The organism is Sorangium sp. So ce375 (assembly GCF_051473855.1).
Taxonomy (GTDB): Bacteria; Myxococcota_A; Polyangia; order Polyangiales; family Polyangiaceae; genus Sorangium.
In genome coordinates this window covers 6987193-7043548 of record NZ_CP150335.1, presented here as the reverse complement: position 1 = coordinate 7043548, position 56356 = coordinate 6987193, and the positions used below count along the sequence as shown (strand labels likewise).

General features: G+C 70.6%; 50 protein-coding genes (2 of these 50 running past the window's edge). 30 read left to right on the top strand and 20 right to left on the bottom strand.

The annotated features are described in order from the left end of the window. Nucleotides 1-183, top strand: the 3' end of a protein-coding gene (locus WME90_RS26120; protein WP_437274714.1) for an FHA domain-containing protein. Its footprint begins 963 nt before the window's first position; 183 of the gene's 1146 nt are visible here — the last part of the coding sequence; its start codon lies off the left edge, out of view; the stop codon is at nt 181-183. 13 nt (nt 184-196) lie between these two features. On the opposite strand, the gene WME90_RS26115 is transcribed toward WME90_RS26120, so the two are convergent. Then, nucleotides 197-1267 (bottom strand): hypothetical protein, encoded by a 1071-nt coding sequence (locus WME90_RS26115; protein ID WP_437274713.1) that lies wholly within the window; start codon nt 1265-1267, stop codon nt 197-199. 95 nt (nt 1268-1362) lie between these two features. Continuing rightward, nucleotides 1363-2076, bottom strand: a complete 714-nt coding sequence (locus WME90_RS26110) for a hypothetical protein (protein WP_437274712.1) — start codon at nt 2074-2076, stop codon at nt 1363-1365. Nucleotides 2077-2223: 147 nt separating this feature from the next. Between WME90_RS26110 and WME90_RS26105 the strand changes: the two genes are divergently transcribed. Then, a complete protein-coding gene (locus WME90_RS26105; protein ID WP_437274711.1) occupies nt 2224-2934 on the top strand; it encodes a hypothetical protein in 711 nt (236 codons plus the stop codon). A 142-nt stretch (nt 2935-3076) separates the two neighbouring features. Here WME90_RS26105 and tssG read toward each other — a convergent pair whose 3' ends face one another. The 5 genes from tssG to tssD (WME90_RS26080) form a co-directional block, all read right to left on the bottom strand. After that, nucleotides 3077-4150, bottom strand: coding sequence for a type VI secretion system baseplate subunit TssG (gene tssG / locus WME90_RS26100; RefSeq protein WP_437274710.1), 1074 nt, complete (start codon nt 4148-4150; stop codon nt 3077-3079). Between the two features lie 13 nt (nt 4151-4163). Beyond that, nucleotides 4164-5933, bottom strand: coding sequence for a type VI secretion system baseplate subunit TssF (tssF, locus tag WME90_RS26095; protein ID WP_437274709.1), 1770 nt, complete (start codon nt 5931-5933; stop codon nt 4164-4166). A gap of 73 nt (nt 5934-6006) precedes the next feature. Then, a complete protein-coding gene (gene tssE, locus WME90_RS26090; protein WP_437274708.1) occupies nt 6007-6426 on the bottom strand; it encodes a type VI secretion system baseplate subunit TssE in 420 nt (139 codons plus the stop codon). A 46-nt stretch (nt 6427-6472) separates the two neighbouring features. Then, nucleotides 6473-6958, bottom strand: coding sequence for a type VI secretion system tube protein TssD (gene tssD, locus WME90_RS26085; RefSeq protein WP_437274707.1), 486 nt, complete (start codon nt 6956-6958; stop codon nt 6473-6475). A gap of 150 nt (nt 6959-7108) precedes the next feature. Beyond that, entirely contained in the window at nt 7109-7609 is a 501-nt protein-coding gene (tssD, locus tag WME90_RS26080; protein ID WP_437274706.1) for a type VI secretion system tube protein TssD, read from the bottom strand. A 508-nt stretch (nt 7610-8117) separates the two neighbouring features. On the opposite strand from tssD (WME90_RS26080), the gene WME90_RS26075 reads away from it, so the two are divergent. Then, nucleotides 8118-9035 carry a hypothetical protein gene (locus WME90_RS26075; protein ID WP_437274705.1) on the top strand — a complete coding sequence of 306 codons (918 nt, stop codon included), beginning with the start codon at nt 8118-8120 and terminating at the stop codon, nt 9033-9035. A gap of 316 nt (nt 9036-9351) precedes the next feature. Here the strand turns inward: WME90_RS26075 and WME90_RS26070 are convergent, their stop codons facing one another. Further along, nucleotides 9352-10044 (bottom strand): hypothetical protein, encoded by a 693-nt coding sequence (locus WME90_RS26070; protein ID WP_437274704.1) that lies wholly within the window; start codon nt 10042-10044, stop codon nt 9352-9354. 90 nt (nt 10045-10134) lie between these two features. Next, nucleotides 10135-11427, bottom strand: a complete 1293-nt coding sequence (locus tag WME90_RS26065; RefSeq protein ID WP_437274703.1) for a type VI secretion system-associated FHA domain protein — start codon at nt 11425-11427, stop codon at nt 10135-10137. 153 nt (nt 11428-11580) lie between these two features. On the opposite strand from WME90_RS26065, the gene WME90_RS26060 reads away from it, so the two are divergent. The 11 genes from WME90_RS26060 to WME90_RS26010 all read left to right on the top strand — a co-directional run bounded on the left by WME90_RS26060 (nt 11581) and on the right by WME90_RS26010 (nt 29081). Beyond that, on the top strand, nt 11581-13479 hold the full coding sequence (locus WME90_RS26060) for a transglycosylase SLT domain-containing protein (RefSeq protein ID WP_437274702.1): 1899 nt from the start codon (nt 11581-11583) through the stop codon (nt 13477-13479). Nucleotides 13480-13515: 36 nt separating this feature from the next. Next, the gene (gene tssH, locus WME90_RS26055) at nt 13516-16221 is read left to right on the top strand and encodes a type VI secretion system ATPase TssH (RefSeq protein ID WP_437274701.1); all 2706 of its coding nucleotides are present in this window, start codon (nt 13516-13518) and stop codon (nt 16219-16221) included. Nucleotides 16222-16284: 63 nt separating this feature from the next. Then, nucleotides 16285-17076 carry a type VI secretion system lipoprotein TssJ gene (gene tssJ, locus WME90_RS26050; protein ID WP_437274700.1) on the top strand — a complete coding sequence of 264 codons (792 nt, stop codon included), beginning with the start codon at nt 16285-16287 and terminating at the stop codon, nt 17074-17076. Nucleotides 17077-17248: 172 nt separating this feature from the next. Then, complete coding sequence (tssK, locus tag WME90_RS26045) at nt 17249-18610, top strand: type VI secretion system baseplate subunit TssK (protein WP_437274699.1); 1362 nt, start codon at nt 17249-17251, stop codon at nt 18608-18610. Between the two features lie 34 nt (nt 18611-18644). Then, on the top strand, nt 18645-19322 hold the full coding sequence (locus WME90_RS26040; protein WP_437274698.1) for a DotU family type IV/VI secretion system protein: 678 nt from the start codon (nt 18645-18647) through the stop codon (nt 19320-19322). Between the two features lie 41 nt (nt 19323-19363). Further along, nucleotides 19364-23077, top strand: coding sequence for a type VI secretion system membrane subunit TssM (gene tssM / locus WME90_RS26035; RefSeq protein ID WP_437274697.1), 3714 nt, complete (start codon nt 19364-19366; stop codon nt 23075-23077). Between the two features lie 334 nt (nt 23078-23411). Then, nucleotides 23412-24386: a type VI secretion system-associated protein TagF gene (gene tagF / locus WME90_RS26030; RefSeq protein ID WP_437274696.1), complete on the top strand. Its 975-nt coding sequence runs from the start codon at nt 23412-23414 to the stop codon at nt 24384-24386. Nucleotides 24387-24517: 131 nt separating this feature from the next. Then, nucleotides 24518-26185, top strand: a complete 1668-nt coding sequence (tssA, locus tag WME90_RS26025) for a type VI secretion system protein TssA (RefSeq protein ID WP_437274695.1) — start codon at nt 24518-24520, stop codon at nt 26183-26185. A 169-nt stretch (nt 26186-26354) separates the two neighbouring features. Further along, nucleotides 26355-26855, top strand: a complete 501-nt coding sequence (gene tssB / locus WME90_RS26020; protein WP_437274694.1) for a type VI secretion system contractile sheath small subunit — start codon at nt 26355-26357, stop codon at nt 26853-26855. 3 nt (nt 26856-26858) lie between these two features. Next, entirely contained in the window at nt 26859-28343 is a 1485-nt protein-coding gene (gene tssC, locus WME90_RS26015; protein ID WP_437274693.1) for a type VI secretion system contractile sheath large subunit, read from the top strand. A 147-nt stretch (nt 28344-28490) separates the two neighbouring features. Further along, nucleotides 28491-29081 carry a TIGR00730 family Rossman fold protein gene (locus tag WME90_RS26010; protein WP_437274692.1) on the top strand — a complete coding sequence of 197 codons (591 nt, stop codon included), beginning with the start codon at nt 28491-28493 and terminating at the stop codon, nt 29079-29081. A 37-nt stretch (nt 29082-29118) separates the two neighbouring features. On the opposite strand, the gene WME90_RS26005 is transcribed toward WME90_RS26010, so the two are convergent. Further along, nucleotides 29119-29679 (bottom strand): helix-turn-helix domain-containing protein, encoded by a 561-nt coding sequence (locus tag WME90_RS26005; protein WP_437274691.1) that lies wholly within the window; start codon nt 29677-29679, stop codon nt 29119-29121. Between the two features lie 89 nt (nt 29680-29768). On the opposite strand from WME90_RS26005, the gene WME90_RS26000 reads away from it, so the two are divergent. Together WME90_RS26000 and WME90_RS25995 are read left to right on the top strand one after the other, a co-directional pair. After that, nucleotides 29769-30581, top strand: coding sequence for an SDR family NAD(P)-dependent oxidoreductase (locus WME90_RS26000; RefSeq protein ID WP_437274690.1), 813 nt, complete (start codon nt 29769-29771; stop codon nt 30579-30581). After that, complete coding sequence (locus WME90_RS25995) at nt 30578-31633, top strand: S-adenosylmethionine:tRNA ribosyltransferase-isomerase (RefSeq protein WP_437274689.1); 1056 nt, start codon at nt 30578-30580, stop codon at nt 31631-31633. The genes WME90_RS26000 and WME90_RS25995 overlap by 4 nt, the downstream gene beginning before the upstream one ends. 30 nt (nt 31634-31663) lie before the next feature. Here the strand turns inward: WME90_RS25995 and WME90_RS25990 are convergent, their stop codons facing one another. After that, on the bottom strand, nt 31664-32194 hold the full coding sequence (locus tag WME90_RS25990; RefSeq protein WP_437274688.1) for a hypothetical protein: 531 nt from the start codon (nt 32192-32194) through the stop codon (nt 31664-31666). 275 nt (nt 32195-32469) lie between these two features. Here WME90_RS25990 and WME90_RS25985 point away from each other — a divergent pair, with 275 nt between their 5' ends. The 4 genes from WME90_RS25985 to WME90_RS25970 all read left to right on the top strand — a co-directional run bounded on the left by WME90_RS25985 (nt 32470) and on the right by WME90_RS25970 (nt 35498). Next, the gene (locus WME90_RS25985; protein WP_437274687.1) at nt 32470-33117 is read left to right on the top strand and encodes a TetR/AcrR family transcriptional regulator; all 648 of its coding nucleotides are present in this window, start codon (nt 32470-32472) and stop codon (nt 33115-33117) included. 86 nt (nt 33118-33203) lie between these two features. Next, entirely contained in the window at nt 33204-34742 is a 1539-nt protein-coding gene (locus WME90_RS25980; protein WP_437274686.1) for an FAD-dependent monooxygenase, read from the top strand. A 48-nt stretch (nt 34743-34790) separates the two neighbouring features. Continuing rightward, entirely contained in the window at nt 34791-35192 is a 402-nt protein-coding gene (locus tag WME90_RS25975) for a group II truncated hemoglobin (protein WP_437274685.1), read from the top strand. Between the two features lie 69 nt (nt 35193-35261). Next, nucleotides 35262-35498, top strand: coding sequence for a hypothetical protein (locus tag WME90_RS25970; RefSeq protein WP_437274684.1), 237 nt, complete (start codon nt 35262-35264; stop codon nt 35496-35498). A gap of 49 nt (nt 35499-35547) precedes the next feature. On the opposite strand, the gene WME90_RS25965 is transcribed toward WME90_RS25970, so the two are convergent. Then, nucleotides 35548-36711, bottom strand: coding sequence for a M20 metallopeptidase family protein (locus WME90_RS25965; protein ID WP_437274683.1), 1164 nt, complete (start codon nt 36709-36711; stop codon nt 35548-35550). Between the two features lie 169 nt (nt 36712-36880). Here WME90_RS25965 and WME90_RS25960 point away from each other — a divergent pair, with 169 nt between their 5' ends. The 4 genes from WME90_RS25960 to argC are packed head-to-tail and all read left to right on the top strand — an operon-like array spanning nt 36881 to nt 38975. Next, a complete protein-coding gene (locus tag WME90_RS25960; RefSeq protein ID WP_437274682.1) occupies nt 36881-37093 on the top strand; it encodes a YgaP family membrane protein in 213 nt (70 codons plus the stop codon). A gap of 8 nt (nt 37094-37101) precedes the next feature. Continuing rightward, nucleotides 37102-37716: an RNA polymerase sigma factor gene (locus tag WME90_RS25955; RefSeq protein ID WP_437274681.1), complete on the top strand. Its 615-nt coding sequence runs from the start codon at nt 37102-37104 to the stop codon at nt 37714-37716. After that, nucleotides 37707-37970, top strand: a complete 264-nt coding sequence (locus tag WME90_RS25950; RefSeq protein ID WP_437274680.1) for a hypothetical protein — start codon at nt 37707-37709, stop codon at nt 37968-37970. Before WME90_RS25955 ends, WME90_RS25950 begins: the two co-directional genes overlap by 10 nt. Nucleotides 37971-38024: 54 nt before the next feature. Then, nucleotides 38025-38975, top strand: coding sequence for an N-acetyl-gamma-glutamyl-phosphate reductase (gene argC / locus WME90_RS25945; protein ID WP_437274679.1), 951 nt, complete (start codon nt 38025-38027; stop codon nt 38973-38975). 12 nt (nt 38976-38987) lie between these two features. Here the strand turns inward: argC and WME90_RS25940 are convergent, their stop codons facing one another. After that, nucleotides 38988-39956 carry a LysR family transcriptional regulator gene (locus WME90_RS25940; RefSeq protein WP_437274678.1) on the bottom strand — a complete coding sequence of 323 codons (969 nt, stop codon included), beginning with the start codon at nt 39954-39956 and terminating at the stop codon, nt 38988-38990. 76 nt (nt 39957-40032) lie between these two features. Here WME90_RS25940 and WME90_RS25935 point away from each other — a divergent pair, with 76 nt between their 5' ends. Together WME90_RS25935 and WME90_RS25930 are read left to right on the top strand one after the other, a co-directional pair. Beyond that, complete coding sequence (locus WME90_RS25935; RefSeq protein ID WP_437274677.1) at nt 40033-40695, top strand: glutathione binding-like protein; 663 nt, start codon at nt 40033-40035, stop codon at nt 40693-40695. 355 nt (nt 40696-41050) lie between these two features. Beyond that, a complete protein-coding gene (locus WME90_RS25930) occupies nt 41051-42505 on the top strand; it encodes a hypothetical protein (protein WP_437274676.1) in 1455 nt (484 codons plus the stop codon). Nucleotides 42506-42629: 124 nt separating this feature from the next. Here WME90_RS25930 and WME90_RS25925 read toward each other — a convergent pair whose 3' ends face one another. Both WME90_RS25925 and WME90_RS25920 read right to left on the bottom strand, forming a co-directional pair. Next, nucleotides 42630-43793 (bottom strand): PAS domain-containing protein, encoded by a 1164-nt coding sequence (locus tag WME90_RS25925; RefSeq protein WP_437274675.1) that lies wholly within the window; start codon nt 43791-43793, stop codon nt 42630-42632. A 239-nt stretch (nt 43794-44032) separates the two neighbouring features. Further along, nucleotides 44033-44845: a hypothetical protein gene (locus tag WME90_RS25920; RefSeq protein ID WP_437274674.1), complete on the bottom strand. Its 813-nt coding sequence runs from the start codon at nt 44843-44845 to the stop codon at nt 44033-44035. Between the two features lie 147 nt (nt 44846-44992). On the opposite strand from WME90_RS25920, the gene WME90_RS25915 reads away from it, so the two are divergent. After that, complete coding sequence (locus tag WME90_RS25915; protein WP_437274673.1) at nt 44993-45895, top strand: nucleoside hydrolase; 903 nt, start codon at nt 44993-44995, stop codon at nt 45893-45895. Nucleotides 45896-45908: 13 nt separating this feature from the next. On the opposite strand, the gene WME90_RS25910 is transcribed toward WME90_RS25915, so the two are convergent. Beyond that, the gene (locus tag WME90_RS25910; RefSeq protein ID WP_437274672.1) at nt 45909-46598 is read right to left on the bottom strand and encodes a transcriptional regulator; all 690 of its coding nucleotides are present in this window, start codon (nt 46596-46598) and stop codon (nt 45909-45911) included. A 294-nt stretch (nt 46599-46892) separates the two neighbouring features. On the opposite strand from WME90_RS25910, the gene WME90_RS25905 reads away from it, so the two are divergent. Further along, complete coding sequence (locus WME90_RS25905; protein WP_437274671.1) at nt 46893-47759, top strand: HEAT repeat domain-containing protein; 867 nt, start codon at nt 46893-46895, stop codon at nt 47757-47759. A 216-nt stretch (nt 47760-47975) separates the two neighbouring features. Here the strand turns inward: WME90_RS25905 and WME90_RS25900 are convergent, their stop codons facing one another. The 4 genes from WME90_RS25900 to WME90_RS25885 form a co-directional block, all read right to left on the bottom strand. Next, nucleotides 47976-48743 (bottom strand): phosphotransferase enzyme family protein, encoded by a 768-nt coding sequence (locus WME90_RS25900; protein WP_437274670.1) that lies wholly within the window; start codon nt 48741-48743, stop codon nt 47976-47978. Between the two features lie 88 nt (nt 48744-48831). Then, the gene (locus WME90_RS25895) at nt 48832-50841 is read right to left on the bottom strand and encodes a PAS domain-containing hybrid sensor histidine kinase/response regulator (protein ID WP_437274669.1); all 2010 of its coding nucleotides are present in this window, start codon (nt 50839-50841) and stop codon (nt 48832-48834) included. After that, nucleotides 50831-51961, bottom strand: coding sequence for a hybrid sensor histidine kinase/response regulator (locus WME90_RS25890; protein WP_437274668.1), 1131 nt, complete (start codon nt 51959-51961; stop codon nt 50831-50833). Before WME90_RS25890 ends, WME90_RS25895 begins: the two co-directional genes overlap by 11 nt. 239 nt (nt 51962-52200) lie before the next feature. Continuing rightward, on the bottom strand, nt 52201-52965 hold the full coding sequence (locus WME90_RS25885; RefSeq protein ID WP_437274667.1) for a hypothetical protein: 765 nt from the start codon (nt 52963-52965) through the stop codon (nt 52201-52203). 326 nt (nt 52966-53291) lie between these two features. Here WME90_RS25885 and WME90_RS25880 point away from each other — a divergent pair, with 326 nt between their 5' ends. Both WME90_RS25880 and WME90_RS25875 read left to right on the top strand, forming a co-directional pair. Further along, on the top strand, nt 53292-55031 hold the full coding sequence (locus WME90_RS25880) for a serine/threonine-protein kinase (protein WP_437274666.1): 1740 nt from the start codon (nt 53292-53294) through the stop codon (nt 55029-55031). A 32-nt stretch (nt 55032-55063) separates the two neighbouring features. Next, nucleotides 55064-56356, top strand: the beginning of a protein-coding gene (locus tag WME90_RS25875; RefSeq protein WP_437274665.1) for a hypothetical protein. Its footprint extends 1482 nt past the window's final position; 1293 of the gene's 2775 nt are visible here — the first part of the coding sequence; it begins with the start codon at nt 55064-55066; its stop codon lies off the right edge, out of view.

Sequence of the window (56356 nt, the reverse complement as noted above, 5' to 3'; positions counted from 1 at the left end):
CGGCACGCGTCGATCCACGCGGACCCGACGACGGGTCAGGTCTTCATCGAGGACGACGGCTCGCGCAACGGCACCTTCGTCAACGAGCAGCGCCTCGCGCACGGCGAGCGCCGGCAGCTGCGCGACAACGACCGGCTGCGTCTCGGGAGCACGACGTTCGTGGTGAAGGTGCTGGTCGCCTGAGCGGAGAGCGAGGCTACTGGCCGCCGGCGCCGTCCGAGCCGCCTGCGCCGCCCGAGCCGCCTGCGCCGGTCGCACCCCCGGCGCCGCTCGCGTCGGCGCTCCCGGCGGGCGCCGCGCACTTGGAGAAGCCATCCACGAGGGTGCACTCCAATCCATCCGCGCAGTCACTCTGGGCGCTTCCCATGATGCAGGACTGCCCATCGCCGCATCGCCCTTTGCAGAGCGTGCCTCCACAGTCGACGTCGGTCTCCGGGCCGTCCTTCACGCCGTTGAAGCAGAGCGCGGGCGGCGCAGGGAACTCGCAGTAGAAATACTCCACCACCTCGGCCTCGGTGCCCCCCACGAGCTGCCCGTCGCCGTTCAGGGTCGCGTCGCGGGGCGGGTAGTGGACGCTCAAGGAGATGAAGCCCTCGTATCCCTCGGGGGCGGCCGGGCCGACGTCCGGAGGGGGCTGCGTGCCCAGGCTCGTCCTGAGCACGGCCCTCGGGAGCAGCTGCTCGTAATCCGCGCACTTCCTCTCGGCGTCGATCCGGTTGAAGTGGTGTGTCGTGCCGTCTGCGCAGCTCACGTCGAGGGTGTCGCGGCCGTCCGGTGTCGTGATGGCGGCTGTCCCGCGCACGCTGACGGAGCCGTCCGCGGCCGGTGTGCCGGCGTCGGCGCAGCTCGCGACGCCGGCCTCCACGTCGTCCGGGCTGCACGCGATGGACACCGAGTAGTTGAACTCCCCCGAGAACGTGAATGAGCCGCACTCCTGCGCCTGGGCGTCGAGGCGCTTGAACGCGAGGTTCGTCGGGGGGAACGCCGCGAGATCGAGCGGCGGATCGAAGACGACCTGACCGCCGCTCTTCAGGAAGCAGACGTCGAGCGTCTCCCGGCTGGCAAATTGGCCCGTCGGCTCGTCCCCCTCGCGCGGCACCGCGCACCGAGCGTCGGTCTCGACATGAAACGTCCGGTAGCAGCTGTTGGGATCCTTGAGGAACGCACAGACGTCCTCGAACTCCTCGCCGCAACCGGGCACAGAGACGACTCCGGCCATGGCGAGGATCGGAGAGACGGCGGCGGCGAGCAAGACGTAACGGCGCATGGGCGCAGTCTACGCGGTCTGCCTGCGGATGGGCCAGATCCGCAGAGGTCGCCTGGCGAGGCGGCGCAGCGCGCGCCGCCGCCCGAGAGCGCCGCTCACAGCTCGGCGTACGGCCCGGGAACCACGTACGCGTCGTCGTTGGCCGCGTACGTGAACATCCCCCAGCAGACGAGCTTGTACTTGATGGCGAACGCCATCGCCTCCCGGAGGCTCGCCTTCGGCGCGAGCACGGCGAGGTTCGATCGGCGGACGCCCCACCAGCCCGGCCCGTGCTGCAGCACGGCGTCGTGGAGATCCTGCGTCGCGCGCTTGGAGTCCTCGAGCACCGCAAGGCGCAGCCGCACGAACGACTTGTTGTCGCGCGCGGGGAAGTCGAACCAGTACAGGTTCGACCTCGCCAGCTTCGGGGTGATGCTCCCGGCGCCCTGCGCCGCGAGGAAGCGGCTGAGATCCTCGGGCGAGAGCTTCTGGTTGACCGGGTGCGTGTCGACGCCGCTGCACGTCTCGGGGCCGACCTTGAACTCACCCAGCGCGAGCGGCGCCTCGGGGCCGTTCTCGGGAGTCAAGAGGTACCGATCGATCGCGGGCAGGTCGCTCGGGTACTCCACGCCGGCGTCGATGCCGCTGCACGCCGGGGCCCCCAGCGCAAGCGCGAAGGCCGCCGCGAGCGCGGGGCGCCGGGGCGCGCGGCGGCTCGGCGCCGGACGCTCGCGGCCCTGGCTCGTGCGGTGGGAGGGGAGGCTCGGCGCGCTCGCGGCCGGTGCTCCGGCGGGCTCGCCCTTGCGACTCGGTTTGCTTTCGTTGGACATGGCTCTCTCGCGGCACGGGGGTACCGCCTCGATCGGCGGGCGCAGCGCTGCCCGGGCCGGGCAATCATTCAATGCCGGGCACCCCGAGGGCAAACTCCTCGGCGAACATTTGGCTGGCGCGCCCTCGCTGGCCTAGAGTTCCCCCCGATGAGGCACCTCGGAATGCCGATGCTCGCGCACGCCCCCGCCTTCCGCGCCCGCCGCCCGTTCGCCGCCGGAGCGGGGCGCGCCGGAGCGGCCTGCGCGGCCGTGGCTGCGATCGCGCTGCTCGCCGGCTGCGGCGGGTCGCCCACCGCCCCCAAGCAGGACGACGTCTTCTATCTCCACGGCGCCAGCGGGCTCCTGAGCAAGGACAAGTCGAGCTTCGAGGTGTACTTCCCGCCGCTCGACGCGCCGGCCACCGAGCGGGTGCCGCGCAGGATCGGCGTGGGCCTCATGAACGGCGACGTCCGCATGAGCCGCCCGATGGACTGGAACGTCGGCGGCGCCGATTACACGCCCGAGCACCGCTTCATCACGTACCAGTCCCCGCGGCAGTTCCTGTTCTCCATCTACGAGCGCATCGACAGCCCCGAGGATCCGTGGCCGGACGTGCTCAAGCGCTACGAGGCGGACCTCGAGGAGCAGGGCGCGGAGATCCTCTCCGGCCGCGCGCCCGTGGCCACGGCGAACACGCAGGGGCGAAGCTACCTCGTCAAGGCGAAGGTCCCGTCGAAGCCCGTCTCGGATGCCTTCGCCCACGAGATCCTGCTCCGGAGCCCCCACCGCATCCTGCTCGTGCAGATCGTGCACCACGAGAACGTCGACGCGAACGCCGACGAGATCACGGCCGCGCTGCAGAGCCTCACCGTGTACTGAGCGCAGGGCGCGCCATGGCGGCGCAGGGCGCGCCATGGCGGCGCAGCGCGCGCCATGGCGGCGCAGGGCGCGAGCGTGCGCCGAGAGCGCAGCCGCACCTCACGGCCGCCCGCCGCGGCGCCGCGGCGCCGCTCGGCCTCGCTCACATCGGCGGGGGCTCGCCCCGATCCTCGTCGTCGTCGTCCTCGCTGCCCGCGAGGTGCTTGTCGTCGAGGGGGATCGTGATCACGAGCCGCTCCGCGGCAGAGCCGCCGATCCAGGCGGTGCGCTTGAGCGTCGCGGCGCGCGGCGAGCCGAGCTGGAACCGAGGCGCCTCCTCCGTGTCCACGTGGATCTCGAGCATCACGTCGTGGATGCCCGGCGTGAACGTCTCGATGACGCCGCGGACGAGCTCTTGACGCTGGCCCCCAGGCAAGAAGGAGAGGTACTCGTCGTAGCCGACCGGGCCGAGCACGACCTTGTAGCGGCCGGAGCCGTCGAACACGTAACGCCCCAGGGTCAGGCTCTCGCCCAGCTGATGGTTCATCACGCCGAGCTTGTTCCTGAACGGCTTCTCGATCTTCGTCCAGTGGCCGACGAACTGCTCGATTTTCACGCCGATGTTCCCGAGCATCTCGGAGAGGACCGTCTCCAGGTTCCTCGCCGAGCGCGATTTCGAGGCGAGCACCGACGCGTAGCGGAGGAAGAAGAAGCGATCGAGCGGCGTCCCGTAGTCGCGGAAGCCGTCGATCCCGACGGCGCAGAGCATCCGGCGCGAGAAGGGATCGGCGCCCTGCTTGCGGTACGTGACGGGCAGCCGGTACTTCGTCCACGCGCGGTAGAGCAGCGACAGCAGCCGGTGGTGGAAGACGTCGAGGAGCTCGCGGATCGGCTGCGGCCCGCCCTGGTAGTCGGCCTGCGCGATCTGCTCGATGAAGTACGCCGGCAGCGGCGACACCGAGCCGTACAGGGCGAGGAACGTGGTCGAGACGCGGGCGCGCTCCACGCCGTCCGCGGACTTGACCGGCGCGAGCTCGCTCACGTCGCTCGAGGCGAAGATGAGCGACGGGTCGCCGCGCAGCCGGATGCGCTCGTCCTTCACGGGGCCGAGCTGGCCCACCGGCGGCGCGGCAGGGAAGAGCCGCTCCAGCAGGTAGATGAGGCGGTAGTACGAGAAGCGAGGCGCGGTCTTCTCGAAACGCCGGAGCGTCTCCAGCGCGACGGGGTCGGCGCTCACGGGATCGCCTCCTTCAGATCAGCGTCAGGCTGCCGCTCTTCGGGTCCCATTTGTGCACCACGCGTGTATTCGTGCCGGTGACCGTCAGCTGCGTGAACGAGTTCAACGAGACGTAGGACCCGAGCATCTCGTTCAGGATGCTCGCGAACAGGTACATCTCGCCCTCGCCGACGAACCCGCCCTCGTCGAGCTCGATGTCGACCGCGACGCCGCGCACGGGCGCCCCGCGGTACAGCCGATCCGTCGGCCGCACGCGGATCGACTTGATCGCGGCCAGGCGGAGCTGGTTCGCGCGCGCGGCCTGACGATCGATGATCGCCTGGAAGTTGTAGAGATCGACCGTCGCTCGGAGCACCTCGAGCTCGGTGATCGAGCGGTAGCTCATCGCCATGTGGGCCAGCACGCGCCACTGCAGCTCGCGCCCGAGCGGCGGCGGGAGCGGCGCGGTGACGCCGGTGAGGTTCGTGAAGCTCGCCACGGCGGGGGAGGTCGCCGTGGGCACCCTGAGGTCGCCCTGCTTCAGCTGCGCCGGCAGGCGGCGGTTCGTGCTCGTCGCCTCGATGCTGATCACGTCGAACTCGGGGAGGGCCCCCGCGTCCTGCGGAGAGCCGAACGAGAGGTACATGTCGATGCCGTCGCCGATGGCGGCCGGGCGGAGGTGCGCCTGGTAGAAGATCGTCCGCGCGGCGGCCTCGGGATCGAGCTCGTGCTGGAAGCTGAAGAACGAGGGGATCTCGACGCGCTGGCTCGTGCGCCGGGCGATCCCGACGACCTTGTCGATGCTGTGGATCTCGAAGGCCGCGGGCGCCGCGCCCGCCGGGCGGCAGAGGTACTCGTGCTTGGTGGCCTCGGGCTTGATCGGATCGCTCGTGTGCTCGAACAGGTTCACGACGGGCGAGCAGAACAGCCGGAGGTTCTCCTTGCCGATCCGGGTGCCCGGCGGGAGCCCGTCCTTGAACTGCAGCAGGATCGCGAACCGGTCGGAGATCCGCTCCGCCGAGAGCGCCTGCAGGCCGGTCACCTCGAAGAACGCGAACTTCTGCGGGAGCGTGAAGAACTCCTGCAGGAGCCGGAACCCCGGGTAGACCGTCTTCGGGTACGGGATCAGCGACTCTTCGTCGGTGAAGCCGGTGAGCCGCGCGGCGCGCGCCGGGAGCGACGCGATCGTCGTGTCGCGCCCGGCGGCGTCCACCGCGGCGAGCGCGACGGTGTCGACGTGCGCCCCGACCCAGAGGCGGAGGTCGTCCTGCAGCCTGCGCTCGCCGTGGATGTAGAAGCGCAGCGAGGAGAGCGACAGGCCCGACAGCGCGGCGCCCCCGGTCAGGCGGAGCTCGATGCGGAGCGTCTGCGCGAGCTGCGCACCTGTGTCGACGCGCACGTCCTCCACCGCGAGCGGGACGAGCTCGACGTCCTGGGTCGTGCGGAAGCGGCACGAGACGCCGTCGACCGGGACCGACCCGACCTCCGCGTGCCGGGCCACGACGAGCTTCTCGCGCACCACGTTGGGCAGCGGCGTGAACTCGATGATCGAGGTCGCCGGGATCTGGCGGAGGTAGTGCGGAAAGAGCAGCGACGCGACCGAGTGGATCACCTCGGGGAGCTCGTCGTCGAGCTTCTGGCGGATCTTGCCGGTCAGGAACGCGACGCCCTCGAGCAGGCGCTCGACGTCGGGGTCGCCGCCTTTCTCCGCGAGCATGGGCGCGATCCCGGGGTAGGCGGCGGCGAACTCGCGCCCCAGATCCCGCAGGTAGGTGAGCTCGTCCTGGTAGTACTTGTTGAACATCCTCTCGCCACCGCCAGTCGACCGCCGGGGCCGAAGTCTGTCAACCGCCGTGCGTCAGGCCGCCGGACAAGAGCTACGTCATCCGGACGTTGCCGCTCTGATCCACGGCTGCGCCGAGCCGGAGCGCCTGCCGCCGGCCGTCGGGAAAGTGGATCTGCGCGGTGATCTCGAACTCGAGGACCATCGACTGGATCGCGTCGCTGCGCAGGTGCCGGACCTGCACGTTCTTCAGCCGCGGCTCGTAGGCCTGGATGCAGTTCTTGAGCGAGCGCTGCACCAGGCCGATCGCCTCGGGGAACTCGTGCAGCACCTCCGACACCTCCATGAGGCCGTAGTCCGGGCAGGTCAGCGAGCTGCCCTGGCGGGTGTTCAGCATGTGCCCGAGGTGCGTCAGGATGGCCGACTCGAGGTCGTGATCCCGGTAGGTGCGCCGCTCCGTCGAGTGCGGGTCGGCCGCGTGCACGATTCGGGTGAGGAGGGAGGCGCCGGCCACGGCGGGATCGTAGCTCAGCTCGCGCCCGGAGCGGAAGCCCGCGCGCTCAGCGCGGGGTGAGCCAGTCGTCCTCCGCGGAGATGCCCCCGTCGTTCCAGGTCCAGACGACCTTCTGGTACGTGAACGCGACCTCTTCCTGCTCGGGCACGCGCGCTTGCACCGGGTTCCTCACGTTGAGCATGTGGAACTGGATGCTCGAGATGTTCGCGTTCGTGAGCTGGACCGTGAAGATCGGCCGCTCGACGCCGATCGCGATCGACCTGTAGAACTGGAGCTCCCAGCTGGGGATGTTCTCGTTGTGGCTGAGGATGCTGAGGAGGAGCGGGGTGGACCGATCGAGGTCCTTCGTGACGATGAAGGGCTTGTGCATCCGCTTGCCCGTCGGGCGCCCGGTCACCGGATCGCGCGGCCCCACCAGCGAGTGGAATACCTGGGTGATCAGGATGCTACCTTCTCGCCCCTTCTGGGTGACGGATCCCCTGACTTCCCCTTGTCTTTCGCCGGTGAGTCTGAGGTAGGCGTGGAGGGGCATGCCAACATTCTGATCTTGCTACGCGAGATGGCCATGCCTGAATTGGGGGGACCCCGCTGGCACCCCGACTTCAGGGCAACAAACGCAGCCGGGCGACCCGAAGGCCGCCCGGCGCGAGGAGACATCAGGAGCTAGCTGCGACTACTGCGACTACTGCGGCGTCTCCCAGTCGTCCGTCGCCTCGCGGGCGCCGTCCCCGTCGTCGTACGACCACACGATCTTCTGGTACGTGAACGCGACCCGCTCGTACTCCGGCGTCTGCGCATCCTTGCGGGTGTTATCCATGATGAAGTCGATGCTCGCGACGGTCGCGTTGATGAGCTTCACCGTGTAGTGGTTCTGCTCCTTGCCGACGTTCTTCGAGGCCGCCGTGCCCGGCGTGTAGAACTTGAGCTCCCACTCCGGGATGCTCTCGTTGTTGACCAGGGCGTTGTAAAGAAGGGGGGTCGACTTATCGAGCTCCTTCGTGATCACGAAGGGCTTGTGCTGGCGCTTCCCGCTGGGCAGCCCGGTCGCCGGGTCACGCGGGCTCACGACCTGATGGTTCACCGCGATGATCGCGATGGTCTTCTCGCGACCCTTCTGGGTGACCGAGCCGTCGATGGGGCCCTGCGTAACGCCCTTCAGCTTGAGATGAGATTGCAACGCCATGATCAGATGCCTCTTCCTTCGAGAACTCGCCCCCTGGGCTCAGTCTACGCCCCATTGCGCGCTGGCAGAAGGTTCGCCCCCTCGGGAGTAGGAGTTGAGAGACATAGAGATAAGACTCTCATCCTATCTCTACCCCCTGTTCGTCTCAGGGAGTCCAGAAGGTAACTCCCTATATGGGAGCGTCAAGACTTTTGTGTCCCAGAGCAGCGCTGGTTTTTTGGCATTTGGTTCGGTTTTGATCCGCGTCTGGTTTCCCGAGGGCACGCAATATTCCGTCGCGGAGCGCTCGCTTCGATAAGAGGGCGCGGGCATGTCCATCGCGTTGCGGATGTGTGGGGAACGTGACGACGCGCGGGGAGGCAGCGTGATCTGGCATGCGCGCGGCAGCCGACTCGGCGAACGAGGCGAGCTGGCCGGCCAGCGCCGTTGGCCGGCCAGCGCCGTTGGCCGGCCAGACGGTTAGGTCGCGAACTCGCCTCGGCGAGGCCTTGCGTGATACGAAGAGCACGTGAGCATCGTTCGCTTCGGCTCCGTCGTCGGCCTGGGGCTCGCCGCCGCCCTCGCGGGCTGCGGATCGTACCCTGAGCAGCCACACGGCGAGCTCCAGACACGCAAGCAGAATCCGATCCCGGTGTGCACGACCCAGCTGCCGCCCGCGCGGCGCGGGGCAGGCGGCAAGGCGGCCGTTCGCACCCTCGACCCCGACCAGTGGCTGAGCGTCGTCATTCCCAGCTACAGCGAGGAACGCGGGATCGGGCCGACCGACGTCGACTGTACCGGCCACTACGTGTTCGCCAACGAGACGCTGCGCGGAGGCATCTCGAAGTCCGGCTGGCCGCGCAAGATCGACCCCGACGAGGTCGAGATCCGCTCCGGGCCGGAGGGGCTTCGCGCGGTGTGGGTGCGCGTCCTCAAGTTCGAGAACGGCGACGAGGGCGGCCTCGTGGCGCTCGTGCGAGCGGCCGGCGATCGCGCGGACGTCTACGGCGTCGGCAGCTTCCGCGCACCCTCGAAGGGGACCAAGCTGTCCCCGGTGCGCCTCGGCAACGACAACCTCGTCGTGGCCGAAACGAAAGACTGCCCAGATCCCGACGACTGCCGACAACGAGCCCACTTCTACCTCGCGCGGCGGGGACGGCTGATCGAGGCGGCATCCGTCGACCTGGAACGGACGGCGGTGGTGCCCTCCGTCACCGAGCGCGGGCTCTACGCACGCTACGTGCTGCGCACCGACGTCTCCTACAAACCGAACGGCATTCAGCTGCTCGAGCAGGTGCGGGTGAAGATCGTGAAGCACGACGACGGCAACCGCGACAGCGACCGCGAGCTCCGCCGCGTCGAGTTCCAGCGATTCCTCCGGGTGGAGCGGGATACGCTCTTCTCGTCGAACGATCCGCTCTGGGAGCGCGTCGTCGGACAAGACTAGAACAGCAGCGGCGGCCAGGGGGCCGGAGTGGAGCGCGGGGGGGCGGGCGGGTGCCCGCCGAACTCGCAGGACGCGCGCCGCGCCCGCGCCCGCGCACGGCGAGGACGAGGCGCGCGTGGGTCTGCGCGGACATCGGCCCGTCCCCGCACGCCCCCCCCCGCGCTCCACTCCGGCCCCCTGGCCGCTCCAGCGACGGGGAGAGAGGTTTGCCAGCGGAGGGGGAGGGAGGCCCGTCAGCGCGGGGAAGGGGAGCCTGCGGGCGAGGGGGAGAAGCTCGCCGGCGAGGGGAGAGAAGCTCGCCGGCGAGGCGCGGCGGCTACCAGCAGAACAGCGCGTTGCCGTAGCCGCAGTTGGGGCGCTGGAACATCGCGTACGCGGTGCCGATCGCGAGGCCGCTCAGGAAACCGGTGACGCCGCCGATCGCGATCTGACCGGCGTTCTCGTGCGCCTCCGCGTCGCCAGGAGCGACGCCGCGGGCGATCGAGGTGACCACCGAGGCGGTGAGGGGGAACGCGACATTGCCGATGAAACCGCCGGCGTTGAAGCGGCCTGACGAGTAACGGAACGTGTCGACCAGAAAGATGCCCGTGCCCGCGCCCGTCGCGCCCCACGAGGCGAAGGCGTGCGTCGATGGACCACCGAACGACTCGCAGTTCGAGCCCGCCAGGGCCGTATTCGTCTCGTCGAGCGAGCAGCCAGGGCGCGGCGACTCGAGCGCGCCCTTGATCGGCAGGTCCACGAGCAGCGTCAGCGCCGTCATCGTCATGGCGGGCGCCAGGACCGAGAAATGCCAGCGCCCCTTCCAGCCGACCGTGGACTCGGGATCGCTGTAATAGACTCGCGGCATCAGGAAAACGACCGAGGTCCCCAGCACGAGGCTCACGTCCGAGACCGTGGCCCAGTTCTCATCGCGTCGCACCGTCGTCTGCGCAGCCGCCTCGCCCGGGGCGAGGAGGTACGCGGAGACGGCCAGACATCCTGCTGCTACGACTTTCTCCCTGATTCGCATGAACGGCGCCTCGCGTTCGGCCGCGCCTCCGGCGAAGATCGGCGAGCCCAAGGCGCGGCTCACCGCGCGAAGCCCCGCCGTTTTGGGGCGCTAGCGTTTGTTCGGATTCCCAGAGCCGGGGAAGCGGACGATGCTCCGGCCTCCCGACTCGCCGGACGACCCATAGTCCTCTGCGGCGGTCGCAGCGTACGCCCGAGAGAACTGCTCGCCAAATATTTCCCGAAAGGTCTCCTTGTCCTCGCCCGAGTAGTCGCCGTGGCGGCGCTCGTAGAGCTTCCAGAGCTCCTCGTACCTGTTCGAGAACAGCCCGCCTTTCTTGCCCGCGCGCTCGAGCTTCTCCTCGATCGTCTTCGGGGAGAGCTTCACGAGCAGCGACCTCACGCCCCCCATCACGCCGTTCAGCAGCGCGATCTGGTGGCTCATCACATCCACGAAGATCTCGTGGAGGTGCCGCGCGGCGTCCGGGCCCCCGACCGGCGTGAGCAGGACCGTGCCGAGCTCCTTCGCGTCCTGCGCGTTCGCGACCTTGTCCGTCTCCGCGGAGCGATCGCGGGCCAGCACCTCGGCCTCGAACTCCTGATAACCGTCGCGCAGGCTCACGAAGCACTTCAGGAAGACCTCCATCGTGTCGCGGAGCCGACGCGCGAAGTTGACGATGCCCGCCACGTCTTCCGGGGCCTTCGCGCCGGGCGCGAGGGCGCCCGCCAGCTCGGAGAGCGCAGCGAACGCCGCGTTCGCCGGGGCCAGCTCGCCGAGCGTGCGGTAGTCGACGCCGTAGTACTGAGCGATCTTCTGGAAATCCCGCTCCGCGAGCACGCTCGGGTGCTCCTCGCCCAGCCGGCGCAGGTAGCCCTGGCGCGCGTCGTGCGGGAGGCGCGCGAGGTGATCCCAGATCATCCGGTAGACCGCGGCCCACGCGGTCCGGTACGCCTCCAGGTACGGGACGACCTGACGCAGGTACGGGTCCTCTCCGCCGGGAGCTGCGCGCTTCTGCGGGCCGAGCAGCGCGGAGAGGTTGTCCCCGCCCGTGCCGAGCAGCGTTCCGTCGTTCGGGCTCTCGGACTTGAGCGGCGCCTCGATGATCGCGAGCCGGATCTGGATCGGGCCGATCGTGATCTCCGGCTGGCCGCTCACGTCCACCGAGGTGTCACGCGCCAGCCGGTGCCCCGCGAACATCGTCCCGTTGGTGGAGCCGAGGTCGCGCACGAGGATCCGGCGATCGCGGACGTCCACCGCCGCATGGAACTGGGAGATGTAGGGCCGGTCGATGTGTAGATCGTTCAGCTGGTTCCTGCCGATCCGGACAGGGAAGCGCTCGAACGAAGCGTCGAAGCTTTGGTTGGCCTGGGTGTCGGACACGCGGGCCGAGAGCGCCGCCGGCATGGGTGCAGACTAGCAGACCCGCTCCTCCGGACGGGAGTGCCTGACGGCCATCCTCACCACGCGGCCCACCCAGAGGCCCGCCACGCCCGGCCCACCCGGGCCGGCCGGTTTGTTGACCGGTTTGCCTACATGGTGCGACCTTAAACCACACACATGAGCCTCGTCCACAAGATCCCTCCCCTGGTCTCGGCCCTGGCGTTTGGTTACGGGGTCGGGATGGCGGCGCCCCAGTCGGCGATCACGTCGGTCCAGTCGGCGGTGTCGACCTACCAGATGGGGGCGGGGGCTGCGCGGGCCACGCCGCCGGTCGCGGCGCTCGCGGCGGCGGCGCCGCCGACGTACGCGCCGCCTGCGCGCGGGCTCGACGCGCCGGCAGCGCGGCCGGGGGGCGAGTCGCGGGAGCTGTGGCGGCTGCGCGAGGCCGCGGGGCGAGACGCGCGGGAGGGCGCCGCGTGCGAGCTCGATCGGCCGAGCTTCTCGCGGCCGCCGCGCGCGTTCTCCGCGGAGGGCAGCTACGCGGACGACGTGGACGACCTCGACTCGGCCGGGGCCGAGGCGCTCTCGAAGCTGCAGCTGCCGGACCTCCGGCTCAGCGTGTCGCGCCGCACGCTCAAGTACGTCCGCTTCTTCACGCGCACCGACCGCGGGCGGCAGATGTTCGAGACGTGGCTGAAGCGGAGCGGGCGCTACCAGGAGATGGTCCAGGCCGAGCTCAGGGAACGACGGCTGCCGGAGGATCTCATCTGGGTGGCCATGATCGAGAGCGGCTTCGATCCGAGGGCGAAATCGCCGGCGGGCGCCGTCGGGCTCTGGCAGTTCATGCCCGCCACCGGCGAGGTGTATGGGCTCCAGCAGACGCGGCACCTCGACCAGCGCAAGAACCCGCGCCTCGCCACGCAGGCGGCGGCTCACCACCTGCGCGATCTCTACCTGCGCTTCGGCAGCTGGGACCTCGCGCTCGCCGCCTACAACATGGGCTACGAGCAGCTGCTCGACCGCATCGATCGCTACGGGACGTCGGACTTCAACGAGCTGGCGCGCCAGGAGGCGATCCCCTCGGAGACCGCCGCGTACGTGCCGAAGATCGGGGCGGCGGCGATCGTGGCGAACAACCTGGAGCGGTTCGGGTTCGATGAGGTCGCGGTGAGCCGGCCGGTCGACGCCGCCGAGATCGCGGTGTCCCCGGGGACGCCGCTCAAGACGCTGGCGAAGGCCGCCGGCGTCGGGACCTCGACGCTGCGGAAGCTGAACCCCGATATCCTGGGGGATCGCGTGCCGCCCGGGCGGGGAGACTTCCTCGTGATGGTCCCGTCGGACACGCTGGCGCGGGCGCAGGCCGCCCTGCCCGCGATGCTCTCGACGGAGCAGCTCGCCACGGACGACGCGTCGATCCTCGATCCGGTCGACCTGCTCGGCGGGCGCGACTTCACGCCGCGGAGGGGGAGCCGGGACGACGAGAGCTTGCTGGCGCTCCTCCCGAAGCCCGCGCGGAGGCGGTCGGCGGAGGCGGCGGCCGCGGACAACGACGATCGGCCCGCGCTCAGCAGGCGGCGCTCGATGCGCGATCCCGTGGCCGTGTCGTCGCTCGACGACGGCGCGGAGGGCACCTCCGACGACGACGCGGCCGATGCTCCGCTGCGTCCGCGCGGCCCGCGAGCGCGAGCGCGAGAGCGATCGGCGCGCGAGGTGATGCTCTACCGCGTCGGGGCCGGCGATACCCTGATCGGCGTGGCGAGGCAGTTCGTCATCGACGTCGAGGACGTCGCGCGCGATAACGGAATTGAGCCGGACCAGAAGCTCCGCGTCGGCGCCCTGTTGAAGCTGCGGATACGGCCCGACATGGTGGACCGCGTCGCGTCCGCCGAGCCGCTCGCCTCGCAGGAGAAGGGCGACAGCGCCCCTGACGCCTCGCCGGCGTCGCGCGGGGGCTCGCCGCGCGGCGAGACGAGCCGCGGCGGGGCCAGGCCGGCGGTGAGGGAGCGCGGAGAGGCCAGCGGGGCCGAGGACCGCGCTCCGGAGGCCGCGGAAAAGAAGCGCAAAGGGCGAGGCTGACGAGGCGCTTTCGGACGAGGGCGCGACTCGGTTAGCATGCCGCGCATGCAGCTCGTCGACACCAAAGCCATCGTCAAGCGACTCACAAAGAACTGCACCTCTGCCCTCGAGGCGGCGATTGGCCAGTGTGTCAACGCGCGCCACTACGAGGTCACGCTCGAGCACCTGCTCCTCGCGCTGCTCGATGACGCGAACTCGGACATTGCGTTTCTCGTATCCCACTATGATCTCGACCCGTCGCACCTCCGCGCCGCGCTCCAGCGCAGCCTGGAAGAGCTGAGGAAAGGCAACGCCGGGAGGCCTGTGCTCTCGCCGACGATGCTCGAGTGGATGCAGGACGCCTATCTCGTCGGATCCATGGAGTACGGCTACCAGCGGGTCCGGAGCGGCGTGCTCTTCCAGCGCCTCGTCCAGCAGCCGACCCGGTACTCGGTGAGCAGCATCGGCGCGTACCTCGAGGGCATCTCGAAAGACGATCTCAAGAACAACCTCCCCAAGATCGTCTCCGGCTCCAAGGAGGAGGCCGAGGCCGCCGCGGCCTCGGCGGGCGCAGGCGCGCCCGGCGCCGGGAAGCTGCCGGCCGGGATGGCGAGCGCCGGGCCCGATTCGGCGCTGGCGAAGTTCTGCGTCGACTACACGGGCAAGGCCCGCGCGGGGCAGATCGATCCGATCTTCGGCCGCGAGCGGGAGATCCGGCAGGTCATCGATATCCTCGCGCGGCGGCGCAAGAACAACCCGATCATCGTCGGCGACGCGGGCGTCGGGAAGACGGCGCTCGTCGAGGGGCTCGCGCTGCTCATCGTCGAGAGCACGCCGGAGAACCCGAAGGTGCCGCCGCTCCTGCAAGGCGTCGAGATCCTCGGGCTCGACATGGGGCTGCTCCAGGCAGGGGCCGGCGTGAAGGGCGAGTTCGAGAACCGGATGAAGCAGGTGATCGCCGAGGTGAAGGGGTCGTCGAAGCCGATCATCCTCTTCATCGACGAGGCGCACACGCTGATCGGCGCGGGCGGCCAGCAAGGCGGCGGCGACGCGGCCAACCTCCTCAAGCCGGCGCTCGCCCGCGGCGAGCTGCGGACGATCGCGGCCACGACGTGGAGCGAGTACAAGAAATACTTCGAGAAGGACGCGGCGCTGGAGCGGCGCTTCCAGCCGGTGAAGGTCGACGAGCCGAGCGAGCCGGCGGCCGTCGTCATGCTCCGGGGGCTCCGGCCGAAGTTCGAGCAGGCCCACAACGTGATCATCCAGGACGAGGCGGTGACCGCGGCGGTGCGGCTGTCGGCGCGCTACCTCACCGGCAGGCAGCTGCCGGACAAGGCGGTCGACCTGCTCGACACCTGCGCGGCCCGCGTGAAGGTCGCGCTGCAGCAGCGCCCCGCCGCGGTCGAGGACGCCGAGATCCTCATCGTGAACACCGAGACCGAGCTCAGCGCGCTCGAGCGGGATCGCGACCGGGGCGTGCACATCGATCAAGACCGGGTCGGCGCGCTGAAGGACAGGCTCGCCAAGGCGAAGGCCGAGCTCGAGACGGTGCGCGCCGCGTACGCGAAGGAGACGGCGGGCACGCAGCGGGTCATCGACGCCCGCAAGAAGATGGACGAGGCCAAGACGAGCGAGGAGCGGGACGCCGCGCGCCGCGAGGTGGTCAAGGCCCTCGACGAGCTCAAGCACAGCCAAGGCGAGGTGCCGCTGGTCCGGCCGGACGTCGACGAGGCCATGGTCGCGAGCGTCGTCGCGGCGTGGACGGGCATCCCCGTCGGCAAGATGGTCCAGGACGACGTGAAGGCGCTCCTCGAGATGGAGGGCCGGCTGACCCGGCGGATCAAGGGGCAGACGCACGGCATCGTGACCATCTCGAAGGAGCTCCGGAGCGCGCGCGCGGGCCTGAAGCCGCTGAGCACGCCGCAGGGCGTGTTCCTGCTCGTCGGGCCGAGCGGCGTCGGCAAGACGGAGACCGCGCTCGGGATCGCCGACCTCATGTTCGGCGGCGAGCGGATGATGACGGTCATCAACATGTCCGAGTTCCAGGAGAAGCACACCGTCTCCCGGCTCATCGGCTCGCCGCCCGGCTACGTCGGCTACGGCGAGGGCGGCATGCTGACCGAGGCCGTGCGCCAGCGGCCCTACACGGTGGTGCTCCTCGACGAGGTCGAGAAGGCCGACCCCGACGTGATGAACCTGTTCTACCAGGTGTTCGACAAGGGCATGCTGAGCGACGGCGAGGGGCGGCTCGTCGACTTCAAGAACACGGTCATCATCCTGACGAGCAACCTCGCGACCGACAAGATCACGAACATGACGGTCGCCGCGCGGGAAGAAGACCCGGCGCGGCGCCTCGACGCGGACGGCGAGTTCATCAAGGAGATCGTCGAGGCGATCAAGCCGACGCTCTCCGCTCACTTCAAGCCGGCGCTGCTCGCGCGCATGACGACCGTCCCGTACCTGCCGATCTCGCCCGACGCGCTCGGCGAGATCACCCGGCTCAAGCTCGACGCGCTCGTCGACCGCCTGCGCAAGAGCCAGCGGATCGAGGCGTCGTACTCGGACGCGCTCGTCGACACGATCGCGGCGCGCTGCACCGAGGTCGACACGGGGGCGCGCAACATCGATCACATCCTCCGGGCGTCGCTCCTGCCGCTGCTCTCGGTCGCCGTCCTCGAGAAGATGGCGGAGGGGCCGCTCCCCAAGCGGCTCCAGATCGGGGTGGACGCCGAGAAGAACTTCACGATCGCGTTCTCGGACTGATCGACGCCGCTCGCTCACCGAAAGTTGTACGGGCCGCGAGACTCCGCATAAATTGGGCGGAGCATGGTCCCGTTCGCCAAGCTCCTACAGCGTTCGATGTGGATCGGGGAGCCGCGTTCGCCCTCCCCCGAAGGGGAGGGCTCGGCGCGCCGGCCGGGGCCTCGACGTGGGCCGGCGCCGCTCCTCCGCGGGGCGGCCCCGGCGAAGGTCGCCGCGGCCATCGCGGCGGCGACGTTGGCCGTCAGCCTCGGCGCCGCGCTGCCCGCCGCGGTCTCGGGCTGCACGTCCGCCGCGCCGCCGCCCGCGGCCCCCGAGCCGTGCGACGTCCAGATCGTGACGCTCTCGATCTACGCGTCGGACAACATCAACCCCAACGAGAACGGGAACCCGCGGCCCGTCGTCGTGCGGCTCTACCAGCTGAAGAGCAGCGCGCGCATGGAGAACGCGACGTACGACCAGATCCTCCTCAAGGACAAGGAGACGCTCGAGGACGACCTCGCCAAGGTCGACGAGGTCGAGGTCTTCCCGAACGACCTCGTCGAGGTGAAGTTCGAGCGCCTTCCCGAGGCGAGCCACCTCGTCGGCGCCGCCCTGTTCCACAGCCCGAAGGGCAACAGCTGGAAGACGTTCTACGAGTTCCCGCTCCCGCCCGGAGAGGCGCAGTGCGGCGGCCGCGAGTCCGACGCAGGTCCGCCCGTGGCCGACCCGCGGGTCGCGTTCTTCATCGACTCGACGAAGATCGACAACGGGGTCGAGTTCGACGAGTCGATGTTCCCCAACGCGAGCGCCGTTCGCCGGCTCAGCCTGCCGAAGAAGGCGGCCGCGCCAGAGGCGCCCGCCCGCCCGGGGAAGTGACGGCCATGGCGCGCCCAGGTCGCCCTCGCAGCGGCGGTCCACGCGACGTCACCGAGATGCTCCCGGCGACGACGAGCGGCCCGACGCGCGCAGCGCAGCGTCGGCGCTCCCCGCGCCCGACCCGCTTTCGCGACGCCGTGCACGGCACATCTGATAAGACTGGACGGGCGACATGATTCACCCGCGCAAGCCGGTCTGGACCGAGGGGCTCTTCATGACCCCTCAGCACCTGCAGCAAACGGACGCCTACCACGAGACGCTGCTCCACGCGCGCCTGCACGCCGTCGTGGGCTACGACTGGGGCATCACGTCCGCCCAGTTCGATGAGCGCGCCCTCTCGGCGGGGCAGTTCAAGGTGGTCAAATGCCACGGCGTCTTCCCCGACGGGACGCCGTTCTTCATCGGCGATCGCGGCGAGGACCAGGTCGAGGCGAGGCCGCTCGAGGGCGCCTTCCCTGCGGCCTTGAAGACGCTCGACGTCTTCCTCGGTATCCCGAACCTGCGCGAGACCGCCGCGAACATCAGCCTGGACCCGGCGAAGGCGGGCCCCGCCCAGCGGTTCGTGGCCGCCCAGACGACGGTCCCCGACGTGAACTCCGGGCGCAACGAGCAATCGGTGACGTGGGCCCGCACCAACCTGCGGCTCCTCTTCGGCACCGAGCCGCGCGACGCCTACCAGACCGTGCGCATCGCGCAGCTCGTCCGCGACAGCGCCGGCGCGATCGCCCTCCGGAAGAGCTTCATCCCGTCGGTCCTCCGCATCAGCACGTCGGAGCACATCATGTCGGGCCTCCGCCGCGTGCTCTCGGCGCTCGTCGGAAAGCAGAAGTCGCTCGTCGAGGGGCGCCGCATGCGCACCGCCGCGTCGGTCGATTTCCAGGCCTCGGATCTCACCAAGTTCTGGCTGCTCCACACGGTGAACTCGTACATCCCGATCGTGTCGCACTTCGTCGACCACGGCGGGGCGCACCCGGAGCAGTGCTACGTCGTCCTCGGCTCGCTCATCGGCGAGCTCTGCACCTTCGCTGCCGCCGACAGCGACCCGACGACGATCCCCAAGTTCAACTACCTCGAGCTCGATGGCGTCTTCGACCCGATGTTCGACAGGGCGGTCGCGCTCATCAGCGGCCTCGTCACCGATCAGTTCGTCATCGTGCCGCTCGAGAAGCGCGAGGATGGCATGTACCTCGGCAGGTTCGAGGACCCGAAGCTGCCGCGCAGCCACGAGATGTTCCTCGAGGCGAAGGGCACGGACGAGGCCACGCTGCGCGAGCGGCTCCCGCGCCTGCTCAAGATCGGCTCGTGGACGCAGATCGGGCACATCCTGCACTCCGCGACGCCCGGCGTGAACGTCGCCATCGAGTACCGGCCGCCGGGCGCCATCCCGGTCAAGCCGGGGCTCGTGTATCTCCGCGTCAATCAGAACGGCGATTACTGGAACGATATCCTCGGCTCTGGCACGATCGCTATCTACCAGCCGATCGAACCGCAAAAGGTCGATCTCCGGCTGATCGCCGTCCCGGCAGGAAAGTGATCGTGTCAGGCCGCCCCTTCCGGCTGAGGAGCCCATGAGCCTCTCGCAGACGATGTACTTTGTGTGCTCCGACGTGCTCTCGCTGATCCTGCAGCTCAGGAACTCGCGCGACCTCCCGGCGCCCGACATCCTTCAGCGGCGCGTCCTCGGCCTGTTCGACACGATGATGCAGAACGGGCGGGAGGCGCGCATCCCCGAGCAGGACATGATCGACGCGAAGTTCGCGCTCGCGGCCTTCGCCGACGAGGTGATCTTCAACTCGAACTGGCCGGGCAGGACGCAGTGGCTCCAGAACCCGCTGCAGTTTCAGTTCTTCCAGCTGAACACCGCCGGCGACGGGTTCTTCACGAACCTCGACAACCTCTACGGCCAGCGCGGCAGGAACCACGTCGCGCAAATCTACTTCCTCTGCTTGGCCCTCGGCTTCCAGGGGAAATATCGTCTGCGCCAGCAGGAGGGCCTCGGCGCCGTCATCGAGGGCGTGGGCAACCACGTCGCTGTCGCCGAGGGCGGCGGTGAGGCCCTCGCGCCGAACGCGGAGCGCAAGGACGGCGGGGCCAACGCGGTGCGCCGCGAGCTGCCCTACCTGGCCATCGCGCTCGGGTTGCTCGTGCTGGCCGTCCTCGTGGTCATCGTGCTCCGGCTCGTCGTGGCCTCGGACGCAGAGGGCGTGGCCGACCAGATCAAGAAGCTGATCAGCACGGGGACGTAGGCGACTCCGCCGTCCTCTGCTGTTCCCGAGGGAGACTTCCGATGTGGCTGTGGATCCTGAGCGCCCTGTTCCTCACTGCCGTGTGGGGAGTGTGGTTCATGCTGCGCCCGCCGGCAGGGGAGGGGGCCGAGTCGTTCCCGATCGAGATCCCGCTCGTGGCGACGGCGGTCGTCGTCGCGCTGCTCGTCGGGCTCTTCGTCTATAGGCGTATCCGCGCGGCGCGCGCCGCGCGCGCGCTCGAGAAGGCGATCGCGCAGCAGGCGCAGGAGCAGGTGATCAACGCGAAGCCGGAGCGGCGCGCGGAGATCCAGGAGCTCAACCGGCAGATGCAGGAGGGCATCGCCGCGCTCAAGGCCTCGAAGCTCGGCGGTGGCAGGCGGGGCGCCGACGCGCTCTATGTCCTCCCCTGGTACGTGATGGTCGGCCCGCCCGGGGCAGGCAAGACCACCGCCCTCCGGCACTCCGGGCTCGTGTTCCCGTACATCGACCCCGAGCGCACCGGCGTGCGCGGCGTCGGCGGCACCAGGAACTGCGAGTGGTGGTTCACGAACGAGGCGATCCTCCTCGACACCGCAGGCCGGTACACGACCGAGAGCGACGACCACGACGAGTGGATGGCGTTCCTCGAGACCCTGCTGCAGCACCGCGAGCACAAGCCGCTGAACGGCGTCATCGTCGCGGTGAGCATGAGCGATCTGCTCGACGCGAGCGACGAGCAGATCGACCAGACCGGCAAGAAGATCCGCGCGCGCATCGACGAGATGCAGCAGACGCTGCACATGGTCCTGCCGGTCTACGTGCTCTTCACGAAGAGCGACATGGTGGCGGGCTTCACCGAGTACTTCGGCGACCTGAAGAAGAGCGAGCGCGCCCAGGCGTGGGGCGCCACCGTGCGGCTCGACGAGAACAAGGACGAGCCCGGGAAGATCTTCGACCGCGAGTTCGACGTGCTCGTCGAGAAGCTCCACGCGCGCCTCACGAAGCGGCTCATCACCGAGCGCAACCGCGAGGTGAAGGAGAAGAGCTACCAGTTCCCGCTCGAGTTCGCGGCGGTGAAGCGCAACCTGTCGGACTTCATCGCGGCGGCGTTCGCGCCCAAGGCGGGCGCGGCGCCCACGCCGATCCTGCGCGGGTTCTACTTCACGAGCGGCGTCCAGGAGGGGCGGCCGATCGACCGCGTGGTCGGGGCGATGGGGCGGGCCTTCGGGCTGCGCGCGGGGCTCGGCGAGGGCGAGGAGGACGCCGCGGCTCCGAAGGAGTCGAAGAGCTTCTTCCTGCACGACGTCTTCACCAACGTCGTCTTCCCGGATCAGGACCTCGCGGCGCGCAGCGAGGCGGAGCTCCGGCGGCGGCGGATGCAGCGGATCCTGGTGGCGGCGGCGGCGGCGCTCGTGGCGCTCCTGTTCCTCCTGCCGGCGGTGATCTCGTACTTCAACAACAAGGCGCTCGTCGCCGAGACCCGGCGCATCTCGGACGAGATCGCGTTCGTGGACTGGTCCGGGCGGAGCGGCACGCCGCCGAACGTGCCCGCGAACATCGACAAGCTGGACCGGCTGCAGGAGCACGTCGGGCTGCTCGACCGCTACGTCGAGAGCACGCCGATCGAATACGGCTGGTTCATGTTCCAGGGGGACAAGCTCTTCCCGCCGACGATGGGGCAGTACATCAAGAGCCTGAAGCAGGGGTTCGTCGGCCCGGCGAAGGCGCAGCTCGAGGCGAAGCTCGAGAAGGTGCGCGAGGGGGAGTTCCTGGACGGGTACAACGCCCTGCGGAGCTACCTTCTGCTCGGCAAGGACTACCAGGAGCACATGGACGAGCAGGCGGCGCGGTGGCAGACCGGGCGGCTCGTCCAGGTCTGGGCCGACCTCCTGAAGCCCTTCACCGATCTGCCCGAGAACGAGCTCAAGGAGCGGCTCACGCCGCACGTCGCGTATTACATCGACCTCGTGCGGCGCAAGAAGCTCGAGGCCGAGGAGCTGAACGAGCCGCTCATCGCGAGGGCGCGCGCCGATCTGCTGCGGGTCGACCCGACGAAGCGCTACTACGACCAGTTCGTGACGAGCCTGATCGACCAGAAGTACGACGAGTCGGGGCCGAACACGCCGGAGAACCTGAAGTACCCGCCGGTGTCGCTCAACGAGATGTTCGCGGACCGGCCCGAGGTGCTGACCGTCGTCCACAGCGCGCAGAAGAACCGCGGCGGGACCTGGTTCGAGGTGCAGGGGCCCTACACGACGAAGGGGCACGCGCAGGTGCTCGAGTCGCTGAAGGAGGGCAGGAAGAAGCTCGAGCGCGAGCTCTGGGTGCTCCCGCTCTCGAGCGACGAGAAGCGGCAGGGAGACCAGATCCAGAAGGAGCTCGACCGCGTCCGGCAGGACTACGACAACGCGTACATCGCGCAGTGGGAGGCGTTCTTCCGCGACATCCAGGTCGACGTCCCGAAGACGAACCGGGACGCGATCCACGAGTTCAGGGTGCTCTCCACGCCCGACTGGCCCTACCGGCGCCTGCTCCAGCGGCTCTCCGACGAGACGCAGTTCCCGAAGGAGGAGAAGAGCGTGCTGACCGCGGACGGCGGCATCCTCGACCGGGCGAAGGACATGATCGCCCAGAGGGTCGACCGGCGGACGGGCGTGAAGATCGACTCGATTCTCACGGGAGATCAGCGCGAGCACTACGACCCGGTGCCCGACAAATTCGAGTCGATGTCGAGCTTCGGGGTGCCGAAGCCGCCGGCAGGCGAAGGGCAGCCCCCGCCGCCCCCGCCCAAGCTCGGCCAGTACGTCGGCCACCTCGAGCGGCTCGCAGGGGAGATGAGCGTCGTCGAGGACGGGCCGCCGGACGCGGACACCTCGAAGGCCACCGAGGCGTTCCAGGACGCGGTGAAAGAGACCCAGGGGCTCCTGCTCTCGATGGACCAGACCGGGCAGCGGCTGATGGAGCCGCTCCTCATGAACCCCCTCCGGCAGGCGTACAAGGCGGTCGTGCGGCGCGCAGGCGGAGCGGCGAGCGGGATCTGGGAGGTCGAGGTCTGGCCGCACTACCGCGACAAGATCAAGGACCGCTACCCGTTCAACCTCGCCTCCTCACGCGACGCCTCGCTCGAGGACGCGATGGCCTTCTTCAAGCCGAAGGACGGGGTGCTCTGGGGCTTCTACGAGACGTACCTCAAGGGCTTCCACTACCAGGTCGGGCACGAGTTCTTCCCGAAGGCGCACCTGTCGGGGCTGCCGCAGGTGGCGAAGCCGTTCACGCCGTTCAGCGCGAACCTGTACAACTGCCTGAGGCGCTCGGACGAGATCTCCGACGCGCTCTTCGGGAGCAGCGGCGGGGGGGAGCCCAAGGTCGTCTTCCACATCAACATGAAGACGGTCAGCCCGATCGTGAGCGAGGTGGTCTTCGAGGTCGACGGCCAGAAGAGGCTCTATCGCAACGAGAAGGAGTTCTGGCACACCTTCAACTGGCCGGGCGAAGGCACCAAGGGCGCGAGGATCCAGGTGCGCGGCGCGGGCGGGCTCGACGAGGAGCTCGTGCGCGAAGGGCCGTGGGGGATCTTCCGCCTCTTCGAGGCCGGGACGACCACCGCCCAGAAAGACAACGACGAGCTGTTCACGGTGACCTGGCAGATGACCGCGCCGCCCGTGATCGTGACCATGGAGATCCGGCCGACCCGCGGGAACCACCCGTTCCCGACGAGCTTCTTCCGGGCGACAAACTGCCCGGCCAGCATCGGGGATCGCTTCGGAAAAGGATGAGCTGAGCAGCAACGGAGCCAGCGGGGGAGGGGGTGCCGCGCGGGGGGCCGGCGGGGGCCCCTCCCGCGAACTCGCGCCTTTTGGTGGCTGTTGCCGCGAGAACGGGGGAGCCGAGATCATGCGCGACACGCGATGATGCGGGCCGGCGCTCGGGTTCGCGGGGCCCTACCCCGCCGGCCCCCCCTCCCCCGCTGGCTCTTTGTGAACAGGAGGGAAGGGGGAGAGGGGGCGCGGAGGCTCTCGGTGATGTCGTTCAGGGGGGCTCGCACGTTCCCGTGGCAACCGGGAAGGTGGTAGCGCTCGGTGAGCGGTTCGTGGTTCACTCCCAGCAGTCATGTTCTGGCGCCGCAAGAAGGGGCCTGCCGCTCCGCCGCAGATCGGCTGCTTCGGCAAGCTCCCCGCCACGGGCGATTTCATCCGGCTGAACGCGGGCGGAGAAGAGCTCGCCGCCTTCGACCGCTGGCTGGGCGCGTCGATCGATTTCGCCCGGCGCGCCATGGGGCCCCATTTCGACGCGCACTACCAGAACGCGCTGGGCCTCTTCGTCTTCCACGGCGAACCGAAAGGCGACGAGCCGCCCGCCAGAGGGCTCGTGGGCGCCTGGGCCGCCAGCGGCGATAACGCCGGGCGGCTCTACCCGATGGTCGTGTTCGGCTCGTACGATTACGACCAGCTCGTCTCGGCAGGGCCGTCGCTCCCGATCACCCTGTTCCCCCTCCTCGCCGCGGCGCACGACGCCGCGACGAACGGCAGGACCCTGCCGGTCGACGCCTTCCTCCACCGCGTCTCCCAGATCGCGCCGCCGTCGCTCGACGACCCCGACGCGGCGCACGCCGCCTACCGCGCATGGCTGAAGAACCAGCCGATGAAGGCGCTCTGGGACGCCGGCTTCGGCACCGACGCGAGCCGCTTCTGGGTGCTGCAGAACATCCTCGACTCGGTGATCCCGTTCCGCGGCCAGGAGCTCCCCAGGACAGGGCTCGCCCTCAGGCTGCCGCTCGGCGCAGGAGACGCCTACGCCGCCGCCGTGTGGATGGACATGACCCGCCGCCTGTCGAAATGGGGACGCACGCTGATGAACGCGTTCTGGACTCCACAGCGCACGTTGCTCCTCCACCTCGGTACCCCCCACGTGGGCTCGTTCCGCGAGATGATCGCGCCCACCACCCAGGCCGAGCACATCGCCGACCTCTGCGGACCCCCACGGGTAGAAGAGCACGTTTCCCGACACGCGCTCGGGCCGGAGCTCGACGCGCTCGTCGCCCGGACCGACCTGTCGCTCGACAGCTTCCTGGAAGCCCTCGGCTGAATCGATGCCCGAGCCGAAGGCCCCCGCTCCTCTGCGCGCTCCGTCGTTCCGTTGCGTCGCCGGGCTCACCGCGCTCGACGCCGTCCGATTCGCCCTCCACACCCAGGACGCCTTGATATCCTCCGCGCCCCATGGCCGCTGAAGACGCCATCCAACAATCCAAAGAGCGGATCGAGGCGCTGTTCGCGCCCATCAACGGCGGCGTCGGCGCCGACGTCACGTACGACGGAGCGTTCGAGAGCCTCAAGAACGAGGTCGACAAGCTGCAGTCGCTCGCGGGCGGCAAGGTCGACTGGGGGCGCATCGCGAGCGGCGCCGACGAGATCCTGAGCGAGAAGTCCAAGGATTTCCGCGTCGCCCTCTACTACGCGGCGGCGAAGGCGCAGATCGACAAGCTCCCTGGCCTGCTCGACGGGCTCGTGCTGGTGCAAGAGCTGAACAACGCGTTCTGGGACACCATGTATCCCGCGATCAAGCGGCCCAAGGCGCGCGGCAACCTGTGCGCGTGGTTCGGAGAGCTCGCGGCAGGGACGCTCACCGGCCTCACGCTCTCCGGCGCGGATCGCGACGTGGTGAACGCCCTCGACCAGGTGAGCCGCGCCGTGGACGTCGACCTCGCCGACAAGCTCGGCGACGCGTACGGAGGGATCGGCCCGCTCCGGAACGCGATCCGCAGCCTCGTCGCGAGCCTTCCTGCGGAGGCGCCGCCGCCTCCACCGCCGCCGCCGCCTCCTCCACCGCCCCCGCCGCGGGTGGAGCCGCCGAAGCCAGCGGCGCCGCCGGTCGCCGCTGAGCCGCCGCCGCCTGCGCCTGTGGTCGTCGCTGCGGGCGATCCGGCGCTCAGCCTCGAGGCGATCGTCGACGAAGAGTCGGCGCTCACCGCGCTCGGCCGGTGCGCCCCGCTGATGGCGCGCGCGGGCGACGCGCTCCGGGCGGCGGATCCCAAGCGAGCGTCGGCCTACCGCATCCTCCGGGTCGGGCTCTGGGTCGACCTCCTCGACGACCCGGGCGCGGAGTCCCCGACGGGCACCTTGGCGATCCCGCCGCCACCCGAGCACGTGATGCAGACGCTCCCGGCGCTCACGAGCCAGGGGGCGTTCGCCGATCTGCTGCAAGTCGCCGACGAGTACGCGCAGAACTATCCCCTCTGGCTCGATCCGCACAGGTACGCGGCGAACGCGCTCGATCAGCTCGGCGACGACTACGCCGAGGCCAAGCGGGCGCTGCTCATCGAGGTGGGCGCCCTGGTGCTCCGCGCGCCGCTCCTGCCGACCCTCAAGTTCCGCGACGGCACGCCGTTCGCGGACGGCGAGACGCAGACCTGGCTCTCGTCCGAGGTCGCGGCCGTGCTCGGCGGCTCGGGTGCGAGCGGCGCCGCCGCCCCGGCGAGGCCGCGGAGCTACCTCGACAAGCCGCTCTCCGAGGCCCGCGGGCTCGTCGCGAACCAGCAGCCCGTCGACGCGATGGCGCTCCTCGAGAAGGCGGCGGCCGCCGCTCCGTCGGCGCTGGACCGCTTCCGCGTGAGGCTCGCGATGGCGCAGATCAACATCGAGCTGTCCCAGTTCCTCGTGGCGCGGGCGCAGCTCGAGGCGCTGGAGCAGCTCGTCGACCACCACCGACTCACCACCTGGCAGCCGGATCTCTGCGCGGAGCTCTACGCCGCGCTCCACACGTGCTACCGCGTCCTGAACCAGGGGTACGACGCCACCCCCGAGGCCAAGGCGAAGGAGGCGCTCTCCTTCGAGCGCGTCTGCCAGCTCGACGCGGCGCTCGCCCTGAAGCTGTCGCTGGGGGAGTGAGCGGGATGCCGAGGAACCGACTTGGGCGACGAGGGCGACGAGGGCGACGAGGGCGATGCGCGCGGATGCGCGTCGCGCCGAGAAGCTTGCCCGAGGGGCGGCGGTTTTGTTCTATGCTCGTTCGGCCTGCGGGCGCTCCGCCCGCTGCTGACGGGGAAAGGAGCCTGCGATGAGCGGATCGAAAGAGGGATCGGTCGCGCCGAAAGAGCGCGTGAACATCACCTACAAGCCGGCCACCGGGAACGCGAAGGAGGACGTCGAGCTGCCGCTGAAGCTCCTGATGCTCGGCGACTACACGCAGCGGCCGGATCCGCGGCCCCTCGAGGACCGCAAGCCCATCAACGTGGACAAGGACAACTTCCAGAAGGTCATGAGCGAGCAGAAGCTCGGGCTCACCTTCAATGTCAAGGACGTCCTCTCCGAGCAGGAGAACAGCGAGCTCACCGTCAACCTCAAGTTCCGCCGGCTCAGCGACATGGAGCCCGAGGCGATCGCGAACCAGGTGCCGGAGCTCAAGAAGCTGCTCGACCTGCGCGCCGCGCTGACGGCCCTCAAGGGCCCGCTCGGGAACGAGAAGGCGTTCCGCAGCAAGATTCAGCAGATCCTGAGCGACCCGGCTCAGCGCAACAAGATCGTGAGCGAGCTCGGGCTCGACAAGGAAGGGGAGTAAGCGATGGCGACGGAGACACAGGCCGCGGGGAGCGCGGGCGTCCAGACCCTCGAGGGGGGTTCGCTGCTCGACGAGATCCTCGCCGAGACGAAGATGACGCCCGGCGACGAAGGGTACGAGATCGCCAAGCGGGGCGTGCAGGCCTTCATCTCGGAGCTCGTCGCCCCGCGGCGCGAGGGGGAGAAGGTCGACAAGGCGTTTGTCGACGCGCTGATCGCGGAGATCGACGTCAAGCTGTCGCGGCAGATCGACGAGATCCTCCACAACCCGACCTTCCAGAAGCTCGAGTCCGCGTGGCGCGGCCTCAAGTTCGTCATCGACCGGTGTGACTTCCGCGAGAACGTCAAGGTCGAGATGCTCAACTGCTCCAAGGAGGACCTCCTCGCCGATTTCGAGGACGCCCCCGAGGTGCCGAAGAGCGGCCTCTACAAGATCGTCTACTCGGCGGAGTTCGGGCAGTTCGGCGGCAAGCCGGTCGGCGCGATCATCGCGAACTACGAGTTCGGCCCGGGCCCTCAGGACATCGCGCTCCTGCAGAAGTGCGCCGCGGTCGCGACGATGTCGCACGCGCCCTTCATCGCGGCGGCCGGGCCGCAGTTCTTCGGCCTGAAGGACTTCCAGGGGCTGCCCAACCTGAAGGATCTGAAGTCGCTCTTCGAGGGGCCGCAGTACACGAAGTGGAACGCGTTCCGCGAGACCGAGGACGCGCGCTACGTCGGGCTCGTGATGCCGCGCTTCCTGCTCCGCCTGCCCTTCGGCGCCAACACCGTCCCGGTGAAGGCGTTCAACTACGAGGAGGACGTGGTCGGCCAGCACGACGCGTACTGCTGGGGCAACGCGACGTACGCCTTCGCCACCCGGCTCGCCGACAGCTTCGCCAAGTACCGCTGGTGTCCGAACATCATCGGCCCCCAGGCGGGCGGCTCGGTGGAGAACCTGCCGCTCCACCAGTACGAGGCGATGGGCGAGATCCAGACGAAGGTGCCGACCGAGATCATGCTCACCGAGCGGCGCGAGTTCGAGCTCTCCGAGGAGGGCTTCATCGGCCTCACGTTCCGCAAGGACTCGGACAACGCCTGCTTCTTCTCGGCCAACTCGACCCAGAAGCCGAAGTTCTTCGGGCAGAGCGACGAGGGCAGGGCGGCCGAGATGAACTATCGGCTCGGGACGCAGCTGCCGTACATGTTCATCATGTGCCGCATCGCGCACTACCTGAAGGTGCTGCAGCGCGAGCAGATCGGTACGTGGAAGGAGCGCGCCGATCTCGAGAAGGAGCTCAACGACTGGATCGGCCAGTACGTCGCCGATCAGGACGTCGTCTCCGCGGCGACCCGCGGGCGCAGGCCGCTCCGCAAGGCGAGGATCATCGTGACCGAGGTGCCGGGGAACGCCGGCTGGTACAAGGTCGACATGCAGGTGCGCCCGCACTTCAAGTACATGGGCGCCTTCTTCACGCTGAGCCTCGTCGGCAAGCTCGACAAGGAGTGACCGCGGGCCAGGGCACCGCCGCCGCGCGCGGGGGTGCCAGGCCGTCGCGCGCCAGGCCGCGCCGCCCGGGGGTACGCTACCTCCCGCGGCGCGCCCTCCCACCGATCCCCGCTGGACGAGCTCGCCCGCTGGCGTAGGCTCGGGCCCATGAGGACGCTCTCCAGGATCTGCGTTTACTGCGGGTCGAACCCCGGCGCGTCGCCGGCTTACCGCGAGGCGGCCGTGCGGCTCGGCGAGCTCCTCGCGGCGCGCGGGATCGGGCTCGTGTACGGGGGTGGCCGCGTCGGGCTCATGGGCGCGGTCGCCGACGCGGCGCTCGCGCGCGGCGGCGAGGTGATAGGCATCATACCGCACTTCCTCAACCAGCGAGAGATCGAGCACCGCGGGCTGACCGAGCTCCGCGTGGTCGAGACGATGCACCAGCGCAAGGCGGAGATGGCCGCCCTCGCGGACGCCTTCATCGCGCTGCCCGGGGGCGTCGGGACGCTCGAAGAGCTGTTCGAGGTGTGGACATGGACGCAGCTCGGCTCTCAGGAGAAGCCGGTCGGGCTGCTCGACGTGGCAGGGTATTACCGCCCGCTGATCGCCTTTCTGGATCACGTCGTGGCCGAGCAGTTCATGAAGCCGGCACACCGCGCCGTGCTGCAGGTGGCCGACGACGCGGCGGCCCTCCTGGAGCTGCTCGCCGCGTGGTACCCGCGCGTCGAGCCCAAGTGGATGGCGCCCGGCGAGCGGTAGGCGCCGCGGCGCCGTGTGACGCGCGCCGCTGCCGGTTTCAGAGCACGCGCGCGAGGACCACCACCGAGTAGCCGACCGCCGGCTGCTTGCCGGCGTTGTGGTACGAGTGGCGCTGATCGCCGCGGAACACGGCGACGTCGCCCGCGCCGAGCGTGAACCGCTCGCCGCTGACCACGAGCTTCAGCTCCCCCGACTCGCACGTCAGGTACTCGCGGGTTCCCGGGGTGTGCGGGACGCCCGTCATCCGCCCGCCCGGGGGGAGCTCGATGCGATCCATCTCCATGCCCGGGATCGGGTCCGGCAGGAGCTTGCGGACGAGCGCCTGCCCGGGAGATCGCGTGGGGAGCGCGTCGCGCGCGTAGAGCTGGCACGTGGCGCGGGGCGCCGAGAGCATCTCCTCGATCGAGACCTGGAGCGCGGCGGCGGCCCGGTGCAGCACGCCGAGCGTCGGGTTCGCCGCGCCGGACTCGAGGTGCGCCCAGGTCGCTCGAGGCACGCCGGCGAGCTTGGCCAGCTGCTGCTGCGTCAGGCCGCGCGCCTCGCGCAGCTGCTTGATGTTCTTCGCGAGCCGCCCCGAGAGCTCCGCGTCCTGGTCCATGCCCGGAGATTAGCACTCTTCCAAGGAATTGGAGCACGTTCCAACAGGAGAACCGGCGCGGATTAGGCTGGGTCGAGGAGGAAAGCACAATGAACGACGAATCGACCGGAAGCGATGCGCTGATCCAGGCCGAGGCGAGCTCCCATCCGTCGCTCCCCCGCGCCGCGCGGGGCGAGCGGTTCGCGCCGCGGGCGGCGCTGGTCACCGGGGCGAGCCGCGGGCTCGGCGCCGCGCTCGCCCGGGAGCTCGCCCGAGAGGGCGCGAAGGTGGTCCTCGTGGCGCGCGAGCGCGCGCCGCTCGAGGCCGTCGCGGCCGAGATCGCCGCGAAGGGCGGGGTGGCGCACGCGCTCGCGGCGGACATCGGGGACAAGGCCCAGACGCACGCGATCGCCGGCGCGGCGGCGGCGCTGGTCGGGCCGATCGATCTGCTCATCCACAACGCGAGCACGCTCGGCAAGACGCCGCTGCCGATCCTGCTCGACACGGAGTGCGAGGATCTCGGGCGCGTGCTCGAGGTCAACGTGGTCGGCCCGTTCCGCCTGACGAAGGTGATCGCCGGCGCGATGGCGCTGCGGCGACGCGGGGTCGTCGTCCACATCAGCTCGGACGCGGCGGTGAACGCGTATCCGCGGTGGGGCGCTTACGGCGTCTCGAAGGCGGCGCTCGATCAGCTCTCGCGCACCTGGGCCGCCGAGCTCGAGGGGACGGGCGTCGCGTTCTACGCGGTGGATCCGGGCGAGATGAACACGCGGATGCACGCGAAGGCCATCCCTGACGCCGACCCGAGCACGCTGGCCGATCCCGCCGACGTGGCGAGGCGCATCGTCGCGCTCGTCGGCCGCGCCGGCGCGGTGCCGAGCGGCGCGCGCCTCGAGGCCGCGCGCCTCCCGGAGGCGCCATGAGCCCCGCCACATGGCCCCGCGACAACCCGCTCGATGAGCGGCTCCTCCACGTGGACCCGCGAGCGGGGCGCCTGCGCGACGCGCGCATCGCGGATCTGCCTGAGCTCCTCGAGCTGGGCGATCTCCTGGTCGTCAACGACGGCGCCACGCTGCCGGCCTCGCTCCACGGCGCGACCGAGCGCGGCGAGGCCGTGGAAGTCCGGCTCATCGGCGAGCTGTCCGAGGGGCGCTACTCGGCCCTCCTGTTCGGCGCCGGCGACTGGCACACGCGCACCGAGGATCGCCCGGCGCCGCCCGACCTCGGCCCGGGCGACGCGGTGACGTTCGGAGACGATCTGTCGGCCGTGATCGAGCGAAGGACCGCGGCGCGCCTCGTGGAGATCGCCTTTCGCGAGCGGGGCGCCGCGCTCTGGTCGGCGCTCTACCGGAGGGGGCGCCCGATCCAGTATGCGTACGTCGCGGGCCCGCTCGAGATCTGGCACGCGCAGACGCGTTATGCGAGCCGGCCTCTCTGCGCCGAGCTCCCGTCGGCCGGGCGGCCCCTCGTCTGGGGGCTGCTGCTCGAGCTGATCCGCCGCGGCGTGCGGATCGCCTCGCTCACGCACGCCGCGGGGATCTCGTCGACCGGCGAGCCGGCGCTCGACGCGCTGCTCCCGTTGCCGGAGCGCTTCGACATCCCGGAAGAGACGGTGGCGGCGGTGCGCGAGGCCAAGGCGAGCGGGCGCCGGGTCGTCGCGGTGGGCACGACGGTGACGCGCGCCCTCGAGGGCTGCGCCGCCCAGCACGGGGGTGAGCTCCGCGCCGGGCCGGGGTTCACCGATCTGATCCTTCACCACGGCTTCCGGCCGAGGGTCGTCGACGGGCTCCTGACCGGCGTGCACGACCCGACCGAGAGCCACTTCCGGCTCCTGGAGGCGTTCGCGCCGGCCCCGCTGCTCCACCGCGCGAACGCCCATGCGGAGCGAGCAGGGTATCTCTGTCACGAGTTCGGCGACTCCTATCTCGTCCTCAGCTCCACAGCCGGGATCTCGGCGACCCGTTCGACTTCCTGACGTGGTTCGCGTTTCCCGAGGGCGACGCCGCTACTCGAGCAACCATTCCTGTCCGTCGCCGGTACACGACCCGCCGCACGGATCATCATGGGTCTCGTACTGGGGTGTGAAGCTCCGCTCTCCGACGAGGACGCCATCCCGTCGCTCCGTCACGTCGACGTGCCGCGGCGTGCCTTTGATCGTGACCACTCGCGTGAACAGCCCCGGGACCTGGTTACAGGTGTAGCCCGCGGAGCTCCCCTCCATCGTCTCCGTGCATTCTATCGTCGGATGGACGACGATCAAAACCCTCCAGTTGCAGTCGACGTACGAGTAACCATCGCTAGTATCCGGCTCTCCTGTCCAGCTGTAGGCGCAGTGGATCTCGTCGCCGTCGAGCGAGACATCGAGTGTGTATTCTCCTGTCGGCAGGGTATTGTCCTTCGTCTTGACCGTGAGGACGAAGGCGTCCTCGCAGCCGTCTTGGCAGTCGCTGTCGCTGCAGCCAGCGGGGGCTGCGATCACGGGCAGCGCGGCCAGGAGCGCTGCGGTGCTTCGTGCCCACGTCTTACGTCGAACCATCGAATAGAGCGCTCCAATCATGGCCTGTCCTCTCTCTGTGCCATCGGCACGCCGGTCGCCGCGGCTGAAGCAACAGGCGGGCCAGCGCTGCAGACGACCAGCCTGGCTCTCCGGCAGCCATGGTTCTTCCACCGGCCGACGGAAGGGCATGGCCCGCCGCTCGGCGAGGAGGCGTGGCACGCGTGTCAGGGCGACGCTGGCCGCACGGGCCGTGCGCGCGCGCTGGATCGCGCCCTTGACCGCCGCTCGTTCATGAGTAAATAAACATTTACCAGATGTCCGGCGACGCAAAAATAGAGACGCGGCGGGCTCTGCTCGACGCCGCCGCAGAGGAGTTCGCGCGGCACGGGCCTGACGGGGCTCGCGTGCACGCCATCGTGGGGCGCGCCGGGGTCAACGAGCGCATGATTTACCATCACTTCGGGAGCAAGGAGGGCCTCTACCGCGCGGTCCTCGAGGACCAGTGGTCCGGCCTCATGCAGGGGTGGCGGCCGGCGCTCGAGGCGTCGGCGGCGCTCGAGCCGCGCGAGGGGCTCTGGCACGCGTTCACGATGTTCTTTCGCCTGCTCCTCTCGCGCCCGCTGTGCATGCCGCTCGCGATGCACGAGGCGATGAGCGGCTGGCAATCCGCGCCTCCGGCGACGCTCGCGATGCTCCCGTCGCAGCTGCGCGATCTCTACGAGCGCGGTCAAGCCGGCGGGGTGTTCCGGCGAGACTGCGATTTCGAGCACTTCTATTGCACCGTCATGGGCGCGCTGGCCGGGATCGGCATCTTCGGTCCGCGCTTCTCGGACCTCCGGGTGCGCCTCTCGTGTGACCCCGAGCTCGCGGCGCGCCTCGGCGAGCAGACCGTGAGCCTCTTGCTGGACGGCGTGACCACGCCTGGATGGGCTGGCCGCGCGGGCGCTTCAGAGGCCACGTGACGTGAGCCTCGTCGATCCGTGGTCGCACACGGGTCGTCGCTGATCAATCGTTGTCAATCGATCGTTGCTCAACAAGGAGAGCGCGTATGAACGTCGATGTCGTCATCGTAGGTGGCGGTCCGACCGGGTTGATGCTGGCCTGCGAGCTGCGGCTCGCGGGCGTGCGCCCCGTCGTGCTGGAGCGGTTGCCCGAGGCCACGGGGCTCTCCAAGGCGCTCGGCCTCGGCGGGCGCGCCGTGGAGATCCTCGACCACAGGGGCCTGCTCGAGCGCTTCCGCGCTGAGCAGAGCGTCACAGAAATGACGCGCTTCGTGCACTTCGGCGGGATCCCGCTGGCCGTCGGCGGCGACCACGCGCGCGTCTCCAGGCGCTTCCTGAGCATCCACCAGGCGCGCATCGAGGCGCTGCTGGAGGAGCGGGCGCGCGAGCTGACGACGGAGATCCGTCGAGGTCACGAGCTCATCGGGCTGGATCAGGACGACGAGGGCGCGACGATCGCCGTCCGAGGTCCGGACGGCGACTACCCGCTTCGCGCTCGCTTCGTGGTGGGGTGCGACGGCGGACGTAGCCATGTGCGCAAGCTGTCCGGGATCGGCTTCCCTGGCCTCCCGCCCTCTCGGCTCCTGCGCTTGGCCGACGTCACGCTGGCCGAGGGCGCGGTGGAGGACGGGCACCTCGTGCTCTCCGGGGGGCGCCGCGTTCGCTTCGGGCTCGGCGGGATCGCCCTGGTTCCGCTGGGAGCGGGGGTGTTTCGCGTGGTCACGTCGGAGCCGTATCCGCCGGACTTCGATCGCGACGCGCCGATGACGCTCGACGAGCTGCAGGCCAGCGTTCGCGCGGCGCTCGGCGAGGACCTGCCCGTCCGCGAGGTGCGGTGGTTGTCTCGGTTCACCGACGCCAGCCGCCAGGCGGATGCGTACCGCGCGGGCCGCGTGCTGCTCGTGGGCGACGCGGCGCACATCCATCTCCCCGCCGGCGGGCCGGGCCTCACCACCGGATTGCAGGACGCGGTCAACCTCGGCTGGAAGCTGGCCGCGGAGGTCCACGGCTGGGCGCCGCCGGGGCTCCTCGACTCCTACCATGTGGAGCGGCACCCCGAGGGCAAGCGCGTGCTCATGCACACGCGGGCGCAGGGCGCGCTGATGATGCGGGACGAGCGCGTCGCCGCGCTGCGGGAGCTGCTCGGCGAGCTGCTCAAGCACGAGGAGAGCCTGCGGTATGTCGTCGAGATGCTGGACGCGGCCGACGTCCGTTACGAGATGCCGACCGAGCCCGGGGAGCAGCATCCGCTGCTGGGGCGATGGGCGCCGGACGTCCCGCTGATCACGCAGGAGGGGGAGACGCGGGTCGCGCAGCTGATGCACGGGGCCAGGGGCGTGCTGCTCGACCTGACCGGCGGCGCCGCGCTCGGCGGCGTGGCTGCGCCCTGGGGCGGTCGCGTGGACGTCGTGAGCGCGCGCTGCACCGCGCTGCCGCGCCCCGCGGAGGCGCTGCTGATTCGCCCCGACGGCTACGTGGCCTGGGCGGCCGCGGCAGGCGAGCCCGAGGCCTCTGCCCATCGCCGGCTGCGCCGCGCGCTCACCACGTGGTTCGGCGCGGCCTGCGGCAGCTCCGCGGCGGCGTGAGCCCAGCGGCGTGCAGCGCCGGCGCAAATCCGGTAGAGGGCATCGCCCATGGCCGAGCCGTCCGAGACCCCTTTCGATCTGCTGGGCGGCGAGCCGGCGGTGCGCCGGCTCGTCGAGCGCTTCTACGATCTCATGGGCCGCGATGAGCCGGCGCTCGCGCGACTCCACGTCTGCGACGAGGGCGGCCAGGTCGCCCGCGAGAGCCGCGACCGATTCGCGCTCTTCCTGATCGGCTGGCTGGGCGGGCCGCAGGACTACATCGCGGCGCACGGCCATCCGCGGCTGCGGATGCGCCACGCGCGCGTCCCGGTCGATGTGGCGATGCGCGATGCCTGGATGCGCTGCATGCGGGCGGCCATGGCCGAGCTCGCCGTACCCGAGCCGCTCCGCGCCTTTCTCGACCAGCGCTTCGCCGAGGTGGCGGACTTCATGCGAAACCGACCGGGCTGAGCCTCGCCGCTCCACGCATCCGCGGCCGCGGCCGGAGCGGGTCTTGCAAGCGTTGCCAACGAGGTCGCCATGAAGAAGCAGAAGAAGCGCCCGCCGGCACGAACTACGATGCAGAAGGACGAGACGGCCCCGGCCGCCGAGAACGAAGGAGCGCGGGAGCCCTCGCCGGAGCGCGGTGTCGCCGGAGGCGCGGCCAAGGGCGCGTTTGTCGGAGGCCTCCTGGGCGGCGGCGGCGGCGCGGTCGTCGGCGGCGCCGCCGGCCTGATCGGGGGCGCGCTGGGCGACGACGACGACTCCGGCTGGTGACCGGCGCCGGCGATCGCCAGAACGCCACAGGGCGTGGCCGCCGGCCGCGTCACTCCGGCTTGAGCGCGGCGAGCGTGGCGCGCGTGAAGATCTCCGCGATGAGCCCGATGGCGCGCTCGTCGAGATCGAACGCGTGGTGATGGTGCGGCGCCGCGCTCGGCCCGCCCGCGCCCACCGTGAAGAGGCAGCCCGGGACGCGGCTCGTGAACTCGGAGAAATCCTCGCTGACCGTGAGCGGGCCGGGGTCCATGACCTCGGCGCGCTCCGTCGCCCGCGCGGCGGCCGTCACCAGATCCACGGGCGCGGCGGCGTTGGCCGTGACCGGCGAGCTCGACAGCACCCGGAACTCGCACGAGGCGCGGAGCGCCGAGCACACGCCGGAGGCGATCCCCTGGATGCGCTCGAGCGCGTGCTCGCGGTTCGGCTGCGAGAACCAGCGCACGGTGCCCTGGAGCGTCACGCGCTCCACGACGACGTTGGACGCGTTCCCGCCGGAGATGGCCGAGATGCTCACGACGAGCGGCTCGCCCGGCTTCGTCTCGCGCGCGACGATCGACTGGAGCGCGGTGACGACCTGTGCCGCGGTGTAGATCGGATCGACCGACATGTGCGGCAGCCCGCCGTGGCCCGCCTTCCCGACGACGGCGATCTCGAACGTGTCGATCCCCGCGAAGAACGGCCCGAGCCGCGTCGCCACGATGCCGAACGGGAAGGGCGAGATCACGTGCGCGCCGAGCGCCTGATCGACGCCGTCGAGCGCCCCCGCCTCGATCATCTGGAGCGCGCCGCCCGCGAGCTCCTCGGCCGGCTGGAAGAGGAAGCGCACCCTGCCGGCGATGCGGTCCCGGCGCGCCGAGAGCAGCGTGGCCGCGCCGAGCAGCGCGCTCACGTGGGCGTCGTGGCCGCACGCGTGCATCACGCCCCGCGTCTCGGACGGGAAATCGTGGCCGGACTGCTCCTCGACCGGGAGCGCATCCATGTCGGCGCGGAGCAGCAGCGTGCCGCCGGGGCGCTCGCCCTCGAGGTCGGCGATGACGCCCGTCCCGGCCACACCCGTGCGCACCGACAGGCCGAGCTTGCGCAGGCGCTCCGCGACGAGCTGCGACGTGCGCACCTCGGTGTAGCCGAGCTCGGGGTGCCGGTGCAGATCGCGCCGCACGGCGACGAGATCGCGGTCGAGGAGCTGCACGTCCCGGCTCAGGTCATCGGCCATGCGCGATGCTAGCACCCGCCTGGATGCGTCGCGTAGGCGTGGACGCATCGCGTAGGCGTGGATGCGTCACGCAGGCGTCGCTTGGCCGCTTTCTGCGCCACCGGCGCAACGATTTCGTGAATCCTCCACCCCGCATCGGGGCTTCTCCGGACGAAGGATGGAGGAGCTCATGAAACGCAATGTGGGGAACATGGATCGGTTGCTGCGTGGTCTGGGGGCGCTCGCGCTGGTGGCGTGCGCTTGGGCGGCGCCGCTGACGCTCGTGACGCGCCTCGCCGTGTTCGGTCTGGCGGGCGTGTACATGATATTCACGGCGCTCTCGGGCACGTGTTTCGGGTACGCTCTGATGGGCAGGTCCACATGCCCGCTCCAGCGAAGTTGAGGCGCTGAATGGAAGCGTCGAGTTCACACGAGCCGGTCTTCACGGCGGCGGCGCGCGGCGATGACGGCGCGCTGGAGCTGCTCGTCCGCGCGTACCACGACCGCGTGTACCGCTTCGGGCTGCGCGCGTGCCGCGACGCCTTCGACGCCGACGACGCGGTCCAGGAGGCCTTCACGAAGCTCGCGCGCCGCCCGGATGTGGCGCGCGATCCGGGCGTCCTCTCCTGGCTGATGACGGTGGTCCGGAACGCGTGCCTGCGCATGCTGCGCCCCTTCGCGCGGGAGCGCTCGCGGCTGGGGGAGCGGGTGGACGACATCGATGTGGTGCCATCGGGCGATCTCGATCCTCAGGCAGCGTTCGAGCGCTGGCGGCTGGTCCGCGCCGTGCATGAGGCGATCGCCGTGCTGGAGCGGCCCTATCGGGAGGTGCTCGTGCTGCGCGACGTCGAGGGTCTGACGGGCGAGGAGGTGTGCCAGATGCTCGGGCTCGGCGAGGCGGCCATGAAGAGCCGCCTGCACCGGGCGCGGCAGCTCGTGCGGCGGGAGATCCTCCGGCAGGAGGGCGCGCCTTCCGCGTCATGTGTGCGGGGAGGGGAGGAGAGGAGAAACATGCCATGTTCGTGAGCAGGAGCCTTGTTGAGCACCTCGCGCGCGGGGCGATCTGCCTCGCGGCCCTCGTGGCCTCGGTGCTCGTCGCGCGCGCGTCCCTCTGGCTGGCGATGGCGCTGTTGCCGGTCGCGCTCGTGGCGGTGGGCGGATGCCCGATGTGCTGGACGCTGGGGTTGATCCAGATGGTCAGCGCCAGGGCGCGAGGGGAGCACCTCGACGCGCCGTGCGACGACGGTGGATGCGCCTGGGCGCCGCAGAGCCGTCGATGAGCTAGCGCGAAGCGCTGGTCCCGGGGGCGCTCTCGGCGTATGGACACGGCCACCATGCATCGGGTGTTCATCGACGGGCAGGAAGGTACGACGGGGCTCCAGATCCGCGAGCGGTTGCAGGGCCGTCGCGATCTCCAGCTGCTCGAGATCGACCCGGAGCGCCGCAAGGACCCGGCGGCGCGCCGCGCGCTGATCAACGAGGCGGATGTGCTCATCACGTGCCTGCCCGACGACGCCGCCCGCGAGTCCATCGGGTGGATCGAGAACCCGCGGACACGCGTCATCGATCCGAGCACCGCGCACCGCACGGCCGACGGCTGGGTGTACGGCTTCCCGGAGCTGCGCCCCGGGCAGCGCGAGGCCGTCCGCGGCGCGCGGCGCGTCGCCGTCCCCGGCTGCCACGCGACCGGGTTCCTCGCGCTCGTGGTGCCGCTCGTCGACAAGGGGCTCCTGCCCAGGGACGCCCGCGTGATCGCGCACTCGCTCACCGGCTACAGCGGCGGAGGGCGCAAGATGATCCAGGCCTACGAGCAGGCCGACGGGGCCCGCCGCGAGCAGCTCCGCGGCCCGCGCCCTTACGGGCTCACCATGCAGCACAAGCACCTGCCGGAGATGCGCGCGATCGCGGGCCTCGACAGGGCGCCCCTCTTCCAGCCGGTCGTGGGCGACTTCTACAAAGGCATGCTCGTGTCGGTGCCCCTGTTCGCCGACGCCCTGGCCCGACCGGCGACGCCCGCCGCGGTGCACGAGCTCTACTCGAGCTATTACGCCGGCGAGCCGTTCATCCGGGTGATGCCGCTCGGCGGACAGGGCGCGCTGGACGACGGCTACCTCGGCGCGCTGGAGTGCAACGACACGAACCGACTCGACGTGTTCGTGTTCGGCAAGCCGGATCAGATCCTGGTCGTGGCGCGCCTCGACAACCTCGGCAAAGGCGCCTCCGGCGCGGCGGTGCAGAACCTGAACCTGATGCTGGGCACGCCGGAGGCCACCGGCCTCGACTGAGCGTCACCCGGGTCACCCGGCGCGCGTGTAGAGCCGCGGCGCCGAGCTCTCGAGGGCGGCGATCAGGCGCTCCGCGGCGTCGGCCGAGGCGCGCCGGAACGCGATCCGCCACGGCCGGCGGAGCGGGCCGGACGAGAGCCGCTTGACCGCGAGGTCGCCGCCGCCGAGATAGGATTCCGTCACCCACTCCGACAGGGCCGCGATCCCCATCCCGGCGCGCGCCGCGTCGATCACGGCCTCCGTGAGCGGGAAGCGCAAGAGCTCGATCTTGGGCCGCTGCCGCCCGAAGACGGCGCTCATGAACCAGCGCGCCTCGGCCGGCGGCGCGTTCGACGTGATCAGCGGGCCCTTCCGGAGGTGGTCGCGCGTGAGCGACGCGCGCCCGGCGAGCGGGTGCGAGGTCGAGATCACGAAGACGACCTCGTCCGAGAAGAGCGGCCGCTCCACGAGCGCGGTGCCCGCCTCCCGCTCGCTCGGCAGAGGTGACGTGGTGAGCAGCGCGACGTCGATGTCTCCCCGGACGAGCGCGGCGACCGGATCGTGGGTGTGCTCCACCGCGAGCACGATCTCGAGGCGGGGCAGCCTGCGCCGGAGGCTCGTCATCGCGGAGGGCAGCCAGCGATACGCCGTGTAGCACTCGCACACGAGGCGGACGCGCGTCGTCGCGGCGACCGGCGCCGCGACCTCTCGCTCGAGCTCGCGCAGCTGCGCGAGGACGAGCCCGGCCCCCGCGATGAGCCGCTCGCCCGCGGCGGTCGGCGTGACCCCGCGCGCGGTGCGCTCGAAGAGGCGCGCGCCGACCCGATCCTCCGCCTGGGCGAGCGCCCGGCTCACGGCGGACTGCGTGATGTGCATCGCCGAGGCCGCGCCGGCCGTGCTCCCGGCGGCCGCCAGCGAGAGGACGAGCTCCAGATCGCGGATCTCGAGCTGAGGCCGCGGTCCGATCGCAAGGGGCGCAGGGGGAGGTGTTATGCGTGACACGCATAGACCCTATCACGACGATGCGTTGGACGCACAGCCCCCTGAGCCGCACCTTGGGCGCCGTCAGGAGGTTTTCATGAAGCTCTATTTTGCTCCGCTCGCATGTTCTCTCGCCACGCGCATCGCCCTCTACGAGGCCGGCGCGGAGGTGTCTTATGTGGAGGTCGACCTGAAGACGAAGCGGATCGAGGGGGGCGCCGACTACCGCGCGATCCACCCGCTCGGGTTCGTCCCTGCGCTCGAGCTCGAAGGCGGCGAGATCCTCGCCGAGAACGCGGCGATCCTTCAGCTCGTGGCGGATCGGTTCCCGAAAGCGGAGCTCGCGCCGCGGGATCCGCTCGGCCGGGCGCGGCTCCAGCAGTGGCTCGGCTTCATCGGGAGCGAGCTCCACAAGGCGGTCTACATGCCGCTCCTGGACAAGACGGCGCCGGCGGAGGTGAAAGCCTATGCGCTGGCCGGGGCAGCGCGCCGCCTCGGCTGGGTGGCCGACCGGCTCGAAGCGCGGGAGTTCCTGCTCGACCGTTTCTCGGTCGCCGACGCGTACCTCTTCGCGGTGCTCAACTGGTCCGTGGTCACGCCGATCGATCTGAAGTCCTGGCCGGCGCTCGCCGCGTACCACGCGCGCCTCCACGAACGTCCGAGCGTGGCGCGCGCCTTCGCCGAGGAGCGGGAGGGGTACTTCAAGGAGCAAGCGCGGCACGCGAAGGCCGCCGTCGACGCGCCGGCGCCGAACGGTTGATCCCAGCGGATCGCGCCCGGCGCGCGCGTCGGTCGGCGCCGGCGCGCTGGGCACGGCGCGACGGCGGATCGGCCCGAGGCGACGATGGCGTGCGACGGGAGCGGACACAGGAGGACGGAATGCGAGAGGAGGCGACGGCAGGCGACAAGCGATGAGGCGATGAGAGGCGAGGGCGTGACGCGTGATGCGTGATGCGTGATGCGTGATGCGTGATGAATGATGTGAGGCGGGCGGCGAAACCATGACCCCATGACGCACGAACATGGACATGCACATGGACGACGGCCGCGTGACGTCATTGTGCTTTCACGAATCCAGCTTCTCATGCGCGACCGGCTCTGATACGAGAGTCATCATGAGACACTTGCGACGATTCTTCGTATGTTCGGTCCTGGCCATTGCTGCGATCCCGGTCGGTTGCACGGCGGACGCGCCGGATGACGCCGCGCAGGAGTCCGAGGTCGGCTCGCTCAGCCTCGCCCTCGTCGGGAACAGCTCCTCGGGCGCGACGTACCGCCTGTCCCAAGCGTGGTTCGATATCTTCGGCCCGACGGCGCGGACCATCTACGGAGGTGCCGACACGCCGGCGCTCACCGAGGTTCTGCCCGTCGGCTACTATGACGTCGTGCTCCGGCCGGGCTGGGTCCTCGAGCGGTGGACGGGCGGTAGCTACCAGCCCGTCTCGGCGACCCTCACGTCGGCGAATCCGGTGCGGGTGTACATCGGCGAGGGCGCGACGTCGACCGTGGCGTTCCAGTTCCGGGCAGACGGCGACATCATTGCCGTCGGGAATGGAAGGCTCGACATCGTCATCGGGGTCGACGACACGACGCCGCCGCGTGAGGACACCGATGTGGCCTGCAGCAACGGCATCGACGACGATGGAGATGGCCGCCCCGATTGCTCTGATCCTGACTGTCAGATGCAACCGTTCTGCGGGCCGGTCGGCGAGGACACGGATTGGGAGTGCAGCAACGGCTACGATGACGACATGGACGGCCTCGCGGATTGCGCCGATCCGGACTGCCAGGGGTATCCGTTCTGCCACCCGTGGCGCGAGGACACCGACGTGGCCTGCAGCAACGGCTACGATGACGACGGGGACGGTTACGCGGATTGCTCCGATGCGGACTGCCAGTCGCAGCCGTTCTGCGTGCCTTGGCTCGAGAACACCAACTGGGCGTGCAGCAACGGCGTCGATGACGACGCGGACGGGCTGGCGGATTGCGCCGATCCCGAGTGCCAGGGGCAGCCCTCCTGCGCGATGTCGGGCCTCGTCATCGAGGACTTCGAGGACGGCGATCTCCTCATCTCCCCGCCGTACGCCAGCCGCACTCCGCCGTTCACGGGGCCCTGGGGGACGTACGACGACGGGACCATCCCGCCGGTCGACCTGTTCCCCGTTCCCGGGCCGTTCAGCTCGACCGCGCTCGCGGCGCGCTCCCCGGGGGTGCCGTCCGCGTCGGGCGCTGGCGTGGTGCTGGCCTTCGACATGTGGCCCGTCGATCTGTCGGCGTTTCAGGGCATCCGCTTCAGCATCCGTACCCAGGGCGCCCCCGTTCGCTTCGAGGTCGGCACGCTCCTCACCAGGCCCGAAGGCGGGGTCTGCTCGACGTGCTACGACAGCCACGGGAACGATTTCTGGTTCGGGCCGGAGTGGGCTACCGTGGAGCTGCGTTGGTGGGATCTGGTGCAGCAGGGGTGGGGCACGCCGGTGCCGTTCGAGCCGTGGGCCGTCACGAGCCTGAACTGGCGCACGTCTCCGGGGCAGCCGATGCACATCGAGATCGACGACGTCCAGCTGTTTTGAGCTCGGGCGCCCAGGGAGCAGCGCCAGCGCTGGTGCTGCTCCCGAGCGCCTGGTCGCCCAGGATCGTCCCTGGCGCCTTGGCCTCATGGAGGTTCGCTCCCCGGGCCGGCTTCCCGCGGTCGCGCTATGCGACGTCGCGGGTGGGCGGCGCCGGGCGCGCGGTCAAACGCCGCATGCAATGCGTAAGGCCGGCCCGCAGGTTGGCCTTTGTCACGATGGCGCTGAGATCGAGCCCCAGCGCCACCATCGTCTGCGCCACGGTGGGGCGGATGCCGCAGATGATCCCCTCGGCGCCGAGCAGCTGGATGGCCCGCACGAGCTTGATCAGGTGATCGGCGACCTTCGTGTCCACCATCTGAACGCCGGTGAGGTCCAGGACCGCAAAGCGCGCCCCGCGGCTCGCGATCGCCTCGAGCAAGCTCTCCATCGCGTCGGCCGTCCTCGCGCTGTCGACGACGCCGATCATGGGCAGCGCCAGCACGCCGTCCCACACCTCGATGATCGGCGCGGCGAGCTCCCGGATGACCCGCTGCTGCGCCTCGATCACGTCGAGCTTCGTCTGGAGCGCCTGCTGCGCGCGCTGCCCCTCCGTGACGTCGAGCGAGAACCCGAGGACGGAGCTGACGTGCCCCTCTTCCTCGGAGAGGGGGACCATCCAGCTCTCCCACACACAGCCGTGCGCCTCGGCCATCCCGTGCACCGGGTCGCCGGCCAGCGCGCGCCTGACGGCGACCCTGGCGTCGCTGTAGAGCTCAAAGATGTTCGCTCCGACGTGCTGGCCAGGTCGATGGCCGACAGCCTCGAGCCCCTTGCCTTCATGGTAGAGATACGTCCCCTCGGCATCGACGGCCCACATGGCTATCGGAAGGGCTTGGATCAAAGCGCGGAGCATCCTGTCCCGAGCCCTCAGCTCGGTCAGCTCGTCGAGCGCGCCATCGCCGATCAGCGCGTCTCGGAACGAGCCGTAGACCAGCCCATCCGAACGCGCGCTGCGCACCACGCACGCGAGCGGTCTGTAGCTGCGCTCCGCGCTCACGACGCGGCCGTGGACGTGAACGGGGTCCGTGCTCTCGCGCACTTGCTCCCACCTTGTGGTGAGCGCGCAGCGGTCCTCCGGGTGGAAGAGCTCGGTCAATGGGGTTCCTTGCGCGAGCGCGGGCCCGATCGTCTGGCCCAGCGCGTCGCTCCATCTCAGCAGCGCTCCGTCGCTCCCGGCGACGAACAACATCTCCGTGGAGTGTGCGATAAAGTCATCCAGCGAGCTCAGTGCTCCGTTTGCGTCAGCCATCGTATTCCCCTCCGCAACCGGACAGGCATACCGGGATTGCGCATAACAAGGTAGATCGATGACCGCACGCGAATAGTAGGGCGCAATCCGCGACGCGCACGAAGGCATGGCCTTAATCCAATCGTCGGAGCACACGAGGGGGACATACCGCCTGGGGCCACGCTCGCCGCGCGATCTACGGCGATCCGTACGACCGGTACGTACCGGTTCGTCCGCGTCGGAGCGCCTGAGAGGCGCTCTCAGGCGCTGGAGCCGGGGCTACGGGTCGGAATGCCGAGCAGATAGAGCTTCTTCGCTCTCCCGCCGGTCACGCCCTTTTCCCATCTGTAATCTGCATTCCGGAGCCCGCTCAGCAGCTCATCCAGGTCGTCGAGCGTGTAGGTCCGCGCGTTCGAGACCGCTCCGTCCCATGCGAAGCACAGCGGGATGATCGGCACGAGATAGGTGAAGACGAGCTGCCGCGCGGTCATGGGCCTCACCAGGGGCGTGATGAGGAGGCACATCACGAAGTTGATCGGAAGGGCGAGCCACCCGAGGAACATCGGATGACTGTTGTCGCTGATCTCGAAGATACAAATCGGCTGCCTGCTCCTCTGGGCCGACTCCAGTATCTTCCTCGCGTCCTCCGGCCTCATGTGATGAAAGCTGCTGACCATCGTTCTAAGGCCCGCGAAACCAGCCGCCTCACCGCCGATCTTCGTGGCGTCCACCGGGCTCGTCCGGTAGGATACGTTGCTCCCTTCCTGGTTGTTGATGAGCGCCGCCGCCTCCATGCTCGGGTACAGGTCCGTGAGCGTCAGCTTGATGTCCTCGAACCCGGGCTTTTCGCGCAGGCTCCGCACCACGTCGATCATCGGCCCGCCGCTCCCGGAGCAGAGGTCGATGATGTTCGATGTGCTCGACTCCTTCAATGCTCTGGCGACCAGCTCCGCCAGCGCCTCGGTCGTGCCCAGCGCTTTGTGCATGATCACGATCAGGCGTGTCATGCAGGCCCGTAGCCACCCGGGAAACCAGCTGAAATCCTCTAGCTCGAACAGGTGTATGCGCTTCATTCGTTCCTTGGGGTCGTGCGGTCTGGCCGCGCGCGGCAGCGCGGGGCGGGCGCTGGATCTGTCGGGCGGCCGGTCGTCTCGCCGGCTGCCCGCGCAGATCGAGTCTAGTCAATTTCGCTCTACCGCGCGATGGGATGGAGGTGCGCCGTGATGCGGATGATCTTCGAGATGGAGACCGCGGACCCGGACGACTTCATGACGCTGCTCTGGCTCGCCGATCATCCCGGCGTCGAGCTGCTCGGCGTGCTCGTCACGCCCGGCTCCCAGGATCAGTGCCGGCTGGTCCGCTGGGGCCTCGATCGCTGCGGGCGGCCGGAGGTCCCGATCGGCGCGCTGCACGGCCCCGCGTGGTGGGCGACGAGCGAGGGCCAGAAGGCGCGGGTCTCCCGCTTCCACGAGGTGTGCTACGGCCCCGGCATCGTGGAGCACCCGGCGGGCGAGGTCGCGGGCGGCGCCGCGCTGCTCGCCGAGCTGCTGCGCGATCCGGACGCCACGGTGCTCGTCGGCGCCGCGCCCAAGAACATCGGCAAGGCGTTCAAGGACGCCCCTGGGCTCCGGCTCGCCCGCTGGGTGCAGCAAGGCGGCTTTGCGGGCGACAACCTGGTCGCGGAGCCGCTCGAGAAGTTCCGTGGGCGCCTCACCTGTCCGAGCTTCAACCCCGGCGGCGCGCCCCGGGAGACGCTCGCGCTGCTCGCCTCACCGCAGATCGAAGAGCGGAGGTTCGTGTCGAAGAACGTGTGTCACGGGGTCGTCTATACCCGGGCCATGCGCGACGCGCTGAGCCGGCGGCTCGCCGGGCGATCGCCGCGGACCGGCCTGACGATGATGGTCGACGCGCTCGATCGGTACCTCGAAGACAAGGGCGTCGGCAAGGCGATGCACGACCTCGTGGCGGCCGCCTGCGCGCTCGACGAGCGCGTGTGCGACTTCGTGGAGGTCGAGATCTATCGCGAGAAGGGAGAATGGGGTGCGCGCGCCGCGGCGGGCACGCACACGCAGATCTCGGTCGGGTTCCACGAGGAGCGCTTCCTCGACGTGCTCGCGCGCTAGGCGCAGGCGGAGCTCAGCGGCCTGCGCAGGTCGTGCGGAGGGCGCGCGCCTTGTCGATGCACGCCGCGAGGGCGTCCTCGGGCGGCTCGTCCGGGCACGCGGCCTCGAAGGCGCGGATGGCGTCGCGGAGCCCTGCCGCGCCGCCGACGCCCAGATCGAGCTTGTGCTTGCGGGCGTCGTCGTCGTCGTCGCCGCCGACGAGCAGGAGCGTTCCGACCACCGCCCCGACGACGACGACGCCCGTGACGACGCCCGCCACGATCACGCCCGTCTTGCCGTCCACGTCCGGCGGCTCCGCGTCCGGGAGCGACGGCGTGCCCGCCGGGATCGGCTTGGCCTCGAGGCCCGCGGCGAGCGCGGTGGTGGCGATGCCGCCCGCGAGCCCCAGGCCGCCGATGACGAGGCTCGACACCGTGAGCGCGCTCGGCCCCGCGTCCGCGCGCGCGCTCACGCTGGCTTCGATGCGCACCTGCGCGGCGTTGCACGCGGCGTAGGCGTCGAGGCGGTGGATCTCGAGCGACGCGCGGGGCGCGGTCTCCGGCGGCAGCTTCGCCGCGAGGATGATGTCGTCCGCCGAACGCCGGAACGTGAGCGGCTCGGGCGCGGCCGCAGGCGGCGTGGAGGCCTTGCCGCAGCCGGCCAGTCCACACGCGATGAGCAAGAGCGTCGTGCAGGAGAGGGCATGATCGCGCGTTTGGGTCATACAGCCACGCTACGCCGATCGAGCGCGGTTTCGTCGAGCGAAATTCGCCCCATCGCAGATCCGATCATCGCCGGCGAGCGGGCTGAGCCTGGATGACAACGTGGTGGGGTCGACGCGTCGAGGAGCGGAAGGTGCGATATGCGCAGGCCTTTCGACCGCCCCGAACGTGAGCTTCACCGCGTGTGTTAAGATACCATCCTTGGCGGCCGGCCTCGCGTCTCGCGGGGAGAGGGCCGGTCACGGCGAGGGTCTTCGCAGGATGAGATTCGAGCGGGCGCTGCGCGAGGTCAGGAGATGAGCACGGCCGATCGCCGGCGGCCGGCGGATGTCCTCGAGGCGCTCCTCCGGGAGCCGCAGCGCCGCGCGCTCTGGCAGGCGTCGGCCAGAGCGCTCATGCCGTTCCGCCGCGGTCCGGTGCCCGCCGAGCTCTCGGCCGATCTTCTGGTGCGGGTCCTCGACCTGCGACGTCCTGCCGAGGGGTACGACGAGAAGCTCTATGCACGTCTGGACGTCGCGCACCTGCGCGGCCACGTTGCGCGCACGCTCGGGAGGATGGGCCGTCGCGCCGCCGTCGCGGTGCCGGTGCTCGTCGGGACGCTGCGCGAGCCGCTCGGGGAGCGGTGCTCGCCCATGTGCTGCTCGGCCTCGTCCGTGCGTCACGAGCAGATCCTCGCCCGGGTCAGCGTGCTCGATGCGCTGCGCCGGCTGGGCCCGCAGGCAGGGAAGAGCGTGCCGGCCGACGTCGTGGCGGCGCTCCTCGCGCCGGCGTCCCGCAGGATCGCCCTGAGCGCGGCGGAGCTCCTCGCGCGACATCCGGAGAGCGCGCTTCACCACCGCGCGGCGCTGCTCGAGGCGCTCGAGCATCCATACGCGCCCGTGGTCGAGGCGGCCGCGCGCGGGCTCTCGCGGGCGGCCCCGAGCGCCGCGCGCGAGGCGGTGCGTCCTCTGACGACGCTGCTCCGACACGAGCAGGGCGGCGTGCGGCGCGCCGCGATCCGGGCGCTCGTCGCGATGCGCCCGGGCGCGAAGGGAAGCGAGATCGCGCGGGCGGAGGAGCGCTTCGTGTGGCTCGCCGAGCGCGATCCGGACGCGGCCGTGCGGGCGGTGGCCCGCCGCGCCCTCGGGTCGCTCGGGGGCCCGTCGGGGGTCGACGGTGGCTAGGACTTCCGCTCGCCGCTGTCGCCGAGCATCCCCTCGGGCTTGAGCCCGATCACGAACTTCCCTCCGGCCTTCGCCATCTCCCCGAGCGCCTCGATCTCCCACAGCTTGAGCAGCGCGGGGGTTATCGGCGATCGCCCGCGCCTCCTCGATCTGGGCGGTCAGCTTGAGCTGAATCCGCTCCTTCTGAGCAGGAAGGAACGCTCGCGTCCGGGTCCCTCACGGGGTGAACGCCCGCAGCAGCCGATCGCGCTGCGCCCGCACATAGCGGATGTCCTCTTCGTACAAAGCGGGGTGGCCGGCCGCGATGTGCGCCTGGGATGCCGTGTCGCCGGCCGCGGCCCGCGCGCGCATCGAGGCGAGCAGCGCCGTCAGCCGGTCGGCCACGGTGTCGAGCAACTGGGGCCCGGGGGCGAAGCCATAAGCGCGGCAGAACCGAGCTGCGTGCCGCGCCTGGTCCTCGGGGCTGCCGGCGCTGTCCGGGTTGCTCGGCGCGTGTAGCGGCGCGAAACGGTAGACAGCGTACGCCACGTCCCACACGCGCGGGCTCGGATGAGCGGTATCGAAATCGATGAAGCCGACGACCCGGCCGCCGCGGACGACACAGTTGTACGGCGCGAGGTCGCCGTGACAGATCACGTCGGCCGGCGGGCGGGGCGGGAGCTGCCACCGGTCGTCCGGTCCTGACACGAACGTCGCGCTCGCGTCGTGAAAGCGGCGCAACAGGGTGGCAGCGGACGCGAGGAGCTCGGGAGTGCGCAGCTCGGCCGGGAGCGGGTTGTGTACCTCGCCATCGAGGTACGACAGCACCTCGTTCCCCTCGTCGTCGTGCCCGAGCGGCTCCGGCGCCGCGTCGAAGCCCGCCGTCCGGAGGTGCCGCAGCAGCCGGTGGATGGCGGGCGTCGCCGCCGTCGCGGGCCGGTGGACCCTGTCGCCGCGCCGGCGCACGGTGTTCACGCCGCCCTTGAATACCTGCTCATCGCCCATGCAGAGCCCTCCTCGCTGCGGCCAATGTTGTGGTGGCGCATCACAGAGCAGCACGTCCGGGCGCCTTTCGTCAGCGCGCCTCGGCGCGCTACGGTCGGATGAGGAGCTCCTCGAGGACGGTAGTCAGCTCATCGACCCTCACCGGCTTGGTCAGGTACCGATAAAACCCGGCCTGCTCGGCGCGGCGGGTATCCCGGGCCATCGCCGCCGCGCTCAGCGCGATCACGGGGATGTCGCGCGTCTCCGGCCACTCCCCGAGCTTGCGCACGGCCTCGTAGCCGCTCATCCCGGGGAGGTTGATGTCCATGATGACGACCTCGGGCTGCCGTGAGCGCGCGAGCTCGATGCCGATCTCGGCGTTCGGCGCGGTGATCAGGTGAACGCGCTCGAACTCGGAGATGAGCTCCTCCATGAACGCGATGTTCGACGGGTTGTCTTCAACGTACAGGACCGAATGGCGGACGCTGCCGGGCCCGGCGAGCGGCGACGCCTCCAGGCGCGCATCCGCCTGCGCCGGGGCGACGACCGCCGGCGGCTCCTGGTGCGCCGGGAGCTCGATCCAGAACTCGGACCCTTCGCCCGGTACGCTGGCGAAGCCGACGCCGCCGCCCATGAGCTCCGCGAGCCGCTTCGTGATGGCGAGGCCGATCCCGGTCCCCTCGATAGGCCCTGTCTCCTGGCCGGCGCGCTGGAAGGGCTGGAAGATCTTCGCGTGCTGCTCTTGAGGGATGCCGATGCCGTTGTCGATCACGCAGATCTTCACGACCCCGTCCTCCGGCATCGACACCGCGATCGTGGCGCGGCCTCCCCGCCGGCCGTACTTGATCGCGTTCGAGCCGTAGTTCATGAGGATCTGCGCGAAGCGCGTGCGATCCGCGGTGATCTTGGGGAGCTCCCCGGGGAGGGGCGCGAGCGCGATCTCGATCCCGGCGCGCTGGGCCATCGGGTCGAGCGTCGCCTTCACCTCGGTCAGCACCTCGGGGACGTTCACCGGCTCGATCGACACCGTGACGCGGCCCGCCTCGATGCGCGAGAGGTCCAGGATGTCGTCGATGAGCTTGAGCAGGTGCTCGCCGCCCTTGAGGACGTGCTCTATCCGCTCCTTCTGGCGATCGGTGAGCGGCGTCTTCCTGTCGCGGTGCAGGAGCTGCGCGAAGCCGAGGATCGCGTTGAGCGGCGTGCGGAGCTCGTGGCTCATCGAGGCGAGGAACTCGCTCTTCGCGGAGCTCGCGGCCTCGGCGATGCCCCGCGCCTTGCGGAGCTCCTCCTCGCGCTGCACGTCGCCGGTCGTGTCCCAGAGGGTGCACACGGTGCCGGCCTCGGCCGTGCGGCGCTCGGTCGCGCGCAGGCTGCGCCCGTCGCTCGTGCAGAGATCCAGCGTGCCATTCGGCTCCGCGTGGTAGGCGAGCATCCTTTCGCGGAAGGCGGCCGGAGGCTCGCCGCCGAGGGCGAACTGCCCCGCGGCGAGGCTCTCGACGAGGATCTCATCGTAGCTCCGCCCGACCATGGGGCCGTTCACCCGCGCGCCGAGCCAGTGCCGATACACGCTGTTGCAGAGCGCGAGCCGATCCTGCGCGTCGAACACGGCGAACGCGCCCTGGAAGCTCTCCACCGCGCTCCGCAGGAGATCGCTGGTGCTCTTTGCCGCGGCCTCCAGGCGCTTGCGCTCGCTGATGTCGCGGATGGCGCTCGAGACGAGCGTGCCCCCCTCGCTCGCCAGCGGGCTGAGGCTGATCTCGACCGGGAACTCGCTGCCGTCCTTCCGGCGGCCGAACAGCTCCACCCCCGACCCCATGGGGCGCGCCTTGGGAGCGGCGATGAACGCCGAGCGGTTCGCGACATGAGACCGCTGGAACCGCTCAGGGAGCAGGATCTCGATCGCCTGCCCGATGAGCTCGCCGCGCGCGTAGCCGAACATCCGCTCGGTCTGGAGGTTGACGAACACGATACATCCCCGCTCGTCGACGACCACCATGGCGTCCGGCGCCGCGTCGATCAGCAGGCGGAACGTGCCGTCGTCGAGCTTTCGGACGCCGGGCGCGTGGGGCGCGTGCTCGGGTGCAGTCAGGCGCTCGGTGGAGAAGGTTTCATGTGTCATCGGGGAGCCTCACACAGAACACGGCGCCAGGCGCGTTGTCCTCGATACGGATGTTTCCGCCGTGGGTCTCGACTGCCATTTTGCAGAACGCGAGCCCGAGGCCGCGGCCGGCGCGGTGGAGGGCTGGCGCATCACCTCCGAGCTGGACGAAGCGATCGAACACCTGCTCGCGCAGCTCGACGGGGACGCCGGGCCCCCGGTCCGCGACGCGGATCTCCACCTCGGCGCCGTCCTTGATCGCGCTCACCGTCACCGCCGTCCCGGCCGGAGCGTGGACGATCGCGTTCTCGAGGAGGTTCTCGATCGTGCGGCGGAGCAGGTCCGGGTCGGCCCGGACAGCGGGCACCTCGACGGCCTCGCGCAGCGAGATCGAGCGGGAGCTCGCGCGCAGGTCGAGCGCGGCGAACGCCTCGAGGACGAGCGCGCGGAGATCGACGCTCGCTCGCTCGGGGGCGAGCCTCCCCTCCTCGCTCTTGCTGATGTCGAGCAGGTTGTAGATGAGCCGCAGCAGGGCCCGCGCCTGGTCGCGGATGTGCCGCGCGGAGTCGCGCGCCTGCTCCGGGAGCGCGCGGTCCCGGAGCAGGAACTGCGCGTGCAGGTCCATGCTGCTCACGGGGTTCTTCAGATCGTGCACTACGAACGCCGTGAGCCGCTCCTTCTGGAGCTGGAGGCGCATCAGCGCGTCGCGCTGCTGCCGGACGAGCTCGACGTGGTCGCGCAGCTCGGCGCCGAGCCGGCGCAGCCGCAGGGCGGTCTGCACCCGCACGAGCAGCTCCGACGGGCGGATCGGCTTCGTCAGGAAGTCGTCGCCGCCGGCGCGGAGCGCGCTGTCGAACGTGTCGACGTCGCGGAGCGCCGTCAAGAACACGATCGGCGTGCTCGCGCCCTCGGGCAGGCTGCGGATCCGGGAGCACACGGCGAACCCGTCCATCCCGGGCATCCGCACGTCGAGCAGCACGCAATCGGGCTTGTGGAGCTCGAATTGCTGGATTCCCTCCTCGCCGGTGACGGCGAGCACGACCTCGTAGCCGTCGTCCTCGAGCGTGGCCTGGGCCAGGGCGCGGTTCTGTTCGTTGTCGTCGACGACTAGAACCCTGGATCTCGGCTCGTGCTGTTCCATGCGCCCTCGGCTCCGGGCGCGAGATTACATGAGGGGCAACGGTCCTACCACAGTCTTCAGGCCACGCTCGTCCGCTGGACGGCGCCCCGAGCCATGCACAACGACGGTGTCCACGTCGAGCGGCTCGAAGAGGCGCTGAGAGCGATATCGATGGACTCCGGGGACTCCGGCGCATTCCGCCCCGTGTCGCTCGCCTCTCCCACGCACGAGGCGAGACGATTCGATAGGTCGTGACCGGATCAACGGCCAACCGTCTTGGTGCCGATCGCGCGCACCGCCAGCGCCGCGAGCAGCGCGCACAGCCACGCGAAGCCATAAGCGGCCGCCGGGGGCGCCCACGCGAGCCCCACGCGCAGCGCCACGAAGAAGGAGGCGAAGCCGAGCAGGCCGCGCGCGAAGCCCGCGAGCAAGGCCACCGTGGCGGCCGCGCCGTGCCTGGGCAGGGTGAAGCACGGCAGGACGTTGCCGGTGATGGGGACGGCGAGCAGCAGCCCGCTCACGCCCGCCGGCACAGCGCCAGCGCTGCGCACGATGCAAAAGGCCATGGCCACCGCCGCGGCCACGCGGCAGGCGAGCTCGACGCGCGGAATGGTCACCGCCGCGGGCGGCTCGCGCAGGCGCGGCAAGGCGAGCGCGCCCAGCGCGGGCGACGCCAGCGCTGCGGCGCACGCGAGCGGCGGGGGCAACCGCAGCGCGAGGAGCGCCGCCCCCGCCGACAGGAAGGCCGCGTTCGCTGTGAGCAGCGCCACGCCCCAGCGCCGACCCCACCGCGCGCACCACGCGAAGCCGAGCACATGGACGATCGTGGCCGGGAGGCACACCAGCGTCGCGAGCGCGATCTCGCTCGCGTGGGCGGGCGTCTCCTGCAGCAGCACGAAGCCCATGATCGGGCCCACGATCATCGGCAGTCCGGCGATCGTGCCGCCCACCGCGTGCCCGAAGCGGCGCGCCGCCAGCGAGGCGAGCAGCACCGACGCGCCGACCAGCGCGAGCTTCAGCAGCACGCGGGCCCGCGCCTCCATCGAACGCGCCGCACGACACGCATGGGTCGCGGGCCCTGTAGGGCTGCGCGCCATGTGAGACAATGCCGGAAGCTCACCCGCTCGGCGCCTCAGGGTGGTCAGACCTCCGGCGCACGGCGCGCGCCGACCAGGGCGCCGAGGACCGAGGCCGCGCCTCGACGCTGCGACGCACCACGCGGCGCGCCGAAGGGACGCGGCACGCGGCGCGCTGCGCTCGCCCGCCGGCGCGTCGAGCTCCCGCCGGTTTGCGACGCTCGGGGGATCTGTGCTGCGCCGGGCTCCCCGTGTACCCTCTCGGTGGCCTCCTCATGTCGACATGCCCTACGTGCCGAACCGAGCATGCGGACGGCGTCGCTGCTTGCGCGCCGGACGCCGAGAGGCTCCCGGCGGACCCCTCGCGGCCTGGCCCTGATCCGGAGCTCGCGCCGGGCACGCTGGTCGGCGAGTACCGCGTCGAGGCGAAGATCGGGGCAGGGGGCTTCGGCACGGTCTACCGCGCGATGCACCCCGTCATCGGCAAGGCGGCGGCCATCAAGGTCCTGAGCCGCCAGTGCTCCGCGAACCCGGAGCTCGTCTCCCGCTTCGTCGCCGAGGCGCGGGCCGTGAACCAGATCAGGCACCGCAACATCATCGACATCTTCTCGTTCGGCGCCCTCGAGGACGGCCGGCACTACTACGTGATGGAGCTGCTCGAGGGGATGACCCTCGACGCCTACCGCCGCAAGCGCGGGCGCCTGCCGCCCGCCGAGGCGCTGCCGATCCTCGTCAAGATCGCGCGCGCGCTCGACGCCGCGCACGCCGCGGGCATCGCGCACCGCGACCTCAAGCCCGAGAACGTGTTCCTGGTCTTCGACGAGGACGGCGCGATCTTCCCGAAGCTGCTCGACTTCGGCATCGCCAAGCTGCTCGGCGAGTCCTCGACCGCGGCGCACAAGACGCGGACGGGGCACCTCATCGGGACGCCGCTCTACATGTCCCCCGAGCAGTGCCGCGGCAAGAACGTCGATCACCGGACGGACGTGTACTCGTTCGGGATCCTGGCGCACGAGCTGCTCGCCGGCGCGCCGCCGTTCGACGGCGAGAGCGCGTTCGACCTCCTGATCAAGCACACGTCGGAGGCGGCTCCCCCCGTGTCGAGCGTGGCGACGCACCTGTCGCCGGCGCTCGACGCGCCGCTCCTGCGGATGCTCGAGAAGGAGCCCACGAGCCGCCCGGCGTCGCTGCTCGAGGGGACCGCGGCGCTCGTGGAGGCGGCGCGTGGCGCGGGATACGACCTGCCCGCGGGCCTGCTGCGGGCGAGCGACGCCGCCGTCGGGCGCGGCGCGGGCGACGCCGTCGCCGGGCGCGGCGCGGGCGACGCCGTTGCCGGGGTCCGCGCGCGCGCTGCAGCCACGGAGACGCTGGAGGCTGGGCTCGCGCCGACGCAGCGTGGCCCCGTTGCAGGTGCGAGCACGGGACCGCACGGGACCGAGACGGTGCTGCAGCGGTCGCTCCCGGACAAGCTGGAGAGCACGCCGCCTGCGGCCTCGCGGCGGAGAGCGGCGCTCATCGCGGCCGCCGTCCTCGGCGTCGCCGCGGCCGCTGCGCTCACGTTGCGCCTCGGAGACGGCGGACCCGCGGCCGAGACCCTGCGCGCGCCGGCGTCGGCCGCGGCGATGCCGAGGGCGGCGGCCGCGCTGAGCGCACCGGTCCTGCCGGCTTCGGCCGTCGCCACGACCGCGCCGTCGTCGCCGCCGCCGGCGACCGACGCGGAGGCGACCGCGGCGAGCGCCGACGCGGCGCCGCCCGACGTCGAGCTCCGGATCCAGGCGACGCCGAAGGAGCTCGAGGTGTGGAGCGAGGGCAAGCTCGTCGGCAAGGCGCCGGGACCGCTGCGCCTGCCGCGCGGGCACGCCGTGAAGCTCACCTTCAAGGCGCCCGGTTACCAGGAGCAGGCGCAGGAGGTCCCGGCCGAAGCGGACGGCGCGCTCACCGTGGCGTTGAAGAGGGCGGCGTCGACCGCGAGGGGCGCCGTCAGGAAGGGCGACCTGGAAAACCCGTTCCAGTGAGCATGCGCGCGCGGCACGGCTTCAGGCGACACGTGAGGGCGATCGGGGGTGCCGCGGCGCTGCTCGTCGCGGCTGCCGGCTCCGCCGGGTGCGTGGACCTCGGCGAGATCTCCCCGGGCGTGTGCGGCAACGGCGTCATCGAGCCGTCGCGCAACGAGGACTGCGACTGCTTCGAGGCGAGCGAGCCCTGCCCCGTCGAGATGAAGGATGCGCAGGGCGCGATCTCGAGCGCCATGTGCAACCCACCCGGAAGCGAGAACGCGTGCCGCTTCGCGTGCGACGACGATGGCCGCGGCTGCCCGAGCGGGTGGGGCTGCGGGGTCGATCGCGTGTGCCGCGTCTCCACGGGCACTTTCAAGCCGCTCGGCGCCGCGCTGCCGCTCGGCGCGCAGCGGCTGATCACCGGCGATCTCGACGGCGACGGCCGTGGCGACCTCGTGGGCGTCGGCTCGACGAGCCTCGAGGCGCTCTACTTCGATGCGAACAGCACGGTGGGGACCCAGGTGTCGATCCCCTCCGCAGGGGACACGCCCGCGCTCGCGCGCCTCACCGACGACGGGACGACCGACATCGCGCTCAGCGTGGGGCCCGGCGTGGCGATCCTGAGCGGCGAGCCGGGCCGCACGTTCGCGCCGGTCCCCGTGCTCGCGTCGGTGTTTCACCTGGGTTTGCTGCTCGGCGCGGAGCCCGAGACGACGACCCTGCGCGGCGCGCGGCTCCTGCCGGTCGGAAGCACGCGCGAGAACGGACAGACGTGGGTCGCCCTGGTCGTCGGGACCGACACGAGCGGCGCGGCGCCGGAGGATGTCATCGCCGTCGTGCAGGGGGCGGAGCGCGGCCGGTTGTCGTTCATCGATCTGCTGCGAGGGCCGCGCGACGTCGCCGGTCCGCTCGTGAGCGCGGAGCTCGGCGGCGGCCCGCTCCACGAGGTGGTCGTCGCGCTCGCGGACGACTCGGCCGTGCACATCTACTCGCCGGACGACGGCGCGCACACCGCGGTGGAGCTCCCGGCAGGCGCGCGGATCGCGGGCGCGGCCTTCCTCCGGGACGTGACCGGCGACGGCGTCCTCGATCTGCTCGTCGGCGCCACGTGCGCGCAGGCTGATCCCGGCTTGCCCGCGGGCGCGCCTTGCTACGAGCTCGACGTCGCGGAGGGCGCGGGCGGCGGCGCGTTCGGCGCCCTGGAGCCGTACGGCGATCTCTCGTACCCGGCCGACGACATGGGCTCCGAGCGCTTGCCCGGCTCCGGGGCCCCCGTCGCCGTCGGCGATCTCAACGGCGACGGGGTGATCGACATCGTGGACCCCGACGCCGTGAGGCTCGGA

Coding starts and splice junctions, on each gene's coding strand:
- WME90_RS26060 (WP_437274702.1), top strand. CDS start 11,581: ATGAGCCTCGTCCACAAGATCCCTCCCCTGGTCTCGGCCCTGGCGTTT.
- WME90_RS26065 (WP_437274703.1), bottom strand. CDS start 11,427: ATGCCGGCGGCGCTCTCGGCCCGCGTGTCCGACACCCAGGCCAACCAA.
- tssJ (WP_437274700.1), top strand. CDS start 16,285: ATGGTCCCGTTCGCCAAGCTCCTACAGCGTTCGATGTGGATCGGGGAG.
- WME90_RS25985 (WP_437274687.1), top strand. CDS start 32,470: ATGTCCGGCGACGCAAAAATAGAGACGCGGCGGGCTCTGCTCGACGCC.
- WME90_RS25980 (WP_437274686.1), top strand. CDS start 33,204: ATGAACGTCGATGTCGTCATCGTAGGTGGCGGTCCGACCGGGTTGATG.
- WME90_RS25955 (WP_437274681.1), top strand. CDS start 37,102: ATGGAAGCGTCGAGTTCACACGAGCCGGTCTTCACGGCGGCGGCGCGC.
- WME90_RS25960 (WP_437274682.1), top strand. CDS start 36,881: ATGAAACGCAATGTGGGGAACATGGATCGGTTGCTGCGTGGTCTGGGG.
- tssH (WP_437274701.1), top strand. CDS start 13,516: ATGCCGCGCATGCAGCTCGTCGACACCAAAGCCATCGTCAAGCGACTC.
- WME90_RS25950 (WP_437274680.1), top strand. CDS start 37,707: ATGTTCGTGAGCAGGAGCCTTGTTGAGCACCTCGCGCGCGGGGCGATC.
- WME90_RS26115 (WP_437274713.1), bottom strand. CDS start 1,267: ATGCGCCGTTACGTCTTGCTCGCCGCCGCCGTCTCTCCGATCCTCGCC.
- WME90_RS26070 (WP_437274704.1), bottom strand. CDS start 10,044: ATGCGAATCAGGGAGAAAGTCGTAGCAGCAGGATGTCTGGCCGTCTCC.
- argC (WP_437274679.1), top strand. CDS start 38,025: ATGCATCGGGTGTTCATCGACGGGCAGGAAGGTACGACGGGGCTCCAG.
- WME90_RS25895 (WP_437274669.1), bottom strand. CDS start 50,841: ATGACACATGAAACCTTCTCCACCGAGCGCCTGACTGCACCCGAGCAC.
- WME90_RS25975 (WP_437274685.1), top strand. CDS start 34,791: ATGGCCGAGCCGTCCGAGACCCCTTTCGATCTGCTGGGCGGCGAGCCG.
- WME90_RS25910 (WP_437274672.1), bottom strand. CDS start 46,598: ATGACCCAAACGCGCGATCATGCCCTCTCCTGCACGACGCTCTTGCTC.
- tssD (WP_437274706.1), bottom strand. CDS start 7,609: ATGGCGTTGCAATCTCATCTCAAGCTGAAGGGCGTTACGCAGGGCCCC.
- WME90_RS25935 (WP_437274677.1), top strand. CDS start 40,033: ATGAAGCTCTATTTTGCTCCGCTCGCATGTTCTCTCGCCACGCGCATC.
- tssD (WP_437274707.1), bottom strand. CDS start 6,958: ATGCCCCTCCACGCCTACCTCAGACTCACCGGCGAAAGACAAGGGGAA.
- WME90_RS25925 (WP_437274675.1), bottom strand. CDS start 43,793: ATGGCTGACGCAAACGGAGCACTGAGCTCGCTGGATGACTTTATCGCA.
- WME90_RS25890 (WP_437274668.1), bottom strand. CDS start 51,961: ATGGAACAGCACGAGCCGAGATCCAGGGTTCTAGTCGTCGACGACAAC.
- WME90_RS26010 (WP_437274692.1), top strand. CDS start 28,491: ATGAGGACGCTCTCCAGGATCTGCGTTTACTGCGGGTCGAACCCCGGC.
- tssA (WP_437274695.1), top strand. CDS start 24,518: ATGGCCGCTGAAGACGCCATCCAACAATCCAAAGAGCGGATCGAGGCG.
- WME90_RS25965 (WP_437274683.1), bottom strand. CDS start 36,711: ATGGCCGATGACCTGAGCCGGGACGTGCAGCTCCTCGACCGCGATCTC.
- WME90_RS25930 (WP_437274676.1), top strand. CDS start 41,051: ATGAGACACTTGCGACGATTCTTCGTATGTTCGGTCCTGGCCATTGCT.
- WME90_RS25990 (WP_437274688.1), bottom strand. CDS start 32,194: ATGGTTCGACGTAAGACGTGGGCACGAAGCACCGCAGCGCTCCTGGCC.
- WME90_RS25880 (WP_437274666.1), top strand. CDS start 53,292: ATGTCGACATGCCCTACGTGCCGAACCGAGCATGCGGACGGCGTCGCT.
- tssC (WP_437274693.1), top strand. CDS start 26,859: ATGGCGACGGAGACACAGGCCGCGGGGAGCGCGGGCGTCCAGACCCTC.
- WME90_RS25920 (WP_437274674.1), bottom strand. CDS start 44,845: ATGAAGCGCATACACCTGTTCGAGCTAGAGGATTTCAGCTGGTTTCCC.
- tssF (WP_437274709.1), bottom strand. CDS start 5,933: ATGTTCAACAAGTACTACCAGGACGAGCTCACCTACCTGCGGGATCTG.
- WME90_RS25970 (WP_437274684.1), top strand. CDS start 35,262: ATGAAGAAGCAGAAGAAGCGCCCGCCGGCACGAACTACGATGCAGAAG.
- WME90_RS26000 (WP_437274690.1), top strand. CDS start 29,769: ATGAACGACGAATCGACCGGAAGCGATGCGCTGATCCAGGCCGAGGCG.
- WME90_RS26005 (WP_437274691.1), bottom strand. CDS start 29,679: ATGGACCAGGACGCGGAGCTCTCGGGGCGGCTCGCGAAGAACATCAAG.
- tssM (WP_437274697.1), top strand. CDS start 19,364: ATGTGGCTGTGGATCCTGAGCGCCCTGTTCCTCACTGCCGTGTGGGGA.
- WME90_RS25995 (WP_437274689.1), top strand. CDS start 30,578: ATGAGCCCCGCCACATGGCCCCGCGACAACCCGCTCGATGAGCGGCTC.
- WME90_RS26110 (WP_437274712.1), bottom strand. CDS start 2,076: ATGTCCAACGAAAGCAAACCGAGTCGCAAGGGCGAGCCCGCCGGAGCA.
- WME90_RS25900 (WP_437274670.1), bottom strand. CDS start 48,743: ATGGGCGATGAGCAGGTATTCAAGGGCGGCGTGAACACCGTGCGCCGG.
- WME90_RS25905 (WP_437274671.1), top strand. CDS start 46,893: ATGAGCACGGCCGATCGCCGGCGGCCGGCGGATGTCCTCGAGGCGCTC.
- tssK (WP_437274699.1), top strand. CDS start 17,249: ATGATTCACCCGCGCAAGCCGGTCTGGACCGAGGGGCTCTTCATGACC.
- WME90_RS26105 (WP_437274711.1), top strand. CDS start 2,224: ATGAGGCACCTCGGAATGCCGATGCTCGCGCACGCCCCCGCCTTCCGC.
- tagF (WP_437274696.1), top strand. CDS start 23,412: ATGTTCTGGCGCCGCAAGAAGGGGCCTGCCGCTCCGCCGCAGATCGGC.
- WME90_RS26040 (WP_437274698.1), top strand. CDS start 18,645: ATGAGCCTCTCGCAGACGATGTACTTTGTGTGCTCCGACGTGCTCTCG.
- tssB (WP_437274694.1), top strand. CDS start 26,355: ATGAGCGGATCGAAAGAGGGATCGGTCGCGCCGAAAGAGCGCGTGAAC.